Raw genomic sequence first — 57,671 nt, 5'->3', positions numbered from 1 at the left:
ATCTCGAGGTCGATCACCGCGACGCCGTGCCGGGTCGCCGCCGCACGGATCTCGGTGTTCAGCGCCGAGATCCGGGCCATGATCGCGCGCCCTCCCGGCATCCCTGCGCCGAGCGTGGGAAAGGCCATCGTCAACACCTGGGCGCCCGACGCGGTCAGCGCGTCGAACGCGATCTCCAACTCCCCCGCGATCGCGGTGGGCTCGAACTTCGGTCGCAACAGATCGTTGACGCCGGCGACGACGGACGCCAGGTCGGGCCGCAACGCCAGCGCGGGGGCCAGTTGTTCTTCACGCACCTGCCGCGCCAACCGGCCACGGATGGCCAGGTTGGCGTAGCGCACGTCGGGGTCGATCTCCGCGAGCCGCTCGGCGAGCCGGTCCGCCCAGCCGCGGTAGCCCGTCAGGTCGTCCCCGTCGTTGAGTCCTTCACTCTGACTGTCACCGATCGCCACGAACCGACTGAACACGGTCCTCCCCTTCATCGCTGCCGCACCTGTGGGACGAGCCTAGAACTCCGTCCTCGGGCCCGATCCCGGGGTCACCGATCCTTCATCGATCGGCGAATCTTCTCGAGCCTGTCGCGACCGGCCTTCTCGCGCGCCTGCCACTGGTCGTCGAGGTCCCGGCCCGCTCGGCTCTCGCGTTCGAGTTCCTCCGAGCCGAGTGCCGTGCCGAACCGCTCCTCGATCCGGTCACGCACCCGATCGAAGGTCGGGACACCGGCATCGGTGTAGTCGAGCCCGGCCGGCGGGGTGGACTCGATCGTCCCCGGCGGGGCCGAGCCGATCATCGTCGGCGGCGGAACGTCCGGGGGCGCAGTGGGACGCGACGGATCGGGCGGAACGTCGGGCGTGTGTCCACCGCCCGCCAAGAGCATCGATGCCGCGGCGTGAACGGGAGCGAGCGTGGGTCGACCCGCGGTGGCCGCGAGCACGACCGCCAGCAACTCCGCGTCGTCCAGCCCGTTCAGACGCGTCAGCGTTTCGTCCGGATCAACCATGAGGGGCTCCTCTCGACAGCCACTGTCCAGGCTACCGAGAGGAGCCCCGCCCCGGTCGAACTGCAGTGTCAGCCGCGCAGGACCGCACCCACGGCATCCGCGGCCGCGGCGACGGCCGCGTCGCGGGCGGCACTGGCCTCGTCCTCGGTGAGCGTGCGATCGGCACCGCGGAACCGCAGCGCGAACGCCAGCGACTTGCGCCCCTCGCCCACCTGCTCGCCCTCGAACACGTCGAACAGGCGGATGTCCTCGAGCAGTTCGCCGCCGCCACTGCGCAGCGCCGCCTCGACCGCGGCCGCGGACACCGACGCATCGACGACGACCGCGACATCCTGCAGGACCGCCGGGAACGGCGAGATCCGCGGGGCCGGAAGCACTTCGGTGACGGGCAGCGCGTCGAGATCGATCTCGACCGCACACGTGCGGGCGGGCAGCCCGGCGCGCTCGAGCACCGCGGGATGCAGTTCGCCGGCGTGGCCGACGACTGTGCCGTCGAAGACGACCTCGGCGCAGCGACCCGGATGCCACGGCAGGTACTGCGCGGCACGCAGCTCCACGGTGACGCCGGCGGCGTCGGCGATCGTCCGGACGACGGCGAACGCGTCGGACGCCTCGACGGCGCGACCCGGACCCCACGGACCCGACGGCTCGCGCATCCCCGACAGCACGACGGCGACGTGCAGGGGCTGCGCGGGCAGCGACTTCAACAATTCGGCGATCTGCTCGTCGGTGGGCCGGCGATCCACCGGCAACGCGTCGACAGGCTTGGTGTCGGGACCGGGCTGGACCACCTGCGCGACGCCGTACAGCGCGACGTCGCGCTGACCGCGGGACACGTTGCGTGCCAGCACCTCGAGCATGCCCGGCAGCAGCGTCGTGGCCAACTCCGGACGATCCGACTCGAGCGGGTTCAGCACCTTGGTGGTGTTGCGGCGCGGATCGTCGGCGTCGAGGCCCCAGGTGTCGAACACCGCGTGCGGCAGGAACACCGGCGGCAGGATCTCGACGCAGCCCGACGCCGCCAGCATGCGGCCGACGGCACGACGCCGACGCTGCTGCGGCGTGAGACCGCGACCAGCGGGGGCGTGCGGCAGCACCGACGGGATCTGCTCGAGGCCTTCGAGCCGCAGCACCTCCTCGACCAGGTCGGCGGGCTGCGTCAGGTCCGGACGCCACGACGGCGGCGTGACGACGAGTTGACCGTGACCGGTCTCGCTCACACCGATCTCGACGGTGCAGCCGATCTGCGTCAGCCGACGCGCGGCGGTGCCGTTCGGGTAGGCCACGCCGGCCACCCGGTCGGGCAGATCGATGTCCATGCGGATCTGGCCGGCCGGCGTCACGCCGCCCACGTCGGTGAGGACCGGTTCGACGGTGCCGCCCGCGATCTCGACGAGCAGCGCGGCGGCGCGGTCGAGGGCAGGCAGCGCCACCTCGGGGTCCACGACGCGCTCGTAGCGCTTGCTGGCCTCGCTGATCAGCTTGTGCCGCCGCGACGTCTTGAACACCGCCAGCGGATCCCACGTGGCGGACTCGAGCAGGATGTCGGTGGTGCCGTCGTGGACCTCGGTGGAGGCGCCGCCCATGACACCCGCGAGCGACACCGCGCCCGAGTCGTCGGCGATCACCACGTCCTCGGCGGACAGGGTGCGCTCGATGCCGTCGAGGGTGGTGAGCTTCTCCCCCTCCTGCGCGCGGCGCACGACGAGGCCGCCCTGGACCTTCGCGGCGTCGAACGCGTGCAGCGGCTGCCCGAGCTCGAGCAACACGTAGTTGGTGACGTCGACGGCCGGCGAGATCGGCCGCACACCCGACATCAGCAGGCGGCGTTGCAGCCACCACGGGCTGACGGCCTTCGGGTCGATACCCGTGATCCGGCGGGCCGTGAAACGTGTGGCCGCGGACTCCGGCTCGAGCGTGATCGGCCACGCCTCGCCGCCGTCGGACGGCAGCGGTGAGATCGCCGCGGGATCGGCGAACTCGAGGTCGAATCCACACGCCAGTTCGCGGGTCAGACCACGCACCGAGAAGCAGTAGCCGCGGTCGGGCGTGATGTTCAGCTCGATGACGGTGTCGTCGAGGCCCAGCAGCACGTTGGCATCGGTACCCGGCTCGGCCGTGCCCGGCTCGAGCACCAGGATGCCGGAGTGGTCCTTGCCGATGCCCAGCTCGGACGCCGAGCACATCATGCCGTTGGACACCTTGCCGTACGTCTTGCGGGACGCGATCGCGAACCCGCCGGGCAGCACCGCGCCCGGCAGTGCGGCGATCACCAGGTCGTCCTGCGCGAAGTTCCGGGCACCGCAGACGATCTCCTGCGGCTCGTCGGCGCCGACGTCCACCTTGCAGAACCGGATCGGCTTCTTGAACTCGGTGAGTTCCTCGATCTCGAGCACCCGGCCCACCACCAGGGGTCCGGTCACCGGCTCGAGGGTGTCGACCTCCTCCACCTCGAGACCGACGCGGACGAACCCGGCGTCAAGTTCTTCGGGGCTCACCTGCCACTCGGGGGTCGCCCGCTGCAGGATGTCGGTCAGCCACGATTGCGCTACTCGCACGTCTTCTCAGCTCTCTCGTTCTCGTCGCGATCAGGCCTGGACACCGAAGGGCAGCGTGAATCGCACGTCGCCCTCGACGATGTCGCGCATGTCGGGAATGCCGTTCCGGAACTGCAGGGTTCGCTCGAGACCCATACCGAACGCGAAGCCGGAGTACTCGTCGGGATCGATCCCGCTCGCGCGCAGCACGTTCGGGTTGACCATGCCGCAGCCGCCCCACTCGACCCAGCCCGCGCCGCCCTTCTTGTTCGGGAACCACACGTCCACCTCGGCGGACGGCTCGGTGAACGGGAAGTAGTTGGGACGCATGCGCGTACGCGTGTCGGGCCCGAACAGCGCCCGCGCGAACGCGTCGAGCGTGCCGCGCAGGTGCGCCATCGTCAGGCCCTTGTCCACCGCGAGCCCCTCGACCTGAGAGAAGACCGGGGTGTGTGTGGCGTCGAGTTCGTCGGTGCGGAACGTGCGGCCGGGGCACACCACGTAGATCGGGATCTCCCGCGAGAGCATCGTCCGGACCTGCACCGGCGACGTGTGGGTGCGCAGCACCTGCCGCGAGCCCTCCGGGGCGATGTGGAACGTGTCCTGCATCGTCCGCGCCGGATGGTCGGGCAGGAAGTTGAGCGCATCGAAGTTGAAGTGCTCGGTCTCGACCTCGGGCCCCTCGGCCACCTCCCAGCCCATGCCGACGAACACGTCGGCGATCTGCTCGGAGATGATCGTGATGGGGTGCCGGGCGCCGGCCGGACGGCGGTCCGACGGCAGCGTCACGTCGATCGCCTCGGCGACCAGGACGGCCGCGTCGCGTTCGGCGAGCAGCACCTCGCGGCGGGCCTCGAACGCCGTCGTCACCCTCGTGCGTGCGACGTTGACGCGCTTGCCCGCGTCGGCCCGCTCGTTGCCGGGCAACGCACCCAGTCCGCGCTTGGCCAGCGCGATGGGGGCCTTGTCGCCGAGATGCTCGGTCTTGGCCTTGGCGAGTGCGTCGAGATCGGCGGACGCCGCGAAGGCCTCCTCGGCCGCGAGCGCCGCGGCGTTCAGCGACTCCTCGGTGAGCGCATTCGCATCGACAGTCGGCGGGGCGCCGCCCTCATTCTTAGCCACGACCGGTGCAACTCCTTGTCTATCGATGGATATCAGCGCGCGCAGGCACAACACTCGAATCCTAGGCGATTGCCCCAGGACGACTCGAACGAGTTCGTGGTCCGGTCAGGACTGCCGGCCCTGCACCCGCGCGCTGGCGTACAGGCAGATCGACGCCGCCGTCGCCAAGTTCAGACTCTCGGCTCGGCCTCGGATCGGAATCCGCACCCGATGATCGGCACGCGCAGCCACCGCGGAATCGAGTCCGTGGGCCTCGTTGCCGAACAGCCACGCGGTGGGGCGGGCCAACAGATCGTCGGCCTCGTCGAGATCGACCTCGCCGTCGGCCGCGGTGGCCAGGACCTGGATGCCTGCCGACGTCAGAGCGTCGAGCACGGCGTCGACGTTGCGTTCCCGCACGATCGGGATGTGGAACAGGCTGCCCGCGGAGGATCGCACGCATTTGCCGTTGTGGGGATCCACGCTGTCACCGGCCAGGATCGCGGCGTCGGCACCGACCGCGTCGGCCACCCGGATGACCGTGCCGGCGTTGCCGGGTTCACTGATCGCGACGGGGACCGCCAGAAGGCGCGTCCGCGACGTCACCGCGGTGTCCAGCGAGACGTCGAGCAGATCGCACACCGCCACGACGCCGGGAGGCGTCACGGTGTCGCTGAGGGCGCGGATCGCCCGGTCGGTGACAAGCGAACTACGCACGCCCTCGGCGTCGGCCCGCTCGATCAGCTGGGGGTAGCGCTCGGCGGCCTGCTCGGTGAAGAACAGCTCGTGCACGGGGACGGACACCAGAGCCTCGGCGACGGCGTTCTCGCCCTCGACGAGGAAGCGCCCCGTCTTCCTGCGCTCTGCGCCGCGCAGGAGCTTGACAGCAGAAACGACCCGCGGAGTCCGTTCGGTGAACGGGTCCACGGGTCGATTCCGGAACTGCTGACTCAGGCCGCTTCTCCGGCCGGAGCGTTGACGTCGGCCGGGAGGGCAGCCTTCGCGACGGCCACCAGACCGGCGAACGCAGCGGCGTCGGAGACGGCCAGCTCGGCGAGGATCTTGCGGTCGACCTCGACACCCGCAGCCTTGAGGCCCTGGATGAAGCGGTTGTACGTGATGTCGTTGGCGCGAGCCGCAGCGTTGATACGCGCGATCCACAGCTTCCGGAAGTCACCCTTGCGCGCGCGACGGTCACGGTAGGCGTAGGTCATCGAGTGGAGCTGCTGCTCCTTGGCCTTGCGGTACAGACGCGAACGCTGTCCGCGGTAGCCGCTCGAGGCCTCGAGAATCGAACGACGCTTCTTCTGGGCGTTGACTGCCCTCTTTACGCGTGCCACTGCAAAATCCTGTCAATCTGTCGGGGCGCGGACGCACCCCGTGCGGTCAAGTAGGGGAAGAAATCAGATGCCGAGCAGGCGCTTGATGCGGGGCGCATCGGCGTCGGCGACGACGGCAACGCCGTCGAGACGACGGGTGACACGCGAGCTCTTGTGCTCGAGCAGGTGGCGACGTCCGGCCTTCTGGCGCAGGATCTTTCCGCTACCGGACACCTTGAATCGCTTCGCGGTGCCGCTGTGGGTCTTCGACTTGGGCATGGAGTCCTCAGTTCTTGTGTTCTGTACTTCGGTCTTCGTGAAGTGGCCCGGGCGGCCGACTACGCGCTCGGCGTGGGGGCAGCGCCACCCTCGCCCGCGGCAGGCTTCGGCTGCGCAGCCTGAACTTCTTCCTGCGCCTTCGCGCGGGTCTTCGCACCCTTGTGCGGCGCCAGCACCATCGTCATGTTGCGACCGTCCTGCTTCGCGGACGTTTCCACGAAGCCGAGATCGGCGACGTCGGCACCCAGACGCTGCAGCAGGCGGAACCCGAGCTCGGGGCGGGACTGCTCACGACCACGGAACATGATCGTGACCTTGACCTTGGATCCGGCCTCGAGGAAGCGGATCACGTTGCGCTTCTTGGTCTCGTAGTCGTGATCGTCGATCTTCGGACGAAGCTTCTGCTCCTTGATCACGGTCTGCTGCTGGTTCTTACGCGACTCACGCGCCTTCTGCGCGGTCTCGTACTTGAATTTGCCGTAGTCCATGATCTTGCAGACCGGCGGACGGGCGTCCGGCGCGACCTCGACCAGGTCGAGGTCGGCTTCGAGTGCGACGCGAAGCGCATCCTCGACACGCACGATCCCAACCTGCTCACCACCCGGTCCGATGAGGCGAACCTCGGGGACGCGGATGCGCTCGTTGATGCGGGTCTCGGTGCTGATGGGGCCTCCTAGGTAGTGCGGTGCAGTCCGTTGACCGCGCCGCAGCCCGTGCGCCCTTACCCCAACAAGAAAGCCCCGCGTCGACGAGTGAACGTCGTGCGGGGCCCGATGTCGACCGGTTCGATACAGAATCCGAAACCTCGGACAGTGCATCCCTTCGATTGCTCGAAGGAGCCGACCGGCGTTACCACCGGGCGGCGACCGGACCACTGAACTGCACCAGGGGTGCCGCGCAGAGGTGGGAGTCGGACTCCACTTTGCTGCCCTGGCCGAAGCCGAGGGCGGTCGTGACGAACAGAGTAACACCTCAGGCGGGAGGGATCGAATCGACCGCGAGCCCACCACCCACCCGATCCGCAACCCGTTCGCGGATGGAATCCTGACAGCATGACGCAGAACCCCGATCCGGCCGAAGCCGTTCAGCACGCCGAGGACGATCTCGACGACATCCGCGAACTCGCGGACGTGCCCGCCATCGAGGTGATCAGCCGCGCCGCCGTCATGCTCATGAGCTCGGCCGCCGAGAAGCTGGGGTTGTCCGACGAGAGCCCGGAAAACAGCCCGCACCTCGACCTGGACGAAGCGCGTCGCGTGATCACCGCGCTCGCCGGGCTGGTCACCGCATCGGTCGAGTACCTCGGACCGCACGCCGGCCCGATCCGCGAGGGACTCCAAGCCCTCCAGAAGGCCTTCCGGGAGACGTCGGCGCACCCCGACGAACCCGGCAAGGGCCCGGGAGAGAAGTACACCGGCCCGGTGTACTGAGCACACGGTGCACAATCCGAAACTGATGCGCTGTTTTCCCTTCCGTCCCGTCTGCCACATTGGTAGCGTCCCCACCGCGTGATGCACATCACGCAACTCCCCCACCACGCGTCCTCGACCGAGGACAACCTAAGGAGAACGAATGGGATCGATCGGCGACATCTTCAGCGGCCTGCTCGGCGCCATCACCAACGGTGACATCGACATCACCGCCCTGCTCACCCAGCTGCTCGCGGGCTCCTCGGAGCAGCAGCAGGGCGGCGGCGGCCAGTAAGGTCCCGGAACTTCCCGGCGGCGGAGGCATTCATGCCTCCGCCGCCGTTTTGTTTGCCCGCGACACCTACCGGCTTCGTCCGCGACCTAGCCTCACCTCATGGCCGCTGCACACAAGACCCACGCCACCGACGCGAGCGTCGACGCGTTCATCGAGAACGTGCCGAATCCGATCAGGCGGGCAGACGCGCGGCGCCTTCGATCGATCATGGAAGACGCAGTCGGCGAACCCGCCGTGATGTGGGGGACGAGCATCGTGGGCTTCGGCGTCCGCACCTACCGGTACGCCAGCGGACGAACGGGACGGACACCACTTGTCGGCTACTCCCCCAGAGCGGCTGCACTGAGCCTCTATCTGACCCTCGACTTCGATGAGGAGTCAGTCGCACTCGACGGACTCGGCCCTCACAAGGTCGGCACGAGCTGTCTCTACATCACCCGACTGGACTCGGTCGACGAGCACACCCTGGTCGGTCTGATCACCCGCTCCGCGGCCGCCGCGCGTCGCCTCGACATCTCCTGACCCCGCGCCACGCCATGCCGACGCGGGCGCCGGCAACGCTCCCACCAGCAAATATTGGACATATGTCCAGTTTAGGCCCTGGCCTGCGGATACCCGTCGCCGATTGGCGAAAAACCGGTTCTCGAAAACCGCCCCGATTCGGGCCGTCGTGTTGGTAGCGTAACCGTCGCGTGATCAAGGAGTGATCCAGATCACGCATACCCCCCACTGGGCCCCTCCCCGCGAGGGACCGATTCGAAGGAGAAAATCATGGGATCGATCAGCGAAGTTCTTCCCGGCCTGATCAGCGCGCTCAGCAGCGGCGACCTTGACATCACCGCACTGCTGGGCTCCCTGCTCGGCGGTTCTTCCGAGCAGCAGCAGCCGTCCTGATTCGGTCCGCTGACAGCTTGACGGCGGTGGGAAACCTCGGTTTCCCACCGCCGTTCGCTTGTCGGAAGTCGGATCGTTTCGGCTACCCGACCGCCGCTGTCTTCCGAGCGCGCTTCCGGGGCGCAGCAGTGGACCTGCCCGCGGCAGACTTCCGGGGCGCAGCAGCACCCTTGGCAGCCGCCGTCGGCGCCAACACTTCCTCGAGGAACCGTCCCGTGTAACTGCCCGGCACCGCCGCGACGTCCTCGGGTGTGCCCTCGGCGACCACGGTGCCGCCACCGGATCCACCCTCGGGTCCCATGTCGATGACCCAGTCGGATGTCTTGATGACATCGAGGTTGTGCTCGATCACGATCACCGTGTTGCCCTTGTCGACGAGACCGTTGACAACCTTGAGCAGCTTCCGGATGTCCTCGAAATGCAGACCGGTCGTGGGCTCGTCCAGCACGTAGACCGTGCGCCCGGTGGACCGCTTCTGCAGTTCCGCGGCCAGCTTCACGCGCTGCGCTTCACCACCCGACAGGGTCGGTGCCGGCTGGCCCAGTCGGACGTACCCGAGTCCCACCTCGACGAGCGTCTTGAGATAGCGGTGGATCGACGTGACCGGCTCGAAGAACTCCGCGGCCTCCTCGATCGGCATGTCGAGCACCTCGGCGATCGTCTTACCCTTGTAGTGCACCTCCAGCGTCTCCCGGTTGTACCGGGCGCCGTGACAGACCTCGCACGGAACGTAGACGTCGGGCAGGAAGTTCATCTCGATCTTCAGGGTGCCGTCGCCGGAACACGCCTCGCACCGGCCGCCCTTGACGTTGAACGAGAACCGGCCCGGCTGGTATCCGCGCACCTTGGCCTCGGTGGTCGCGGCGAACAGCGTACGGATCTTGTCGAAGACACCCGTGTAGGTGGCGGCGTTGGACCGAGGGGTCCGGCCGATCGGCGACTGGTCGACCTGGACCAGCTTGTCGAGTTGATCGAGGCCGTTGATCCGAGTGTGGCGACCCGGCACCTGACGGGCACCGTTGAGCTTGTTCGCCATCACGGTGGCCAGGATGTCGTTGACGAGCGTCGACTTACCGGAACCGGACACACCGGTGACGGAGGTGAGGACCCCTAGGGGGAAGCTGACGTCGATGCCCGCGAGATTGTTCTCGCGCGCTCCCACGACGGTGATCTGCCGCTTCCGGTCCACCGCGCGCCGTTCGGCCGGCACCTCGATGACACTGCGACCGGACAGATACGCGCCGGTCAGCGACTCGGTGTTGTCCAGCAACTCCTTGTACGTGCCGCTGTGCACCACACGACCGCCGTGCTCCCCGGCGAGCGGGCCGATGTCGACGACCCAGTCCGACGTCCGGATGGTGTCCTCGTCGTGTTCGACGACGATGAGCGTATTGCCGAGATCGCGGAGTCTCGTGAGTGTCTCGATGAGACGTCGGTTGTCCCGCTGATGCAGGCCGATTGACGGCTCGTCGAGTACGTACAGGACACCGACGAGCCCGGAACCGATCTGCGTGGCCAACCGGATGCGCTGCGCCTCGCCACCCGAAAGGGTGCCGGCGGCTCGCGCCAACGACAGGTACTCGAGCCCGACGTCCAGCAGGAAGCCGAGTCGTGCCTGGACTTCCTTGAGGACCTGCCCGGCGATCGCTTCCTCGCGAGCACCCAGAGTGAGGCTGTTCAGGAACGCTGCGCAGTCGGCGATGGAGAGCTCACAGACCTGTGCGATCGACTTCTTGCCGTACGTCTCGGACGAGATCGTGACCGACAGGATCTCGGGGCGCAGTCGGGCACCGTTGCAGGCGGGACACGGAACATCGCGCATGTACCCGTCGTAGCGTTCCTTCATCTGCTCGGACTCGGTCTGCTCGAGCCGGCGGTGCAGGAACGGCATGACGCCCTCGAACTCGGCGTAGTACGAGCGCGTCCGCCCGTACCGGTTCTTGTACTTGACGTGCACCTGCTCGGTGCTGCCTTCGAGGATCGCCCGCCGAGCCTTGGCGGGCAGCTTGTTCCACGGCGTCGCCATGTCGAAGCCCATGATGTCGCCGAGACCCGACAGCAGGCGACCGAAGTACTCCGAACTCTGGCCCATCGACCACGGCGCGATGGCACCGTCCTCGAGGGTGAGTTCCGGGTCGGGCACCACCAGGTCCGGGTCGACCTCCTTGCGGATGCCGAGGCCCGTGCACTCAGGACACGCGCCGTACGGCGAGTTGAAGGAGAAAGACCGGGGTTCGAGATCGTCGATCGACAGCGGGTGCGCGTTGGGGCACGCCAGCTTCTCGGAGAACCTCCGCTCGCGGTCCGCGGCATTCTCGTCCCGGTCGACGAAGTCGAGCACCACGATGCCGTCGGCCAGCCGCAGTGCCGTCTCGACGGAGTCGGTGAGCCGCTGCTTCGCACTCGCTTTGACGGTGAGGCGGTCGACGACCACCTCGATGTCGTGCTTCTCCTGCTTCTTCAGCTTCGGCGGATCGGTGAGCTGGTGGATGACGCCGTCGACGCGCACACGCGAGTAACCCTGCGTGTTGAGCTGCTCGAACAGGTCGACGAACTCGCCCTTGCGGGTGCGGACCACGGGGGCGAGGACCTGGAACTTGGTTCCCCCCTCCATCTCGAGCACCTGGTCGACGATCTGCTGCGGCGTCTGCCGCGCGATCTGCTCGCCACACACGGGGCAGTGGGCAGTACCCGCACGCGCGTACAGCAGACGCAGGTAGTCGTACACCTCGGTGATGGTGCCCACGGTCGAGCGCGGATTGCGGTTGGTGGACTTCTGGTCGATCGACACCGCGGGTGACAGACCCTCGATGAAGTCGACGTCCGGCTTGTCCATCTGACCGAGGAACTGCCGCGCGTACGCCGACAGCGACTCGACGTAGCGTCGCTGTCCCTCGGCGAAGATGGTGTCGAACGCGAGACTGGACTTTCCGGAGCCGGACAGACCGGTGAAGACGATCAGGCTGTCCCGGGGCAGATCGAGATTGATCCCTCGCAGATTGTGCTCCCGCGCACCTTGCACGATCAGGCGATCCGCCACACGTATTCCCTTCTCGGTACAGCCGTCATCGGACACTCGTCCGGGCGAAGCCCATGGTAGGCGTGGGCACCGACAAACTCGCCGACCAGCGGGTTTCCCGATGATCGACGGCAGCAGGCGTCGGCGCCGCGATTCGACGGTAGCCTCCCGATCATGGAGCAGCAGAGCATCACCATCGACGACGACTACACCGGCGACCTGTCCGGAAGTTCCGCGGCCCAGCGACGGACCGTTCCGGGCGCGACGATCACGAAGATGTCCGTCGGACCGATGGACAACAACACCTACTTGATCACGTGCTCCGCTACCGGAAAGTCGCTGCTCATCGACGCCGCGAACGATGCCGCACGCATCCTGCAGCTCATCGACGAGCAGGCGCCTGACCTGGAGCTGATCGTCACCACGCATCAGCACCACGACCACTGGTTCGCACTCGCCGAAGTGGCCGAGACGACCGGTGTGCCGACCGCCGCACACCCTCTCGACTCCGAGATCCTGTCGGTGGCTCCGACCCGCAGCCTCGAGGGAGGCGACACCGTGACCGTGGGCGATCTCACGCTCGAGGTGATCCATCTGAACGGGCACACGCCGGGCGGCATCACGCTCGCGCTCACGGAGAAGGACGACAGCGGGCGCGTCCACCTCTTCACCGGCGACTCGTTGTTCCCCGGTGGCGTCGGCAAGACCCCGGATGCCGAGCGGTTCGCCTCGCTGATGGACGACGTCGAGGCCAAGTTGTTCGCCAGGTTCCCCGACGACACCGCCTTCCACCCCGGTCACGGGAAGGACTCGACCCTCGGCGCCGAGCGCCCGCATCTTCGCGAATGGCGCGAACGGGGCTGGTGAGCTGCCCCGATCGTCGCTGGTCGGTCACCCTTTCGCGCCGTGCCGTGCCGGATCGGGCACACCTGGATACGGTGGATACACAATCCAGGTAGGGAGGCCGCCCATGATCGTTCGCCGTATTGCCCGCCCACTCCTGTCCACCGTGTTCATCGCCGGTGGCATCGATTCCCTGCGCAGTCCGGCTCCGAAAGCCGACGCCGCGGGGGCACTGATCGAGAAATCCGTGGGGACGCTTCCCGGTGCCGTCACCGACAAGCTGCCGTCCGACCCCGAGACGTTGGTCAAGATCAATGCCGCGCTCCAGGTCGGGGCGGGCGCACTACTCGCGGTCGGCAAGGCGCCGCGTGCAGCCTCGCTGGTCCTGGCCGGGACGCTCGTCCCGACCACGCTCGCCGGGCACGACTTCTGGAACGTCGACGACCCGCAGCAGCGCGCGATGCAGCGGATGCAGTTCTTCAAGAACATGACGATGCTCGGCGGGCTTCTCATCGCCGCTGTCGACACCGAGGGCAAGCCGTCGCTGGGTTGGCGCGGCCGACGCGCCGCCCGCAAGGCTCAGGCGTCCGTCGCCGAGGCCTTCTCCAGCAACAACGGATCGGACGCCGAGCACACGATGCATGTCGTGTCCGAGCGCGCACGGTCCGCCGCCGAGCAGGCGGGCGAGCGGGGTGGCGAACTGCTCGACGCCGCACGGGTGCGCGGATCGGCCCTGGCGCACCTCGCGAAGGAGCGCGGAGCAGAGCTGGGCGAGGTCGCCCGCGAGCGCGGACCGGTGCTCGCCGAACTCGCGCGTGAACGCGGAAGCGAATTCGCACACCTGGCGCGCGAGCGGGGAACGGAGTGGGCCGCGACCGCGAGCGAGCAGGGCGAGGTACTGAGCAAGAAGGCCCGCAAGCAGGCCGAGCGCGCACTCGCGACCGCCGGCGAACAGAGCGAGGTCGTGAGCAAGAAGGCCCGCAAGCAGGCCGAGCGCGCACTCGCGACCGCCGGCGAACAGAGCGAGGTCGTGAGCAAGAAGGCCCGCAAGCAGGCCGAGCGCGCGCTCGCCACGGCGCGGGCGAAGGCGGCCGAGCTGCAGGACTGACGGTCCGTCCCTGCGACGGTCCCCAAGGGCCTGGTTCGGGCGGCACGTGGCCGGTTTCTCCGGCCACGTGCCGCCCGCTCCATGTCGGCACCCGCCACGTCGGAGCACTCAGGAGTTGGAGCGCCCCGGCAGCTCGTCACGAAGCTCCGAGTCGATCGTCACCCGAACCAGCGCCGCCGCCAGCGGGGCGATTTCCCGCGAGCCCGCCAACGAGGCGAGCTGACTGCGGTCCCGCGGTAGATGAACCGCCTCGGCACCGTCGAGAGCCCGGTCGTCGAGGTGCGGACGCAGCCAGGTCCACGTGTCCTGTACCTCACGCAGGAAGATCTCGGCGCCGACCGGTCCGATCCCGTCGAACTCCTCGAGGAGACGCGAGGCCTCCGCCGCGTCGTGGCCGCTGCGCTCGGCGAGACCACGCAGATCACCGTGGTACTCGCTCGCCACGCGTTGGGCCGCCTTGCGTAGGCGGGTGGCGGTGCTCTCGTCGTACCGCGTGTAGCGGCCACGCTGCAGCGCCGCGATGACCTCGGCCCGCGGCGCGTCGGCCATGGAGTCCGGCGTGCGACATCCGGCAGTGAACAACTCGCGCGCGGCGCGCGTAGCTATCTCGGCCGAGATCCGGGAACTGAGCAACAGCGACAACACCAGCAACTGGAACAGCGGCTTGGGTGTGTCCTTCAGTGTGATGTGTGCTTCTTCCGCAAATGTCCGGCCCGCCCGGTCGAGCAGGTCTCGTACCAGTTCGGTGTCCGACCTCGACGTCGTCATGTCCGCCTCTTCCCTCCTCGGACGAGATCTGTGCGCGACGTCGACCAGGCCGGCCGGAGCCGTGTCACCCTGTGGCCGCGTGTTCGACACCGGCGTTCGACGGCACTGCGCGAATCAATTTGCGGTTCGCGAACTCGAACAACCCGAGGTCGCTCAATTCACGGCCGAAACCCGAACTCTTGATGCCACCGAAAGGCAGCTCCGGTGCCGTCGAGGTGGGGTGGTTGATCCACACCATGCCGCTCCGGATGCGGTCGGCGACCGCCCGCGCCCGCGCCTCGTCCGAACCGAAGACGGTGCCGCCGAGACCGAACCGCGTCGAGTTGGCGAGTGACACCGCCTCGTCCTCCCCTGCCACCCGATAGACGACCGCGACCGGGCCGAACAGCTCCTCCTCGAAGGCCCGCATGTCCGGTGTCACGCCTGTCAGCACGGTGGCGTCGACGAACGCCCCCTTGCCGTCCGGTCCCCGGTCCTCCGGACGCGATCCGCCGACCGTGACCGTGGCGCCCTTGCCGACGGCGTCGTCGATCTGCTCGAGCAGCTTCTGGGCCGCGTCCTCGGACGAGAGTGGCCCCAGCGTCGTGTCCGGATCCGACGGGTCCCCGACCGCGAGCTCGGAGAACCGGCGGGTGAGACCGTCGACGAAGTCGTCGTAGACCGCGTCCGGGACGATGAAGCGCTTGGACGCCACGCAACTCTGCCCGGTGTTGCCGAGTCGTCCCGCGGCGGCCGCGTCGAGGGTTCCGTCGAGGTCGTCGACATCGAGCACCACGAACGGATCGCTGCCACCGAGCTCGAGCACACACTTCTTCAGGTGCCGCCCCGATATCTCGGCCAAGGACGCCCCGGCGCGCTCGCTCCCCGTCAGCGACGTGCCCTGCACCGCCGGATGGGAGACCACCCGTTCCACGTCGGAGACCTGCAGGAACAGATTGCTGTACACACCCTCCGGTGTCCCTGCGTCCGCCAGCAGCTTCTCGAGCTCCAGTGCGGTCTGCGCGCACGAGCTCGAATGCTTGAGCAGGATCACGTTGCCCAGCAGCAGGTTCGGGGCGGCGAACCGGGCCACCTGATAGAGAGGAAAGTTCCACGGCTCGATACCCAACAGCACGCCGATGGGCTCGTTGACGATCTCGGCGGTGCCCTCGCCCACGTCCAACGACCGCGGGCGGAGGAACTCGGGCCCGTGCTCGGCGTAGTACTCGAAGATCGCCGCCGCGAGGTCGACCTCGGCCCGGGCCTCGGTGATCAACTTGCCCATCTCCCGGGTCACCGACGCCGCGAGGTCCTCCTTGCGTTCGCGCACGAGCTCCGCCGCTCGGGCGAGCACGCGCGCGCGACGTTCGACCGGCTCCTCGCGCCACAGTTCGAACGCGGCCGCCGCTCTCTCGACTATCTCGTCGAGTTGCTCGCCGACCAGGTAGGGGTACTCCCTGATCGACCGTCCGGTGTACGGGTCGACGGTGCGGAACGGTGTCGCATCGGGACCCGACGCACTGGTGGGTTGCACACTGGTGGAGGTCATTCTCTCTCCTGTCCGGTTGTCGGCACGTTCGGTCCGCCCTCCGGTTACCCACTGACCGCCACGGTCATGCACGGACGGAGGTCCTGCCGGGATCGCGTCCCACCAGCGGATCTGCGCGCGCCCGCGCGCCGCACTAGACTGCTTGGGCGCTTTTGTGCCGTCCCTCGACCTAGGAGACCTCTTGCCCGACGAGGCCCATGTCCACCCCGATCTCGCCCACGAGCAGGGGTACGTGTCGATGCTCTACGAGCGCCTGGACGAGTTGCGTGCGTACGCCTCGAACCGGCTCAGCCGGGTCCTACTCGAGGGCGGGGGGACACCGCAGGCGCGCAGCGAGCGGGAGTCGTTCACCCAGATGTACTCCGAGGACCTCGCCCGCTACGACGCGGCGGAGAACGGGCTGTGCTTCGGCCGCATCGACGTCGAGGGAGAACACCGGTACGTCGGACGTGTCGGCATCCTCGACGAGGACGGCGACTACGAGACTCTGCTGCTCGACTGGCGGGCGCCCCTCGCGCGACCGTTCTACCTTGCGACCCCGGCCGCCCCGGAGGGGGTGACACGTCGACGCCACATCCGCACCCGCCGTCGGACGGTCACCGCGATCAACGACGAGTATCTCGATCTCGACGCGGCCCAGGCGCACGGCGGTGCCGGCGGGGTCGGGGGCGTCGCCGGTGAGAGCGCTCTGCTGTCTGCACTCAATGCGGCCCGGACCGGCCAGATGCACGACATCGTCGAGACGATCCAGAGCGAGCAGGACGCCATCATCCGGTCGAACCACCGCAGTGTCCTGGTCGTGCAGGGAGGCCCCGGCACCGGCAAGACCGCCGTCGCCCTGCACCGCGCCGCCTACCTGCTCTACACCTATCGGCAGCAGCTGGACCGGTCCGGAGTTCTCATCGTCGGACCCAACGCGACGTTCCTGGACTACATCAGCCAGGTCCTGCCCTCCCTCGGCGAGACCGGCGTGCTGCTGTCGACGATCGGCGACCTGTACCCCGGTGTCCGCGCCACCCGCGAGGACTCTCTCGACGAGGGTGAGATCAAGGGCTCGCTCGCGATGATCGACGTGCTGAAGAAGGCGGTCCGCGACCGTCAGGAGGTGCCGAAGTCGCCGATCGAACTGCGCTTCGACACCTACCCGATCACCCTCGACCGCAAGATCGTCACCCGGGCACGAGGGCGTGCACGGTCGTCGAGGCGCCCGCACAATCTGGCCCGGCCGATCTTCGTGTCCGCCGCGATCGAGGCGCTCGCCGACCAACTCGCAGCCACACTCGGGCGGAACGTCGTCGACGGCTCCAATCTGCTCAGCCGCGAGGACATTGCCGATATGCGCGACGAGATGCGTGAGGATCCCGCCATCATGGCGGCCCTCGACGGGCTGTGGCCGGACCTCACCCCGCAGCAGGTGTTGACCGACCTTCTCCGTTCGCCGGAACGGTTGGCATCGGCCGCGCCCGAGATCGGCGCTGCCGATCGGGACGTGCTGCTCCGCACCGCGGGCGTCGGGTTCAGTGCCGCCGACGCTCCCCTGCTGGACGAGCTCGCCGAGCTGCTCGGTGTCGACGACGCCGCCGAACGCGAACGCGCGCAACGTCGCTGGCGTGCCCAGATCGCCGACGCGCAGGGCGCCCTCGACATCCTCACCGGTTCGGCGCCGCAGGACCTCGAGGACGAGATGGATCCCGAGATCCTCATGGCGTACGACCTCATCGACGCCAGCCAGTTGGCCGAGCGCCAGGACCTCGGCCGTCACCGCACCACCGCCGAGCGGGCAGCGGGTGACCGCACGTGGACGTACGGCCACGTGATCGTCGACGAGGCCCAGGAACTGTCGGAGATGGCGTGGCGAATGTTGATGCGCCGCATCCCGAACCGCTGGATGACTCTCGTCGGTGATACGGCGCAGACCGGAGATCCGGCCGGCAGCTCGTCGTGGCAGGACGTTCTCGGACCGTACGTGGCGCAGCGGTGGAAGCTGACCGAGCTCACCGTCAACTACCGAACGCCGTCGGAGATCATGGAGCTGGCCCACAAGGTTCTCGCGGAGATCGATCCGGCGCAGACGGTGCCGCGGTCGGTCCGGGCATCGGGCCACGCGCCCTGGGCACAGCTCGTCGATACCGGCGCCGTCCTCGACGAGGTTCGCCGGCGCGTGGCCGAGGAGTCCGGCCCCGGTCTGACGGCAGTCCTCGCCGGACACGAGCACGTCGCGCAGCTCGCGGATCTCCGATCCGACGCGGTGAGCGTTCTGACGGTCAAGGACGCGAAGGGCCTCGAGTTCGATTCGGTCATCATCGTCGAGCCACAGAACCTGCTCGACGAGTCACCGCGCGGCATGAACGACCTCTACGTCGCACTGACGCGGGCAACGCAACGCCTCGGCATCGTCCACGCCAAGCCACTGCCGAGCGTCCTCGGAGCGCTGGACGATTCCGTCGCCGCACGGGCCTGATCACCCAACCGCTCCCCGGCGGAACGTCGAGGCGGTACCGTGCCCAGGGGTCCTGGGACCCTGGGCGCCGGGCCCTGCACTGCACTATTGGAGCCGAAGGAACAGACCGTGATCCGAATGCGTATGCGGGGACGCACCGCGCGCGCCCTGCCGACCGCGCTTGTCACCGGAGGGATCGCGGTGTCGATGGGAGCGTGTGGCGCGACGAACCCTGCCGATCCTGTCGCCGATCCGATCACGACCGTGCCCCCGTCCGCCACACTCGCGACGGTGGCCGACGCCCGCACCACTCACCTCGCCGAGGCCCTCGCGACCGAAGGCTTCCCGGCGGTCCTCCCGGATCAGACACTGTTCGCGCTCGCCGACGGGGTGTGCCGGCAGATTGCAGCCGGCACACCCGATGCGGAGATTCTCACGCAACTGCAGCCGACGGCCGCCTACGCGGCGAGCCAGTCCGGCGGTGCCATCACCGCAGAGCGGTCCGCCGAGTTGTTGCTCGATTCGACGCGTCGCGACTTCTGCTGAGGGACCGAAACCCTCAGCGCACCGTGTGGACGATGAGCACGTCGCAGGTGGACTTGCGTGCCGCGTCCGACGGAACCGAGCCCAGCAGACGGCCCGTCAGCGTATTGAGCCCGCGGTTACCCACCACCAGGAGGTCGGCCTCCACCTCGTCGACCAGTGCGAGAAGGGAATCCACCGGAGCACCGACCACGGCGCGTTCGACGATGTTCTTGGCGCCCGCGGCCACCGCACGCTCGCGCGCCGACCGGAGGATCTCGTAGGTGGGCGCCGATCCCGTCACCTGGTAGGCGTCCTCCCGCAGGGTGTCCTGCGCCACTTCGGTGTCCTTCGGATCCGCAGGATAGTAGGCGCACGCGATCACGAGCTTCGCATCCGCGGCACCGGCAAGGGCAGCAGCCTTGTCGACTGCGCGGTACGACGAGTCCGATCCATCGGTTCCGACGACGACGGTCCGATACGCGGTCATTGATTCCTCCATGTGTGCGTTCGTTCGAGGACTCCGGCTGCGTGCCCTGTTCGACCGAAGATTCCCGTTCGCTGCGCTGACACTATCCGCATCGGCGCGACGTCAGGTGGAATTGCGGCACAACATGCTTCATCCCCCGGTGGACGGATCCACCCCTGCGACCATTTCACCACGGGATCCCACCGAGTGGGTCGCGCTGTCAGCGGGACTCGCCGTACCGCGGACCGAAGAGCGCTTCCGGGAACAGGCCCGATTCGCGCACGGACCGACACCACGGCGTCGCCAGTTCCGCGAGGCGGGCTGCTCCGTCCTCCCCCAGACCGGTCCACGGCGCCGCCGCAAGCTCGTCGGTGAGATCCTCGACGACTTCACGCAATTCGCGACCGTCCGCGGTGAGCTCGGCTGCCGGCGTCAGCAGTTCGCGGTCGACCAGACCGGCGACTGCCGCCGCCCACTCGTCGCCGCTCCATCCGCGACGCGACTGTGCGAACGACTTCCGGAACCCGATTCCGGCGGCCGTGTGCGTGATCAACGCCTCGAGGCCGCTGAGGCCGGCAGTCTGCAGCGCCGCGACGTGCCCGTCCCCGCGGTACTCGCGGAGCAGCGTCAGCGCATGCCACAGGACCAGGTGCGGCTGCTCCGGCCATTCCAGCGCCGCATAGCCTGCGTACAACGGGCGCCCGTCGACGCCCGGGACCGCCTGCGCCGCAATCGCGGCCAGCTGGGCTGCCTCCGACATCGCCGCCGACGCGATGACCTTCTCGCCGAGCAGCGCACGGTAGGCCGCGTCGACGCCGCGGTACCGCGCCTGCACGATCGCCTCGGGTTCCGCGAGTTTCCATGCCCGCGGCAGCACGTCGGCGATCAGAGCGGGATTGAAGTTGTAGAAAACGGCTGTGACGACCCCGGCCGACACCGCGCCCATGGGCGCGGATCGACCTGCGAAGTACGTCATTCGGCCCGACTCGAGGCCGCATCCGACCAGTTCCTGCTCGACCTCGGGTGCGAAGTAGGCGAGCGAATGCAGAAGTTCGAGGGAACGCGCGGTGCGTCCGGCGAGGTGTACGTCCATGTCACAGAAGCGTAGTGACCCCTACTTCAGGCCCGCCGCGTCCATCCCACGTAGCTCCTTCTTGAGGTCCGCGATCTCGTCACGCAGGCGCCCGGCCAGCTCGAACTGCAGGTCGCGAGCCGCGTTCATCATCTGATCCGTGAGCTCCTTCACGAGGTCCGCCAACTCCGCGCGGGGCATGGCCTTGACGTCCCGGCCCTCGTAGATCCCGGCGCTGACCGCGCGGCCGGCCTCGCCCTGCGCCCGGCGTCCCCGGCTGGCATTACGACCGGAACCGCCGACCCCGACCTCGGTGTCCTCGGCCTCCTCGTACACCTGGTCGAGGATGTCGGCGATCTTCTTCCGCAACGGCTGCGGATCGACGCCCTTCTCGAGGTTGTACGCGATCTGCTTCTCACGCCGTCGCTCGGTTTCCTCGATGGCCCGCTGCATCGAGTCGGTGATCTTGTCGGCGTACATGTGCACCTGTCCGGAGACGTTGCGAGCGGCACGGCCGATGGTCTGGATGAGGCTGGTGGTGCTGCGCAGGAAACCTTCCTTGTCCGCGTCGAGGATCGCGACCAGCGAGACCTCGGGCAGGTCCAAGCCCTCGCGGAGCAGGTTGATGCCGACCAGGACGTCGTACTCGCCTAGCCGCAGCTGCCGCAGCAACTCCACCCGTCGCAGCGTGTCGATGTCCGAGTGCAGATAGCGCACCCGGATGCCGAGCTCGAGCAGATAGTCCGTCAGATCCTCGGACATCTTCTTGGTCAGCGTCGTCACCAGAACGCGCTCGTCACGTTCGGTGCGCTCACGGATCTCGTGCACGAGGTCGTCGATCTGCCCCTTGGTCGGCTTCACGACCACCTCGGGATCGACCAGTCCGGTGGGGCGGATCACCTGCTCGACGAACTCGCCGCCCGCCTGCCCCAACTCGTAGGCACCCGGTGTGGCCGACAAATAGATGGTCTGACCGATTCGGCCGGCGAACTCCTCCCAGGTCAGCGGCCGGTTGTCGGTCGCGGACGGCAGCCGGAATCCGAACTCGACGAGGTTCCGCTTGCGCGACATGTCTCCCTCGTACATCGCGCCGATCTGCGGCACGGTCACGTGCGACTCGTCGATGACCAGCAGGAAGTCCTCCGGGAAGTAGTCGATCAGCGTCGCGGGCGCCGACCCCGCCGGGCGCCCGTCGATGTGACGCGAGTAGTTCTCGATGCCGGAGCAGAAGCCGACCTGCTTGATCATCTCCAGGTCGTACTGCGTCCGCATCCGCAGACGCTGCGCCTCGAGGAGCTTGCCGCGGTTCTCCAGGTCGGCGAGCCGTTCCTCGAGCTCGGCCTCGATGGCCTCGACAGCGCGTTCCATCCGCTCCGGTCCGGCCACGTAGTGCGTGGCGGGGAAGATCCGCACAGTGTCGACCTGCCGCACGACGTCGCCGGTGAGGGGGTGCAGGTAGTACAGCGCCTCCACCTCGTCGCCGAAGAACTCGATCCGCACCGCCAGTTCCTCGTACGACGGAATGATCTCCACGGTGTCACCACGGACTCGGAACGACCCACGGGTGAACGCCATGTCGTTGCGGTTGTACTGCACGTCGACGAGCAGCCGCAGCAGGGCGTCCCGATCGACCTCGACACCGACCTCGAGCTGGATGGACCGGTCCAGGTACGACTGCGGGGTGCCCAGGCCGTAGATGCACGACACCGACGCGACCACGACGACGTCGCGCCGGGACAGCAGGCTGGAGGTGGCGGAGTGGCGCAGGCGCTCGACATCGTCGTTGATCGACGAGTCCTTCTCGATATAGGTGTCCGTCTGCGCGATGTACGCCTCCGGCTGGTAATAGTCGTAGTACGAGACGAAGTACTCGACGGCGTTGTTCGGCAACATCTCCCGGAGCTCGTTGGCGAGCTGAGCCGCCAACGTCTTGTTCGGCGCCATCACGAGAGTGGGCCGCTGGACACGCTCGATGAGCCAGGCCGTCGTCGCCGACTTGCCGGTGCCGGTCGCACCGAGCAGCACGACGTCCTTCTCCCCTTCCTTCAGCCGACGCTCCAGCTCGTCGATGGCCTGCGGCTGGTCGCCCGCCGGCTCGTACTCGCTGACGACTTGGAAACGCGCGTCGGACCGCTCGATCTCACTGACCGGCCGGAACTCGGAATGGGCAACCACGGGGTGCTCGGATGCGAACGCCATGTCACCAGGGTATGCGCCGGTTCCGACAAGTTCTGATAACGCTGTCCGGCGCCCCCGCGATCGCCGATGCCTCGCACCGCGTTTGCCGGTACTTTCTTGCTGTATGGAGAACGTCGAACCAGGCATCGCGGCGGCCGCACCGCCTGCACCCCCGGCAGCCGTCTTCGTGCCCACGGTCGATCTGGTTCCGGCACACCGGCCCAAGGTCGAGTACTTCAACGTCACCGAGTGCACCAACACCGATCCCAAGGGCTACGTCCGTCCCGTGGACCACTATCGCCTCGAGACGTGGGGCCTGTACATGGCGCGCACGGCCGACCACCCGCAGTTCCACTACCTGGAGTCCTGGATCATTCCGGACCTCGGGATCCGGGCCTCCATCTTCCATTTCCACCCGTACCACGACCGCGACCAGGACCACTACATCGACATCGGCGACTTCACCCGAGGTGCCGACGTGTGGAAGTCGGAGGACCACTACCTGGACCTGGTCGTGCGAACGGGGCGCGAGACCGAGCTCGTCGACGTCGACGAGCTGATCTCCGCGACCGCGCACGGGTACATCTCACCGCGCACCGCCGACCGCGCGGTGCAACGCGCAGTGGCGGCCGTGGACGGGATCGCCGCCCACGGTCACGACATGGACGCGTGGCTCGCGTCCAAGGGGATGCCGGTCAGCTGGCGCTGAACCGGGTCAGTCGCCGGACGTCCAGCCCGTCGCCTCGGCCCATGCCCAGGCCCGCTGATAGCCCTGGTCGAACCACGGGGCGACGGCATCCGCGTACGCGGCATCGGCGTCGGCCTCGTGGGCGTTCTCGGCGGCGGTCGCCGATGCAGCCCGCTTGACCTCGAGGAACTCGGCCCGCGCCTGCGCGTCCGCGGTCAGCCAGTCGCGCAGCAACAACGCGAACTGCTGCCCCGGCCAATCCTCGACCCGGATGCTGATGTGAGCCGGCCGTCCGGGGTCGGCGCCGCCGTGAGTGCGCTTGTCCCACAGCGCCGGGTCACCCTCACCACCGACGCCGTAGGCCGGCTTGGGTGCGTCACGGTTCTCGTCGTCGAGGCGCGGGAACCCGGCCGCGGCCAGTGGTCCGGCGAGCGCATCCGCGGCCGCGAGATCCTTCACGGTGATCTGGACGTCGATCAGGTCACGCGCGTCCAGTCCCGGCACGGCGGTGGATCCGACGTGGTCGATCCGCGTGGGCACGTCACCGCACACCAGCCGCAGCCGCTCGACCAGGCGTCGGCCCTGCGCCGCCCAGTCGGGATCCGACGGGCGGACGATCGGAGGCACCGACACCGCCGTGGCCGTCCGCAGGTTCGCCTCGAAGGGTACGAGCCGCTCCGTGAAGAGGGCACGGGCCTGCTCCTCGATCAACTCGGGCGCACCACTGTTGTCGAGCAGGACGTCCGCTGCCGCACGCCGCTGCGGGTCGGTCGCCTGCGCCGCGATCCGCGCGCGGGCGTCGGCTTCCGGCATGCCCCGCAGCTCGACGAGGCGCCGGACCCGTTCCTCCTCGTCGACGTAGACGACCACGACGAGGTTGAACGCGGGCCCCATGCGCCCCTCGACGAGCAGCGGGATGTCCTGCACGACGATTCCGTCGGCAGGGGCGCCCTCGACGAGTTCCACGGTGCGCGCCCCGATGAGCGGATGCAGGATCGAGTTGAGCAGCATTCGTGAGTCGTCGGTGCCGAAAGCCTTCTCCGCCAACGCCGGACGGTTCAGCGAGCCGTCGTCGTGCAGGATGCCGTCGCCGAACGCGTCGACCAGCGCCGCGAGTCCCGGCGTTCCCGGCTCGACGACCTCCCGGGCGATCAGATCGGCATCGACGATCACCGCACCCATTTCCGCGAGGACCTTCGACACGGTCGACTTGCCGGCTCCGATGCCTCCTGTGAGGCCCACTCTCAACACGCGGACAGTCTCTCACCTAACACGCCGAAGATCATCTACGCACCAAATGACGGAGTTCTTCGACCTGGTCAGATACCATTTCCGGGACCGTCCGACCAGCCGATTGATTCGAGTAGGAGAAGCGCATGAGCAGCAATCCCACCCGTCCCGGTCGGCACCGTCTCGGCATGGAGAACGGCATTCACGCCATCCTCATCCCCGAGGTGGCCACGGCTCTCGCAGAGCACCGTCGCAGCTGGTTCGCCAGTATCCTGAGCCCCGCCCGCCACAGCTTCTCGACCATCAAGAAGCGAACGGCGACCATGCCCACCCGATGGGTGCCTGCCGCAGCGGGCTGACCGCCCGCACAGGACACGCACAGTGGCCCCGCTCCCATCGAGGGACGGGGCCACTGTCGTATCTGCCGCGCCACCCCGTCACCCCACCCCGTCACCCCCCCTTCCGCGTTGTGCGCACTTGTCGCGCCCGCAGCACGGCGTGTCATCGCGACAAGTGCGCACAACGCGGAGGGGCCGAACATGCAGAAGACCCCGGCCCTGAGGGTGTCAGGGCCGGGGTCTCCCGGTCGTTCAGGCCTGAATGCTCAGGCCGGCGCTATCAGGCGTTGCCCGACAGCTTCTCGCGCAGTGCGGCGAGCTGTGCATCGCTCGCCAGCGAGCCACCGGCGGACTCGGTGGACACAGCCGCGCCCTCGTCCGAGCCGGACTCGGAGGAGTAGTTGGTGCCCGAAGCGCCGGCCGCAGCCTCAGCAGCCTCGTCGGCAGCCATCTTCTCCATCTGAGCGGTGTGCATCTTGTGGCGACGCTCAGCCTCGGCGTAGCGGGACTCCCACTCCTCACGCTGCTTGTCGAAGCCCTCGAGCCATTCGTTGGTCTCGGGATCGAAGCCCTCGGGGAAGATGTAGTTGCCCTGCTCGTCGTACGAGTCGGCCATGCCGTACTTGGACGGATCGAACTCGGCGTTGTAGTCCTCGTTGGCCTGCTTCAGCGACAGCGAGATGCGGCGACGCTCCAGGTCGATGTCGATGACCTTGACGAGCGCATCGTCGCCGACGCCCACAACCTGGTCCGGGACCTCCACGTGGCGCTCGGCCAGCTCGGAGATGTGCACCAGGCCCTCGATGCCCTCCTCGACGCGAACGAACGCGCCGAACGGAACGAGCTTGGTGACCTTGCCCGGCACGATCTGGCCGATCGCGTGGGTGCGGGCGAACTGACGCCACGGGTCCTCCTGCGTCGCCTTCAGCGACAGGGAGACACGCTCGCGGTCCAGGTCGACGTCGAGAACCTCGACGGTGACCTCGTTGCCGACCTCGACAACCTCGGACGGGTGGTCGATGTGCTTCCAGGACAGCTCGGAAACGTGGACCAGACCGTCGACGCCGCCGAGATCGACGAACGCACCGAAGTTGACGATCGAGGACACGACGCCCTTGCGGACCTGGCCCTTCTGCAGCTGGTGCAGGAACTCGCTGCGGACCTCGGACTGGGTCTGCTCGAGCCATGCGCGACGCGACAGGACCACGTTGTTGCGGTTCTTGTCGAGCTCGATGATCTTGGCCTCGATCTCCTTGCCGACGTACGGCTGGAGGTCGCGGACGCGACGCATCTCGACGAGCGACGCGGGCAGGAAGCCACGGAGACCGATGTCGAGGATGAGGCCACCCTTGACGACCTCGATGACGGTGCCCTTGACGGCCTCGTCCTTCTCCTTGAGCTCCTCGATGGTGCCCCAGGCACGCTCGTACTGAGCGCGCTTCTTCGACAGGATCAGTCGACCTTCCTTGTCCTCCTTGGTGAGGACCAGGGCTTCGACCTCATCGCCCACGGAGACGACCTCGTTGGGGTCGACATCGTGCTTGATGGAGAGCTCACGGGAAGGGATGACGCCTTCGGTCTTGTAACCGATGTCGAGAAGGACCTCGTCACGATCGACCTTGACGATGGTGCCTTCGACGATGTCGCCATCGTTGAAGTACTTGATCGTTGCGTCGATGGCGGCGAGGAAGTCCTCGGCGGAGCCGATGTCGTTGACGGCTACCTGCGGCGAGGTCACGGTGTTGGAGGGCATGTGTTGAGTTGCTCCGGACGGGTTGTTAGTCGGTTGATGGTGTTTGTCAGACAGGCGGATCGGAATGCCGTACGTTCCGACACACAGCCGGATCCGACCGATCTTCCGGTCCACCACGAGGTCTTCCGACGGTGCCGCCGACCAAACTTCGGCCGACTGCCATCCGCACCGAAGACACTCGCGAGCAACAGGGTACGCGACCTAGAGCTAGCTGGGCAAACCCTGCAGTCACCGACCCCGCCGCGACCGGCGGCGGGCGGACGGGCGACGTACCAACCCGACATCTACGCTTGACGTCCATGTCCGACGATCGTCATGCCGCCGCCATCTCCACCCTGGGTACCAGCGGGGTGGCCCGCACCCGGATCGGGTCCGAGGCGAGCGAACGCGCGAGCCGAGCCTGGTGGGACGCCGACGCCGACGCCTACCACCGCACGCACGGCGACTTCCTGGGCGTCGACACGAGCGCGGGCGAGTTCGTGTGGTGCCCCGAGGGGCTGCACGAGGGCGACGTCCACCTCCTCGGCGACGTCGCCGGCAAGCGCATCCTCGAGGTGGGCTGCGGCTCCGCACCGTGCGCCCGGTGGCTCGCGTCTCAGGGCGCCGACGTCGTGGGCCTCGATCTGTCGATGGGGATGCTGGCACGCGGGGTCGCCGCGATGGACGAGAGCGGCGGGCGGGTCCCCCTCGTCCAGGCCGGCGCCGAAACGCTCCCGTTCCGTGACGAGAGCTTCGACGCGGCATGTTCGGCTTTCGGTGCCGTTCCGTTCGTCGCGGATTCGGCTCGGGTGATGGCCGAGGTGGCGCGCGTACTGCGCCCGGGCGGGCTGTGGGTCTTCGCGGTCAATCACCCCATCCGCTGGATCTTCCCCGACGATCCCGGACCGCGCGGTCTCACCGCGACCCTCCCCTACTTCGACCGCACGCCGTACGTCGAGGTCGACGACGACGGAGTCCCGACGTACGTCGAGCACCACCGCACCATCGGCGACCGTGTCCGCGAGGCTGTCGGCGCGGGCCTCGAGGTGCGCGACATCATCGAGCCGGAGTGGCCCGAATGGCTCGACCGCGAGTGGGGGCAGTGGAGCCCGCTGCGGGGCCAGCTGTTCCCGGGCACCGCGATCTTCGTCACCCGCAAGCCGGCCTGATTCTCACAACAGTTTCGACAGGAAGGCTCTGGTCCGCTCCTGCCGCGGGTTCGCCAGCAGCTCCCGGGGGTTACCGGCTTCGACGACCACACCACCGTCCATGAACACGAGTTGGTCGGCCACCTCGCGGGCGAAGCCCATCTCGTGGGTGACGACGACCATCGTCATGCCGTCTCTCGCGAGCTCCTTCATGACACCGAGCACCTCGCCGACCAGTTCGGGATCGAGCGCGGACGTGGGCTCGTCGAACAGCATCAGTTTCGGTTCCATCGCGAGGGCGCGAGCGATCGCGACCCGCTGCTGCTGACCGCCGGACAGCTGCACGGGATAGGCGTCGGCCTTCGACGACAGACCCACCCGGTCGAGCAGTTCCCGAGCCTGCGCGACGGCCTTCGCACGCGGCACCTTCTTCACGAGCACCGGCGCCTCGACGATGTTGTCCAGAACGGTGCGGTGCGGGAAGAGATTGAAGTGCTGGAAGACCATGCCGATGTCGCGGCGCTGCTTGGCCGCCGCCCGCGGGCTCAGTTCGTGCAGCTTGCCACCGCGCTCCGCGTAGCCGACGAGTTCACCGTCGACGTACAGGCGTCCGGCGTCCACGCGTTCGAGGTGATTGATGCAGCGCAGGAACGTCGACTTGCCGGAGCCGGACGGACCGATCAGGCACAGCACCTGGCCGCGCGGGATCTCGAGAGTGATGCCGCGGAGCACCTGTAGCGCACCGTAGTTCTTGCAGACCCGATCCGCGCGGACCATGGGGGTGGTCACACCGCTCCCCCTTCGTCGCGGCGCTGGGCCTTCGCGAGCGCCTGCAGCTGACCGGCGGTGAGGGTACGTGAGGCCCCCTTGGAGTAGTGCCGCTCGATGTAGTACTGACCGACCATCAGGATGCTGGTGATCGCCAGGTACCACGTGGACGCGACGAGCAGCAGCGGCACGGGGTAGAAGTTGGCGCCGGAGATGTCCCGGGCCCGGCCGTACAACTCGAGGCTGTACGGCACCGCGGCGACCAGCGACGTGGTCTTGAGCATGCTGATCAACTCGTTGCCTGTCGGCGGAATGATGACCCGCATCGCCTGCGGCAGCACCGTCCGGCGCATGGTCTGCGCCCAGGACATGCCGAGAGCGGTGGACGCCTCGGTCTGACCTTCGCTCACCGACCCCACTCCGGCTCGCACGATCTCGGCCATGTACGCCGCCTCGTTGAGCGCCAGGCCTATCACCGCGAACAGGAAGGCCGCCTCGAGCGCCTGGATGTCGAAGTGCGCGAACTGCGGGCCGAATGGGATGCCCACGTCGATCGTCTTGTAGATGGACGGGAACAGTCCCCAGAACACCAGCTGGACGTACACCGGGGTTCCGCGGAACACCCACAGGTAGACCCAGGCCGCGGAGCGCAGGACCGGGTTGGGCGAGAGCCGCATGACGGCCAGGACCACGCCGAGCACGATGGCGATCACCATCGCCAGCACCGTCAACTGGATGGTTTTCCAGGCGGCCGCGGTGATCCGCTTGTCGAACAGATACTGCCCGTATACATCCCAGTGGAAAGCCTCGTTGGTCGCAGCCCCGTAGACGAACAGGCCGAACAGCGCCAGCACGACGACTGCCGCGACCCAGCGGCCCGGGTGCCGCAACGGCACCGCCTTGATGGGTTCCGGCTCGGAGGCGACCACGGCGTCCGGTGGTCGGCTCTCGTTGGCTGGCATTACTGTTCTCTCTCCTGTGTTCAGTTCGTTGCGCCGTTGACGACCGATGTGTCGATCATCCCCGCCTCGACACCCCAGGCCTCGGCGATGGCCCGATACTGACCGCCGTCGATGAGGTACTGCACCGCCTGCTGCAGCACCGGGGCGAGCGGTGACCCCTTCGCGACCACCCATCCGTAAGGGCTGGCGTCGTACACGCCGCCCGCGGGCACGATGCGGCCGTCGCTGCGTTTGATCGCGTACGCGGTCACCGGCGAGTCGGCCGACAGCGCGTCCACCCGGCCGAGGATGAGCGCGTTGGCCACGTCGTCCTGGCTGTCGTACTTGATCTTGCGGATCGGCGGCTTCCCGGCCGCGACGCACGCCGCGCTCTTCGCGGGGACCTCGTCGATGTCCTCGATCGTCGTGGTCTGCACCCCGACCCGCAGCCCGCACGCGTCATCCGGGTCGATGTCGTCGCCCGCGCGCTGTGCCCACTGCACTCCCGCGCTGTAGTAGGTGACGAAGTCGACACTCTTCTCGCGTTCGAGGGTGTCGGTGAACGAGGACATGCCGAGATCGAGCGTCCCGGCCTGGACGGCCGGGATGATCTTGTCGAAATCGGTCTGTTTGAGGTCGAGCGTCAGGCCGAGGACCGCGCCCACCGCCTCCATCAGGTCCACGTCGAAACCGACGATCGCGCCCGACTCGTCCTTGAACTCGTTGGGCGCGTACGGCGGATTCGTGCCGATACGAAGTTCGCCGGAGGCCGCGACCTCCGGCGGAAGCTGGTCGGCGATCGGGGCGACCCGGTCGACTTCGATATCCGGCAGGACCGGAACCAACCCCTCGTCGTTCGTGACACATCCCACAGCCCCGAAGGCGACGACGGATGTCACGACGGCAGCGGTCACGCACCTTGCGAATCGAGCGAACACGCGCGCCTCGAACCTCCGTTTCCCGACCGGCGAACCCGGGACACCCTACTGCGTGTTCCGCACAGATACCGAACGCGGCCCGAGATCACCGGCGGAACACCCGAGCGACGACGGTCTCGGTGAACTCACTGGTCGACGCCAGTCCACCGAGGTCGGCCGTGGCGACGCCCGACTCCACGGTTCGCTCGACGGCACTGCGGATCCGGTCGGCCGCGGCGGCGAAGCCCGCCTCGTCCCGCCGGGACGCAATCCAGTCGAGGAGCATCGCCGCAGACAGGAAGAGGGCGACGGGGTTGGCGCGGTTGCGTCCGGAGATGTCCGGGGCGGCGCCGTGGGCGGCCTGCGCCATCGCCTTGGTCTCGGACGCGTTGATCGAAGCCGCGGTCCCGAGCGATCCCGACAGCTCCGCGGCCAGATCGGACAGGATGTCGCCGAACATGTTCTCGGTGACGACGACGTCGTACTCGTCGCCGCACCGCACCAGGTAGGCGGCCATGGCATCGACGTGCTCGTCGTCGAGAGCGACATCCGGGTAGTGCGCGCCCACCTCACGGCACACGTCGCGGAACAGGCCGGTGGTCGTCGAGAGCACGTTGGCCTTGTGCACCACGGTGACCCGACGGCGCCGTCGCCGCGCGAGTTCGAACGCGGTGTGCGCGATGCGTTCACATGCCTGCCGGGTGACCACCCCGACTGCCATCGCCACGTCCGGTGTCGGCATGAACTCGCCGCTGCCGGCGAACATGTTGCGATCGGCATAGAAGCCTTCGGTGTTCTCCCGCACGATGACGAGATCCATGCGCGGCGAGACCGCTCGCACCCCGGGCAGGGCCCGCGCCGGCCGAATATTGGCGTACAGGTCGAAACGCTTGCGGATCGCGCCGCCCGGGGTCAGTTGCATCTGGAACGGGTCGGGATAGGACGCACTGTCGTGCGGGCCCAGGATCCATGCGTCGAGATCCGCCAGAGCGACGAGAGTGCTCTCGGGTATCGGCGTTCCGTGCGACTCGATCGCGTCGAACCCGATCGGCAACGGCACCCATTCCACGTGCGGAAGACCCGCGGCCGACACCGCGGCATCGACCACGTCCCGGGTCGCGGGCACGATCTCGCCCCCGATGCCGTCGCCCCGCAACGAACCGAGGCGCAGATTCCGCAAATCTCCTGTGTCGACGCTGCCCACGCGACAATCATTACTCACGATGGTCCAGTCCGTGGAGTTGCTGCTCGACCCCGACATCGACGCAACCGTGCGCGCCGAATGGCGGCGGCTCTCGTCCGCGCGCCTGCCCAGTCAGGACCGCATCACCGCGGAATCGAACCGGCCTCACGTCACGATGGGCGTCGCGAGTCACATCCCCGACGACATCGAGGACGCGCTGGTGCGGGAACTTCCCTCGGCGCCGCTCCCGATCCGGCTCGGTGGGGTCGTGGTGTTCGGTGGTCGCCGGCTCACGCTGGCTCGCCTGGTGGTGCCGACGACGGAGCTGCTCACCCTGCAGCGGATCGTCTACGAACTCATCGCGGACTGCGAGGGGGTGCCCCCGCACATCGTCCCCGGCGAATGGACGCCGCATGTCACGCTGTCGCGGCGCATCCAGTCCACCGATCTCGGCACGGCCGTCGCAGTGACGCGTGCCGGTAGTCGCGACATCGTCGGAACGTCGGCCGGGATTCGCCGGTGGGACTCGGACGACAAACGTGAGTGGCGTATCGCACGCCATCCCTGAACAGGCGAAACCGACCACGGGGGTCGGGCCCGTTCGGCGATACGGAAGAATTTCGGCGGGCGGAGCGTTGTACCGGCCAACCACCGGACATCGATGACGACTCCCCGGAAAGGAGCCTTCGTGGCTACCCAGACCCTGACCCAGCAGAACTTCAAGCAGACCGTCGAGGACAACGACATCGTCCTGGTCGACTTCTGGGCCTCGTGGTGCGGCCCGTGCCGCAACTTCGCGCCGACGTTCGAGACCTCCTCCGAGAAGCACCCCGACGTCGTGCACGGCAAGATGGACACCGAGGCGGAGCAGGAGTTCGCCGCCGGCGCCGGCATTCGCTCGATCCCGACGATCATGGCGTTCCGCGAGGGCGTCCTGGTGTTCAATCAGGCGGGCGCGCTGCCGCCGGCTGCCCTCGAGGACCTGATCACGCAGGTCAAGGCGCTCGACATGGACGCCGTCCGCGCGGAGATCGCGACGCAGACGGGCAACTGACCGCCCACGCAACGAAGTTCCGGGGACGCCCCGGCGCACCGCTTCGGTGTGCCGGGGCGTCCCCGTGCATCAGTGCTGCGTCAGTGCTGCGGCTCATGGGCTGCGGCTCATGGGCTGCGACTAGTGGGCTGCGGCGTCCCAACTGCGACCGGTACCGACCGACACCTCGAGCGGCACCGACAGTTCGATGGCCGCCGCCATCTTCTCGCGCACCAACTGCTCGACCTGCTCGCGTTCACCCGCCGCGACCTCGAGGACGAGTTCGTCGTGGACCTGCAACAGCATCCGAGACGCCAGCCCGGCGTCCCGCAGGGCACGCTGTACGTCGATCATCGCCACCTTGATGATGTCGGCGGCCGTGCCCTGGATAGGCGCGTTGAGAGCGGCACGCTCGGCCACCTCCCGACGCTGCCGGTTGTCGCTGTTGAGGTCCGGCAGGTAACGCCGGCGACCGAACAGCGTTTCGGTGTAGCCGACCTTGCGCGCCTGCTCGACGACCTCGCGCAGGTAGTCCCGGACGCCACCGAACCGCGCGAAGTACGCGTCCATCTGCTGTTTGGCGTCGTCGGTGGAGATCTTGAGCTGCGCTGCCAGACCGAATGCGCTGAGCCCGTAGGCAAGTCCGTACGACATGGCCTTCACCCGGCGCCGCAGTTCCGGGGTGACCTCTTCGATCGGTACGCCGAAGGCGCGCGAGCCGACGAAGCTGTGCAGGTCCTCTCCGGTGTTGAATGCCTCGATCAGCCCCTCGTCGCCCGACAGGTGCGCCATGATCCGCATCTCGATCTGGCTGTAGTCGGCGGTCAGGAGCGTCTCGTAGCCCTCACCGACGACGAACCCGTCCCGGATCTGACGCCCGGCGTCCGTGCGCACCGGGATGTTCTGCAGGTTCGGCTCGGTCGAGGACAGCCGTCCAGTCGCCGCGACGGTCTGGTTGAAGGTGGTGTGGATCCGCCCGTCCTCGGCGACCGTCTTGAGCAGACCGTCGACGGTGACCTTCAGTCGGGTCGCGTCACGGTGCTCGAGCAGGTGTTCGAGGAAGGGGTGCTGCGTCTTCTCGAACAGGGACTGCAACGCGTCGGCGTCGGTGGTGTAGCCGGTCTTGGTCTTCTTGGTCTTGGGCATGTCGAGTTCGTCGAACAGCACCACCTGCAGCTGCTTCGGCGAACCCAGGTTGATCTGCTTGCCGATCACCGCGTAGGCCGCCTCGGCTGCCTCGGCGACGCGAGCGGCGAACGCCGACTGCAGATCGTGCAGATGCGCGGTGTCGACCGCGATGCCCGTCGACTCGAGGTCGGCGAGCACCTCGAGCAGCGGGAGCTCCATGTCCGCGAGCAGCCCGGTGGCCTCGATGTCGGCGAGTTCGGTGTCCAGTGCCGCGGCGAGATCGACGACGGCCCGGGAGCGCAGAATCTCTCCCTCGGCCGCTTCGGCGTCGGCCGCGTCCTCGTCGTCCAACAGCGAAAGCTGCTGCTGCCCCGACTCTTCCACACGCAACTCGCGCTTGAGGTAGCGCAGCGACAGGTCGTCGAGGTTGAAGCTGCGCTGCCCCGGGCGGACCAGGTACGCGGCCAGCCCGGTGTCGCTGGTGAGCCCGCCGAGGGTCCAGCCGCGCCCGCGCAGCGCGTGCATCGCCCGCTTGGCCTCGTGCAGCGCCTTGGGCCGCCCGGGATCGGCGAGCCACTCCGCGAGCGCCGCTTCGTCCTCCGGCGTCGCCGTGGTGGAGGAGATGTAGGCGCCCTCGCCGTCGGCGGCTGCGATCGCGACGGCCGTCACGTCACCGCCGTAGGGAGTGGTGGTTCCGACGACCGAGAGCCCGTGCCGCTCACCGGTCGAGGCGTGCTCGGCGATCCACGCCGCGACCTCACCCGGAGCGAGAGCCCGTCCGCTGACGTCGAAGCCCTCCTCGGCCTCCGGCTCCACCGAACTGAGGGTCGCGAACAGGCGGTCGCGCAGCACCTTGAACTCGAGGTCGTCGAACAGCGCGTGGATGCGTTCGCGGTCCCAGGGCGCGAGCGCCAACTGGTCGGGCGTGTACGGCAAGGCGACGTCGCGCACCATCTCGGTGAGCTGACGGTTGAGGACCACCGACGGGAGGTTCGCCCGCAGCGACTCGCCCACCTTGCCCTTCACCTTGTCGACCTCGTTCACCAGGTTTTCGAACGAGCCGTACTCGCGAATCCACTTGGCGGCGGTCTTCTCTCCGACACCGGGGATGCCGGGCAGGTTGTCGCTCGGATCGCCACGCAGCGCCGCGTAGTCCGGGTACTGCTGCGGGGTGAGCCCGTACTTCTCCTCGACGGCCGCGGGGGTGAACCGTGTGAGATCGGAGACACCCTTGCGGGGATAGAGCACCGTGACGTCGTCGGTGACCAACTGGAGTGCGTCGCGGTCCCCCGTCACGACCAGCACCCGATAGCCCAGTGCCGTGGCCTGCGTGGTGAGGGTCGCGATGATGTCGTCGGCCTCGAACCCCTCGATCGCCATCACCGGGATGCCCATTGCCGCGAGCACGTCCTTGGTGATGTCGACCTGCCCCCTGAACTCGTCCGGGGTCTTGCTGCGGTTGGCCTTGTATTCCGGGAACGCCTCGGCGCGGAACGTCTGCCGGGACACGTCGAACGCGGCCGCGACGTGCGTGGGCTGTTCGTCCCGCAGCAGGTTGATCAGCATCGACGTGAAGCCGTACACCGCGTTGGTGGCCTGACCGCTCTGCGTCTTGAAATTCTCGGCCGGCAGCGCGAAGAACGCGCGGTACGCCAGGGAGTGCCCGTCGAGGAGCAGCAGCGTCGGCCGCTCGGAGCCGGGCGCGTCGGCGGTGGCAGGAGTGATGGACGAGGACGTGGTTGCGGGGCTCACGGTTGACCAGTCTAGGGAGAAGGGCCGACACCACGGCCCCTCGTCCCCGCGCGTCGTCGACCGGAACGCACCTTCGCCCGGTCAGGCGGGTGAACCGCCCCCACCGAGGGTGTCGAGAACCACCTCGGCGACGGCCTTCATGGTCGTCCGCCGATCCATCGCGGCTCGCTGGATCCACTTGAAGGCCTCGGGCTCCGACAGGTTCTGCGACTGCATCAACACGCCCTTCGCGCGTTCGATGACCTTGCGTGTCTCGAGCCGATCGGACAGATTCGCGACCTCCCGCTCGAGCAGTGAGATCTCGACGAACCGGCTCGCCGCCAATTCCACGGCCGGCACGAGGTCGGACTTCGAGAACGGCTTGACGAGATACGCCATCGCGCCGGCATCGCGGGCGCGCTCGACCAGTTCGCGCTGACTGAATGCGGTCAGAATCACCACGGGAGCAATACGCTTGGCGGCGATCTCCGAGGCGGCGTCGATGCCGTCGCGGCGCGGCATCTTCACGTCCATGATCACGAGGTCCGGACGGAGTTCCTCCGCCAACTCCACGGCGCGCTGGCCGTCACCGGCCTCGCCGACGACGTCGTAGCCCTCCTCGCGGAGCATCTCGACCAGGTCGAGCCTGATCAGAACCTCGTCTTCCGCCACCACCACACGCCGCGGCCGTCGTTCCGTGCCCTGCGTGGCGGGAGCGTTCATGGTCACCTGTCTCCTCGGGGTCGGCGCCCGCTGATCGGGGCGCGAACGCTTCGAGGGTACCGGTGGTTTGACTGTGCTCCGTGATCTTCTAGAGTAGGAACCCGCAGGACGCCCTCGTATCCCAATTGGCAGAGGAAACGGATTCAAAACCCGTGCAGTGTGAGTTCGAGTCTCACCGAGGGCACCACATCACTTCATCGAATTCCGATCGGCAATTGCGCAGGCGGCGGGATTTCCCACCGACGAGCGAGTCCACCCGATACATACGAGTAAGGCCCCGAGATCTCGCGATCCCGGGGCCTTCTCGGTCTCCCCTACCAAAAGGAGCAACTCCAGAGTGCCACAACTATGCGGATGCGCCCACTACGCACAAGTGTGAAACCGATGGTGAAATTGCTTCGCGCAACTTCGCGCCGTCGCGGCGGCACCTTGCCTGCCGACCACGATCACCAGGTTCCCGAGTGGTTCGACGTGCCGACGAGCGAGCGCCGACAGCGCCGGGTCATCGACGCGACGCCGGAGCGACGTGGGTGTTCGAGGTCGAGTGCGAGTGCCGCCCGGTTCGCCGCCGCTGCCCGTCGGCGGACTCGGCCAGCAGGTCACGACGAACCGAGCGGATCTCGACGACTTCAGCACGCATCGGCGAGAGAGTCGAGGATCGCCCGATAGTGGAGGTGGGCCATGAAGTGGCCGCCCGACCCGATGTTCAACGTGGACTTCGGGATTCGGGTCGCGAGTTCGGCCGGCCACTCGCGTGGGATCAACCGGTCCGCGTCACCCCACCACACGTCCACCGGTACCTCGAGATCCTCCGGGTCGAAACCCCACGGCCGCATCCAGGCCCGGTAGTCCTCGACGACCCCTGCCGGGTTCCTCAGCCCCTCGTCCGTCATGGCCGAGAACGCGGTGAGCTCGCTGGCGACCACCTCCGCGTCGGCGGGAGCGAGGGTGCGCGCCGAGATCCGCGCGAACTGCCTCGGCATCGCCCGAGCCAGCACCGACAATCCCCGGAAGGACGCCCCGGCAAGTGCCGGGCACCCCAGGGACATCCGGGTGAACACGCGATCGATCCGCGGCAGCCGCGCGAAGGTTCCCGCCTCGGTCAGCGGCAGCGCACCGGCGACGATCGCGACGCGACTGATCCTCGACGACAAGGCGTACCCCAGCGCGGCCGCGTACTGCCCGCCCATCGACCACCCCAGTACGCCCATGCGCTCGACGCCGAGGTGGTCGGCCAGTTGTTCGACGTCGGACGCCCAGTCGAGCACCGTCCGTCCGGGACTGGGATCGGACAGCCCGATCCCGGGGCGATCCGGTGAGATGAGCCGAATTCCGGCCGCCTCGGCGACCGGGGCGGCCGCCCGAATGTCGAGTCGGCACGACAGTCCGCCGTGGGCGTTGACCACGACGAATCCGTCTGCGGGACCATAGTCGGCGAATCCCATCGACCGACCGTCACGCAGACTGATCACCCGATCCTCGGGTCTGACAGTCACTCTGGGCACAGCGCACCTCCGACGCGTCGCCATCACGATAACGGTCGGTCGCCCGACAGTGACGGACTTCGCCGTCGGGAATTGACGCGTGTCCAGCCACACTGCCAGGACCCGCACATTGCCCGCTTCCTGCAGGTGAGCGTGTGTCGTCCGTTTCGGTCGTTTGGTCTTTTTCGGAGGGCACCCCGCAGCCGGCTCCGAGTCCCGCTGGCCGGACGTTCGACATGTTTGTCGCGGCACCGTCGGGCGGGAATCCGCAGCGTCGTCCGGTGGATGGGATCGCACATCGGGAATCAGTTAACTCATGCCATACTGCAACCCGTTCCGTTGCCGGTCACCGACGCGACCGGCCGTTCAGGCTCGACGAGCAGATGAGGTTTGCATGAGCGACACCGCCACACCGGCCGTCGAAGGCTGGTTCACCACCGGGCCGGAGCCGGCCCTGATCGGCACCAAGTGCCGGTCCTGCGGCACGATTTCGTTCCCGCGGGAGACCACCTTCTGCAAGAACCCGGCGTGCTCCGGCGAGGAGTACGACGACGTCGAGCTCTCCCGCTTCGGCAAGGTGTGGTCGTACACCGACGCGCAGTACAAGCCGCCGGCGCCGTACATCGCGACGACCGACCCGTACGTGCCGTTCGCCCTCGCCGCTGTCGAACTGCCCGAGGGACTCGTCGTGCTCGGCCAGGTCGCGGACGGCTTCGGTGTGGCGGACCTCAAGGTGGGCAACCCGGTCGAGTTGGTCGTCGAGACCCTCTACACGGACGAGTCGGGCGACCGCAGCATCTGGCGTTGGAAGCCGCTCGCGGCAGCAGAGAACGGGGCACAGGCATGAGCAACAACGATGTGGCCGTCCTCGGCGTCGGCATGCACGCGTGGGGCAAGTGGGGCCACTCGTTCGTCAAGTACGGCGTGGCCGCAGCCCGTGCCGCCCTTGCAGATTCGGGAATCGACTGGACCGATGTCGACCTCGTCGTCGGCGGAGAGACGATCCGCAACGGATACGGCGGCTACGTCGCCGGTGCCACGTTCGCACAGGCACTGGGATGGAACGGCGCTCGCGTCGCGACGTCGTACGCGGCGTGCGCGACCGGTGCGCAGGCCCTCGACACCGCCCGCGCCCGCATCCTCGCCGGTCTGTCGGACGTCGCGCTGGTCGTCGGCGCCGACACCACCCCGAAGGGCTTCCTGGCTCCCGTCGCCGGCGAGCGTTGGGACGATCCGGACTGGCTGCGCTTCCGCCTGATGGGTATGACGAACCCGGCCTACTTCGCGCTCAACGCGCGTCGCCGCATCGACCTGTACGGTGCGACGCCCGAGGACTTCGCCGCGGTCAAGGTGAAGAACGCCAAACACGGTCTCAACAACCCGTACGCGCGCTACCGCAAGGAAGTGGCGGCCGCGGACGTTCTCGCATCGCCGATGGTCGCCGACCCGCTGCACCTGCTCGACATCTGCGCCACGTCGGACGGCGGCGCCGCCATCATCCTGACGTCGATGGAGTACGCCCGTAAGAAGGGCATCGTGGATCCCGTTCGGATCAAGGCGATCTCGACGGTCACGCCCACGTTCCCGCAGACCATCATGGACATGCCGAACTTCTCCACCGAGTCGGCGTCCGCGGTTCCCGCGCCGGAGCGCACGTTCAAGGAGTCGATCGGTGACGCCGCCTACGAGGAGGCCGGCATCTCGCCCGAGGACGTCGACGTCGCCGAGGTCTACGACCTCGCAACGTCCGTCGAGCTCGACTGGATCGAGGACCTGGGGCTGTGCAAGCGCGGCGAGGCCGAGCACCTGCTGCGTGCCGGTGACACCACGATCGGTGGCCGCATCCCGGTCAACCCGTCCGGCGGCCTGGCCTGCTTCGGCGAGGCCGTCCCCGCTCAGGCCCTCGCGCAGGTGTGCGAGCTCACCTGGCAGCTGCGCGGACAGGCCGAGGGTCGTCAGGTCGAGGGCGCTCGCGTCGGCATCACCGCCAACCAGGGCCTGTTCGGCCACGGCTCGTCGGTGATCGTCTCCGCCTGACCCAGCACATGTCGCGTGAAGCGCTCCCGTCCCGAGGACGGGAGCGCTTCGTGCTTCCCGAACCATGTGCCCACCACTAGGTTCGATGACATGGCGAATCTCGGCACCCTCGACGAGCACATACGCCCCCACCTGCACACGTCGGCGCTGCTTGTGATCGACATGCAGAACGACTTCCTCGACGACGGGGCCCTGCCGGTGCCGGGTACCGCGGCGGTCCTCCCCTCATTGGCTCGCCTCCTCGAGGCGTTCCGCCGCGCTCGGCGCCCGATAGTGCATGCCGTGCGGATCTACGACGGCGAGGACGTCGACCTCGTCCGCCGCACCGCCATCACCCGCGATGACGCACGCATCGTTCGTCCGGGCACCGACGGATCCCGGATTGTGCGCGCACTCCTTCCTGCCGACGCCGGCCCTCTCGACCAGGAGTTGCTGCTGCGCAGCGGGTTCCAAGTGGTCGGCGACTCCGAGGTCGTGATGTGGAAGCCGCGCTGGAGTGCGTTCCACCGCACCGGACTCGACGCACTTCTCGAGCGCGCAGGTGTCGACACGGTCGTCGTCGCGGGCTGCAACCTGCCGAACTGTCCTCGGGCCACGTTGTTCGACGCGAGCGCGCGGGATTTCCGCACGGTTCTCGCGATCGATGCGACCTCCCGGGTGACCGACGAACGGCTCGCGGACGCGCGTGCGATCGGCGTCGTGCCCATGACCGCCGCCGAAGTGGCCGACGGGCTCGAATCCGACCGATGACCAGGGATTTTGCTGCAGTCGCGACGCATGTACCGTTCGTGATCGACGCACACTATCGGGTCACGAGGGCGTTTCGCACCGCTACTAGATGTGACCCACACCACTCGCATGTAGTGACCCTCGTCACTGTCTGGACCCGGATCCAACATCATCAGGGGCCTCCGTTCTGCACGCTCACCTGGGAAGACCGTGAAAGTCTCGTCCCGAACACGCACTGGCGTACCAGAAAACCGACCCGTGACGTGGACGGTGGTCCGTCCTAGCGTCGATCACGGCTCGAACCGAAAGAGCCCACCGCCGATCCGCTTTCACCGTCGCTGCCCGCCGGATCGGACACGAAGACCTTCCAGGGCAGACGTGAGGGAACGCAACATCGGCGCCCTCGTGCGGCGCCAGTCGGGACCCTCACCCATCAGCACGGAGAGGACACCATCGATGCCGAAGTCCATCACACGCCTCCTCGGCGGCCTCGCCGCCTCCACCGCGGCCGTCGCCGCACCGCTCGTCGTGAGCGCCGCGCCCGCGCATGCCGCATCCGGCGACTGGGACGCCGTCGCACAGTGCGAGAGCGGCGGCAATTGGGCCGCGAACACCGGGAACGGCTACTACGGCGGACTGCAGTTCAGCGCCGACACCTGGGGGGCGCACGGCGGCTCCGGTCTGCCACACAACAATTCGCGTGAGGAGCAAATCCGGGTCGCGGAGCAGGTCCTGGCCACCTCGGGCTCCGGCGCCTGGCCGTCGTGTGGGCAGTACCTGTGATTCGTCCCTGAACGGAGGGATCCTTCACGCGCTCCCGGCGCGTGAAGGATCCCTTCGGCTCGGCAGGATCAGCCGACCGTCACGGCCGAAAGGCGCCAGGGTCCGTCACCGAGCAGTTCCAGCTGCCGCGTGTGATGCTGGTCGACGGTGCTGCGATGACTGACGCTGAACAGGATGCACTCGGGCGCGTGCTCTCGAATCAATTGGTAGAGAGAGTATTCCAGCCCCTCGTCGACAGCCGACGTGGCCTCGTCGAGGAACACGACCTGCGGCCTGAGCAGCAGGACACGAGCGAACGCGATGCGTTGCTGCTCTCCCGGCGACAGGATCTTCGCCCAATCGGCGCGCTCGTCGAGGCGTCCGGCGAGGTTGCCCAGGTGCACGTCCCGCAGGACACCCCGGATCACCTCGTCGGTCAGATCCTCGACGCGCGCCGGGTAGGCGACCGCACTGCGCAGATCACCCAGTGGCAGGTAGGGCAGCTGCGACAGGAACAGTGCGTCCCGGCCCACCGGCCGGGAGACGGAACCGTCCGCGAAGGGCCACATCTCGGCGAGGCTGCGCAGCAGCGTGGTCTTGCCGCTGCCGGACGATCCCTTGACCAGCAGGGCTTCCCCGGGAACCAGGTGGAGATCGAGCTCGCCGATCAGCAGCCTGCCGTCCGGGGTCCGCACGGACACCTTGTCGAGATCCACCACGTGGTCACGTCCTGCCGTGCGGATCGACGGCAGGCGCCGCGAACGTTCGTCGGCGTCCATCAGTCCGTCGAGGCGAATCAGGCTCGCGCGATACACCGCGAACTGGTCGTACGACTGCCGGAAGAACGACAGCGCGTCCGAAACCTGGCCGAAGGCCTGCGCACTCTGGGTGATGTCGCCGAGGGTGATCGTGCCGGCGAAGAACCTCGGGGCCTGGATCACGATCGGGAACACGACGGCGACCTGGCTGACACCGAGGTTGAAGCCGTTGAACTTCAGGGTCCGGAACACGATCTGCCACGCGTTGACGATGACCGCCGCGAATCGTCCGAGGAGACCGTGCTTCTCGACGTCCTCGCCGCGGTAGAATGCGACGTTCTCGGCGCTGTCGCGCAGGCGCACGAGGGCATAACGGAAGTTGGCGGTCAGTCGTTCCTTCAGGAAGCTCAGGGTGATCAGGGGGCGCCCGATCCAGAAGGCGATCGCGGTGGCCGTGAGGATGTAGACGTAGACGAGGACCACCATCGCCCTGGGGATCTCGACGCCGAACACGGTCATCGGCCCCGACAGGTCCCACAGGATGCCGGTGAACGACACCACCGACACCACCGCGCTGACCAGTCCCATCGACAGCGTCTGCGACGTGGTCGCGACCTCGGTGATGTCGGACTCGATTCGCTGGTCCGGGTTGTCGATCGAGTTGTCGATGAAACGCCCCCGGTAGTACGCGCGGCCACCGAGCCAGTCGGTCGTGACCCGGTCGGTGAGCCACGTGCGCCACAGGATCTCGAGGGCCTGGCCGACGTACTGTGCGAGCAGCGACCGGACGACGTGCACCGTCGCCAGCACCGCGAACACCACGATCGAGCGCCAGAACAGCGTCTTGGCATCGTCGAGCGCTGCGGCGTCGCCCGACTGGAGCGCCTGTGCGACCAACTGCAGCGAGGTGTACATCTCGTTGCTCTGGTACGAGAGCAGGACCAGGATCCGCACCCCGAGGATCGTCAGGAACAGCAGCGCCAGGATCAGCGACCAGGGCCGCCAGCTGTCACGCGTGGAGAAGTAGGGTCCAGTGATGCGCCAGAATTGCCGTCCCCAGTTGGTACGGCGGGCCAGCACCGCGCCGATCACGACGAAACAGATCAGTGCGACGAGGAAGGCTCGGGAGGTCCACAGCAGACTGGCAACGGCCTCGTGGCTCCAGTCGATCGGTTCGTCTCGCATGGGCTCCCCCATCACAGATGGCGTGCCGTGATCAGAGAACCAGAAGTCTAGTCACCGCGGCGGGTACCGCGGACGGTCATGGCCGAACGAACTCAGCGCCGGGCCGGAAAATGCCGAATGACGCCTTCCTGCACCACCGTTGCGATCAACTCCCCCTCGCGGGTGAAGAATCGACCGGTCGCCAGACCGCGCGATCCGGCCGCAACGGGCGACTCCGTCGCATACAGCGCCCAGTCGTCGAACCGGAACGGACGGTGGAACCAGATCGAGTGATTGACCGTCGCGGCGACGATGCGGTCGAGCCCCCACGACAACCCGTGGGTGGTCAGCACCGAGTCCAGGACGGTGGTGTCCGACGAGTACGCGAGCGCCGCCGCGTGTAGACGCGCGTCGTCGGACAGCTGCCCGTCGGTACGCATCCAGACCCGGTTGTGGTCGAGGCGTTCCCCGGAACCCTTGAGGACCCAGGCGGGGTCGTTGACGTAGCGCATCTCGATCGGTTTGAGGGCACCGACGAAGTTCGGCAGGCGGTCCTCGTAGCCGGCCAGATGATCGCCGAGCGACGGAAGGGCCTCCGGCCCGTCCACATCCGGGATCCCGACACTGTGCTCGAGCCCGGTACCCCAGTCCTGGAAGGCCGCGAACATCGAGAACACGACGTTCCCGTCCTGGTATGCGGTTACCTGACGGTTCGCGAACGCCCGCCCGTCCCGGTGCCGGTCGACGCGATACTCGATCGGTGCCTTGACGTCGCCGCCGCGAATGAAGTGGGCGTTGACGGCGTGCACGGGACGATCACCCTCGACGGTGCGCCCCGCAGCCACCAGCGCCTGCGACACCAGCTGGCCGCCGAAGGTTCGGCTGCCGACCTGCTCCGGGTGGCGTCCGAGGTAGGTGTCCTCCCCGATCCGGTCGAGATCGAGGAGGCTCAGCAGCGTCTCCAGATCGGCCGAGCGCGTCGGTCGCAGCGCTGCCCCCACCTCGTTCACGTGCGCGTCCCCTCGCTAGTGGTCTTCCTCCCCGATCCGGTGCACGTGGATCAGGTTGGTCGAGCCTACTGTGCCCGGCGGGGAGCCGGCCACGATGACCACGAGGTCGCCCTTGTTGTAGCGACCGAGCGAGAGCAGGGCGTGGTCGACCTGGGTGAACATCTGGTCGGTCGAGCCGACCGGGTCGACGATGAACGTCTCGGTTCCCCACGACAGCGCCAGCTGGCAGCGCACCGATTCGAGCGGCGTGAAGGCCAGCAGCGGCAGCGGCGAGTGCAGCCGTGCGAGACGGCGGACCGTGTCGCCGGACTGGGTGAATGCCACCAGGGCCTTCGCGTCCAGGCGCTCACCGATGTCGCGGGCGCCGTACGAGATGACGCCGCGCTTGGTGCGCGGGACGTGCGTGAGCGGCGGGACCCGCGCCGGATCGGTCTCGACGGCCTCGAGGATCCGCGCCATCGTCTGCACGGTCTCCATCACGTACTTGCCGACCGACGTCTCACCGGAGAGCATCACCGCGTCGGCACCGTCGAGGACGGCGTTCGCGACGTCCGACGCCTCGGCGCGGGTGGGGCGGGAGTTCTCGATCATCGACTCGAGCATCTGCGTCGCGACGATCACCGGCTTCGCGTTCTCGCGGGCGATCTGGATCGCGCGCTTCTGCACGAGCGGCACCTGCTCGAGGGGCAGCTCGACACCCAGGTCGCCACGCGCGACCATCACCGCGTCGAAGGCGAGAACGACGGCCTCGAGGTTCTCGATCGCCTCGGGCTTCTCGAGCTTCGCGATCACCGGCACCCGGCGTCCGACGCGGTCCATCACCTCGTGCACCAGTTCGACGTCCGCGGGCGAGCGCACGAACGACAACGCGATGAAGTCGACACCGAGGCGCAGCGCGAACTCGAGGTCCTCGATGTCCTTCACCGACAGCGCCGGCACCGACACGTTCATACCGGGCAGCGAGACGCCCTTGTTGTTGCTCACCGGGCCACCCTCGGTGACGCGGCACACCACGTCGTCACCGTCGACGGCCTCGACGACCAGTCCGACCTTGCCGTCGTCGACGAGCAGTCGGTCGCCGGGCTGCGCGTCCTGCGCGAGCTGCTTGTAGGTGGTCGACACCCGATCGTGGGTTCCCTCACAGTCCTCGACCGTGATCCGGATCTGTTCCCCGGTCTCCCAGCGGGTCTTCCCCTCGACGAAACGGCCGAGACGGATCTTCGGACCCTGCAGGTCGGCGAGGATGCCGACCGCGCGCCCGGTCGCCTCGGAGGCGGCCCGGACACGGTTGTAATTGTCCTCGTGATCAGCGTGTTCGCCGTGACTGAAGTTGAGTCTGGCTACGTCCATTCCGCTCTCGACGAGCTCGCGGACGCGGTCGCCGGAGGCAGTAGCAGGGCCAAGAGTGCAGACAATCTTCGTGCGTCGGGTCACGAGGAAAGCCTAGTCAATCCGGGGAACGAACTCTATTCGGCGGGCGAACGCCCGATGACGTCGAAGTGAGCGTCAGAGGACGGTCAGCGGCAGGGCCGTCGGGTGCACCGGTGCGGGCAGCTCGGACGAGCCGGTGAGGTACACGTCCACCCCGCGGGCCGCCGAACGCCCCTCCGCGATGGCCCACACCACCAACGACGCGCCGCGATGCGCATCGCCGCACACGAAGACTCCGGGGGTGGCCGTCTGCCAGTCCGCCGCACACGACAACGCACCGCGCCGGTTCGTGACGAGCCCGAGGTCGTCGAGCAGTGGACCGTGTTCGACACCCTCGAAACCGATTGCGAAAAGTGCCAGATCGCAGGGTAGTTCGATTTCCTCACCGACCGGGGTGATCACGCGCCGGCCGTGTTCGTCGCGGGTCAGGCGCACCTCGGCCAGCACCATCGAGTGGACGTGACCGGACGCGTCGCCGAGGAAGCGTTGCACCGCAACCTCGTAACGGCGAACACCGCCCTCGGCGTGTGCCGGTGACGTGCGCAGCACCATCGGCCACGCCGGCCACGGCGCCGACGCCTCGTCCCGCTCCTCCGGTAGCGCCGGGTGGTAGTCCAGTTGCGTGACCGACAACGCGCCCTGCCGATGCGCGGTTCCCAGACAGTCCGCCCCGGTGTCGCCGCCACCGATGATCACGACGTGCTTGCCCTTCGCGGAGATCGGGGTCGCCCCATCGCCCTCGCACTCGTGGTTCGACGCGACGAGGTGTTCCATCGCCAGGTGCACTCCGTCGAGCCTCCGGCCCTCGACGTCGGGATTGTCGCGGGCGAGGAGCGCGCCGGTCGCGAGCACCACCGCGTCGAACCGGTCACGCAGATCCGGCACGGCGAGATCGACACCCACCTCGACTTCGGTGACGAAATGTGTTCCCTCCACTCGCATCTGGGACAGTCGGCGTTCGACGACGCTCTTCTCGAGCTTGAACTCGGGGATGCCGTACCGCAGCAATCCCCCGAGCCGGTCGTCGCGCTCGTACACCGTGACCTCGTGTCCGGCCCGCGTGAGTTGTTGCGCCGCGGCCAGACCCGCCGGACCGGATCCGACGACCGCGACGTTCTTGCCGGTCCGCAGCGCCGCGCGCACCGGCGGGACGAAGTCCCTCTCCCACGCGGTGTCGGCGATGGCCTGTTCGATGCGCTTGATCGTGACGCTTCCCGTGGTGTGGGTGTCGGCGAGCGCGAGAACGCACGCGGCCTCGCAGGGCGCCGGGCAGACCCGGCCGGTGAACTCCGGGAAGTTGTTGGTGGCGTGCAGGCGTTCGGCGGCGGCATCCCACCGTCCCCGGCGCACCAGATCGTTCCACTCGGGGATCAGGTTCCCGAGCGGACACCCGGCGCTACTCGAGTGACAGAACGGGATGCCGCAGTCCATGCACCGGCGCGCCTGCTCGGACACCTCGCGGGCCCGCTCGCACGGCGACTGGGGCGCGTACACCTCGCGCCAGTCGTGGATGCGTTCGTCGACCGGTCGCTTGCGCGCTTCCTGCTTCGCCACGTGCAGGAACCCTTGGGGATCAGCCACGGGCTGCCTCCATGATCGCGGTGTCGACGTCGAGTCCCTCTGCCCGGGCCATCCGCGTCGCCTCGAGAACGCGCTGGTAGTCGGTGGGCATGACCTTGGTGAAGAGTGCGGAGCGACGGGGCCAGTCGGCCAGCACCGACGCCGCCACAGCCGAGCCCGTCCACCGCAGGTGTTGCTCGACCACCACCCGCAACCACTGCAGGTCGTCGCCGTCCGGTGCCTGCAACCGCACCATCGCGGTGTTGATCTTCGAGGGGTCGGCGTCGAGGACGAACGCGATGCCGCCCGACATCCCCGCCGCCAGGTTGCGGCCGATCGGACCGAGGACGACGACGCGTCCGCCCGTCATGTACTCGCACGCATGGTCGCCGACGCCCTCGGCGATTGCCAACGCCCCCGAGTTGCGGACACAGAATCGTTCGCCGACCCGGCCGCGCAGGTACGCCTCGCCCGACGTCGCGCCGTACAACAGGGTGTTTCCGGCGATCACCTGCGTCTCCGGCAGGAACAGGACGTCGTCGGCCGGCCGGACCACGATGCGGCCGCCAGAGAGTCCTTTGCCGACGTAGTCGTTCGCGTCGCCGACGAGGTCGATCGTGACACCGGGAGGCAGGAACGCCCCCAGAGACTGGCCCGCCGATCCCTCGAGTTGGATCCGGATCGTGTCGTCCGGCAGTCCCGCCGCCCCGTAGCGGCGGGTGACCTCGGACCCGAGCAGCGTCCCCACGGTGCGGTTGACGTTCCGCACCGGCAGCTCGAGCCGAACGGGCAGTGCATCCTCGAGGGCGCCCTCCGCCAACTGGATCAGCGTCCGGTCCAGCGCCAGATCGAGTCCGTGCTCCTGCGCGCGTACCCGCCGTCGCTGCGGGGTGCCTTCTCCGGGGAGCGTCTCCTCCTTGGAGAAGATCGGGGTGAGGTCGAGGCCACGACTCTTCCAGTGCGCGACACCGATGGCCGTCTCGAGCACCTCGGGATGACCGACGGCCTCGTCGACACTGCGGAAACCGAGCTCCGCGAGATGCTTTCGGACATCCTCCGCGACGAACCGGAAGAACTCCTCGACGAACTCGGGCTTGCCGGTGAACCGCTTGCGCAGTTCCGGATTCTGCGTCGCCACACCCACCGGGCACGTGTCGAGGTGGCACACGCGCATCATGATGCAGCCGGCAGCGATCAACGGGGCGGTGGAGAACCCGAACTCCTCGGCCCCGAGCAGCATCGCGACCACCACGTCCCGGGCCGTCCGCATGCCGCCGTCGCACTGCACGGTGATCCGGTCACGCAGTCCGTTGAGCACCAGGGTCTGCTGTGCGTCGGCCAGACCCACCTCCCACGGCAGCCCCGCGTGCTCAAGCGAGGTCAGCGGCGATGCGCCGGTGCCGCCGTCGTGCCCGGAGATGAGGACCACGTCGGCGTGGGCCTTGCTCACCCCGGCGGCGACCGTGCCGACGCCCACGGAGCTGACGAGCTTGACGTGTACGCGGGCATCCTCGTTCGCGTTCTTGAGGTCGTGGATCAGCTGGGCGAGGTCCTCGATCGAGTAGATGTCGTGATGGGGCGGCGGCGAGATCAGTCCCACCCCCGGGGTGGAGTGCCGGGTCCGCGCGATCCACGGATAGACCTTGAACGCCGGAAGTTGGCCGCCCTCACCGGGCTTGGCGCCCTGCGCCATCTTGATCTGGATGTCGGTGGCGTTGACGAGGTAGTCGCTGGTGACACCGAACCGGCCGCTCGCGACCTGTTTGACGGCGCTGCGGCGCATCGGGTCGTACAGTCGGCCCACGTCCTCCCCGCCCTCACCGGAGTTGGAGCGCCCTCCCAACCGGTTCATCGCGACCGCCATCGTCTCGTGCGCCTCGGCCGAGATCGAGCCGTAGCTCATGGCACCGGTGTTGAACCGGGCGAAGATCGCCTCGACCGGTTCGACCTCCTCGATCGGCACCGGTGGGCGCAGTCCCTGCCGGAACTCGAACAGCCCGCGCAGTGTGCCGCCCTCCGCGGACAGACGGTCGACCTCGGCGGTGTACTTCTCGAAGACGTCCGCCCGGCCCGTGCGGGTCGCGTGCTGCAACAGGAACACCGTCTCGGGGGTGAACAGGTGCAGTTCCCCGTCACGCCGGTACTGGTAGATGCCGCCGACGTCGAGGCGCCGGTGCACCTGCGAGGACGGGTTCTCCGGGTACGCCTCGCGATGCCGGAGCTCCACCTCCCGCGCGAGCACGTCGAGCCCGACCCCACCGAGGCGGCTCACCGTCCCGGTGAAGTACTCGTCGACGACCTCGCGGGACAGTCCGATCGCCTCGAACACCTGTGCCGCGGTATAGGATCCGACCGTCGAGATGCCCATCTTGGACATCACCTTGAGCACACCCTTGCCGAGCGCGCGCAGATAGTTCCGCACCGCGACCGACGACTCGATACCGGTCAGTTCGCCCTCGGCGACGAGATCCTCGATCGATTCCATCGCCAGGTACGGGTTGACCGCCGCGGCACCGCATCCGATCAGCAGCGCGATGTGGTGCACTTCCCGCGCGTCCCCGGTCTCGACGACCAGCGCCACCTTCGTCCGCTCCTTGGTCCGGACGAGATGGTGGTGCACGGCGGACACCGCGAGCAGCGTCGGGATCGGCGCCCACAGATGATCGGAGTCGCGGTCCGAGATCACCAGGGTGCGATAGCCGTTCGCGATCGCCTCGCTCGCCGACGCGCGGAGATCCTCAATCGCCTCCGCCATTCCCTCGCCGCCGGCGTCCGCCCGGTACAGGGCCCGCAGCACCGTCGCCGCGAACCCCGGGCAGTCCCCGTCCGCGTTGATGTCGATGATCTTGGCGAGGTCGTCGTTGTCGAGCACGGGCCACGACAGCACGATCTGGCGGCACGACGCCGCGGCGGGCTCGAGCAGGTTCTGCTCCGGTCCCATCACCCGGCGCAGCGACGTCACGATCTCCTCGCGGATCGCGTCCAACGGCGGATTGGTGACCTGCGCGAACAGTTCGACGAAGTAGTCGTACAGCAGCCGGGGCCGTTGCGAGAGCACCGCGATCGGGGTGTCGGTGCCCATCGACCCGATCGGCTCGCCCCCGGCCGTCGCCATGGGCGCCAGCAGCACTCGCTCCTCTTCCTCGGTGTAGCCGAACGCGACCTGCCGGCGCACCACCGACTCGTGATCGTGGGGAATCCGGCCGCGGCTCGGCACCGACCGCAGGTCGAGCAACCCCGCGTGTAGCCAGTCCGCGTAGGGCCGCTGCGCCGCGAGGTCCGCCTTCACCTCCCGATCGGGCACCACCCGGCCGGCCTCGGTGTCGACGAGGAACATCTCCCCCGGCTCGAGCCGCCCCTTCTCGACCACGTCGGACTGCGGGATCGGCAGCACACCGCTCTCGCTCGCCAGCACGACCCGCCCGTCCCCGGTGCGCCACCACCGGCCCGGGCGCAGCCCGTTGCGGTCGAGGACCGCACCCACGACGGTGCCGTCGGTGAAGGTGACGCAGGCGGGGCCGTCCCACGGCTCCATCAACGACGCGTGGAACTGGTAGAACGCCCGCAGGTCCGCCGGCATGTCGGTGTGGTTCTCCCAGGCCTCGGGGATCATCATCAGCACCGCGTGTGGAAGCGAGCGCCCACCGAGGTGCAGCAACTCGAGGACCTCGTCGAAGGACGCCGAGTCCGAGGCGTCCGGGGTACAGATCGGATACAGCCTCTCCAGGTCTCCCGGGACGAGCGTGCTCGCCAACATCGCCTCGCGTGACCGCATACGGTTCCGGTTCCCGCGCACCGTGTTGATCTCGCCGTTGTGGGCGATGAAGCGGAACGGGTGGGCCAGCGGCCACGACGGGAACGTGTTCGTGGAGAAGCGGCTGTGCACCACCGCGATCGCGCTCGACACGCGCGGATCGCGCAGTTCCCGGAAGTAGAGCACGAGTTGCTCGGTGGTGAGCATCCCCTTGAAGGTGATCGTCCTGCTCGACAGCGACGGGAAGTACACCCCCGTGCCCGCCCGCTCGACGTCCTCGGGGACCTGCTCGGCGCGCTTGCGGAGACCGTAGACCCTGCGGTCGAGGTCGAGTCCCCCCAGAGGGACCCCGTCGTCGCCCGTCGCCGCGACGAACACGTAGGTCATGTGCGGCATGCACGACAGCGCGGTGGAGCCGATGTCGGCGCCGAGCGGATCCACATCGACGTCGTGCGAGCCGAGGATTTCGATCCCTTCCTCCTCGGCGATACGTGCCACACGTTCCTCGGCGGCAGCTCGCCGCTCGGGGTCGGCGGGCAGGAAACAGATTCCCGCCGCGAACGTGTGGGCGCCGTCGCGGCGGGGATCCGGAAGGTCGAATGGGACGAGACCTCGGAAGAACTCGACCGGGAGCTGGAGCAGGATGCCGGCGCCGTCGCCGCTGTTGGCTTCCGCGCCCGCAGCACCGCGATGTTCCAGATTGACGAGGGCGAGCAACGCATCGGCGACGATGCGGTGCGACCGGCGACCGTGAATGTCGGCAACCATCGCGACGCCACACGAATCCGACTCGCGGTCACGGACATAGAGGCCGCGGGAATCTGGTTGCCGAGAGAACAGCACCGGAACACCTCCACACCGGCCCACCGGAAGCTCCGCGAGCTTCACGGCGGCCATCGCGCGTCGCGCACTTCTTCGGCGACTCCTGGCGGGGCCGCCGACTACGGGTGCCGACTGCATCGATCGGGGTCCACCGGCATTGCTGTCGACCCGTGAAGGTTGCCGAGGTTCCACACCCGGCCGGGCCAGTTTACCCCGCCGAGGCCACCCGAAGCGACGCCGAAAACGCGCACCGCCCGCGCCGGAAAACGGCGCGGGCGGTGCGGGCGAAGGTGGTCGGATCAGGTCTTCAGCGGGCGACCCTGCGGATCACGCACGGCCCCGGACAGCATGAGGATGCCGTCGACGAACGCCCAGATCCAGATCACCGGGAAGATCACCAATCCGACGCCGAAGATGATGGTGATCAGACCGAGCCAGAAGACGAGCAGCTGGGTGAGTCCGATACCGATGCTGCCGATGTATAGGCGGCCGATTCCGGGCAGTGAGATGAAGCCGAGCAGGATCTGCAGCAGACCCGCGGTGGCGCGCGACTTGTCGGAGTACGGCTCGCCGGTGACGGGGTCGCGGCCGTACGGCGCGCTCGGATCGCCGTAGGCACCGTACGCCCCGGGGTACCCGGGCGAGCCCGGATAGGACGGCCCGGACGCGTAACCCGGCCCCGGAGCCGACGGGTAACCCGACGGGTAGCTCTGCGGCGGCGGGGTCGACTGCCCGTATTCCGGCTGCGGGGATCCGAACACCGGCGGCAGCGGATCGCTCGACGGCGGCGGGTAGCTGGGGCCCGATCCCCAGCCCGGGCCGTTCCCGACGCCCGAGTAGGTGTCCCAACCCGGCCCGGCGGTGTTACCGCCCGACGGCGGGACCGCCGACGTTCCGGAGGTCGACTCGGTCATGGACGCGTCCGCCGTGGCGTCGTAGTCGAACGGCGAGCCGAACTCCGGCGGCAGCGCCGCACCCGACGTCGTGTCCGTCGACTTGTCGACGGCCTCGTCGCCGGAGGACTCGGGACGCTTGGACGGTTCCGACTGCTCGGTCACTTCTTCTCCCCATTGACTTCGGTCGGCGCGGCGGCGTCGGCGGTGTGTGCCGTGCGCTCCCCGCCCGGCCGGTGCGGCTGCAGCTCCGCCGGATCCTCACGGCCCTTCTTCGCGAACACGAAATACCCGACCGCGGCCAGGAACACGAGCGCCGAGGTGAACGAGTTGACGCGGATCCCCAGGATCTCGGACGCGTGGTCCGAACGCATCAGTTCGATCCAGAATCGTCCCGCGCAGTACCCCGCCACGTAGAGCGCGAACAGACGTCCGTGGCCGATCTTGAACTGGCGGTCGACCGCGACCAGCAGCACCACGATCAGCAGGTTCCACACCAGCTCGTAGAGGAACGTCGGGTGCACCACCTGCTGGACGACACCGTTGGACACCCCGTTCAGCGCGTCCACCCGGCCTGTCGCGTCGGTGCGCTCGTAGATCTCGAGCCCCCACGGAACCGTGGTCTCGCGGCCGTACAGCTCCTGGTTGAACCAGTTGCCGAGCCGTCCGATCGCCTGCGCCAGAACGATGGCCGGCGCGATCGCGTCCCCGAAGGCCGGCAGCGGGATCCCGCGCCGGCGGCAGCCGATCCAGGCGCCGACCGCCCCGAGTGCGACCGCACCCCAGATACCGAGGCCACCCTGCCAGATCTTCAGCGCGTCCGCCGGGCTGCCGCCCTCACCGAAGTACGTCGGCCAGTCGGTGATCACGTGGTAGAGCCGGCCGCCGATCAGACCGAACGGCACCGCCCACACCGCGATGTCGAGCACGGTGCCCTTCTCGCCGCCGCGAGCGACCCAACGGCGATCGCCCCACACGATGGCGACGACGATGCCGACGATGATGCACAGCGCGTACGCGCGCAGGGCCAGCGGTCCCACGTGCCACACGCCCTGCGGCGGGCTCGGAAGATAGGCGAGCAATTCGGTCGAAGTCACCATCGCAGTCACGACGCCACGTTAGCCGAGCGCACACCCTCCGCGAGTTCGGCCGTGAGCGCGCGCACCGCGTCCAGGCCCTGTTCCACCGCCGAGACGATCGCCGATCCGACGATGACGGCGTCGGCGTAGGAGGCGATCTCCGCCGCCTGCGCGCCCGACCGGACACCGAGACCGACGCCCACCGGGATGTCCGAATGCGTGCGGATCCGGGCGGTCAGTTCGGGCGCCATCGACGACACCGCGTCGCGAGCGCCCGTCACGCCCATGGTCGACGCGGCGTAGATGAACCCGCTGCTCGCCTCGAGCGTCATCGCCAGGCGCTCCTCGGTGGACGACGGCGCGACCAGGAAGATGCGGTCGAGGTGGTGTTCCTCGGACGCCGCAATCCACTCTCCGGCCTCCTCCGGGATGAGATTCGGAGTGATCAACCCGAGGCCACCCGCGGACGCGAGGTCGCGGGAGAAGCGATCGACGCCGTACTGCAGCACCGGGTTCCAATACGTCATCACGACGGCCTTGCCGCCGACCGCGGCGATCTGCTCGACGATGGTGAACACGTCGCGGACCCGGACGCCGCTGCGCAGCGCGGTCTCGGCGGCCGTCTGGATGGTCGGGCCGTCCATCACCGGATCGGAGTACGCGATGCCGACCTCGATGATGTCGCAGCCCGAATCGACCATCGCCTTGAAGACGTCGATCGACGCGGGCACATCCGGGTAACCGGCGGGCAGATACCCGACGAGCGCAGCGCGGTTCTCGTCGCGACACTTGGCGAACGTCGGCGCCAGGCGCGAATCTCGTTGGCTCACTTGGCCGAACCTTCCTCGGTCGAATCAGTAGCGGCGGAATCGTCGAACAGTCCGAACCACTTCGCTGCGGTGTCCATGTCCTTGTCACCGCGGCCGGACAGGCTGACGACGATGATCGCGCCCTCGCCCAGTTCGCGGCCCAGCTCGAGCGCACCGGCGACGGCGTGCGCCGACTCGATCGCCGGGATGATGCCCTCGGTGCGCGACAGCAACAGCAGTGCGTCCATCGCCTGGGTGTCGGTGATCGGCTCGTACGACGCGCGACCGGTGTCCTTGAGGTACGCGTGCTCGGGCCCGACACCCGGGTAGTCCAGGCCCGCGGAGATCGAGTGGGACTCGATGGTCTGGCCGTCCTCGTCCTGCAGCAGGTACGAGTACGCCCCCTGGAATGCGCCCGGGGTGCCCCCGGCGAATGTCGCTGCATGCCGACCGGTCTCGACGCCGTCACCGGCCGCCTCGTAGCCGACGAGCTTGACCGAGGGGTCATCGATGAACGCGTGGAAGATGCCGATGGCGTTCGACCCGCCGCCCACACACGCGACGACGGCGTCGGGGAGGCGTCCGGTCGACGCCTGCACCTGTGCCCGCGCCTCGAGCCCGACGACGCGCTGGAAGTCGCGCACGATCATCGGGAACGGGTGCGGTCCGGCGGCGGTGCCGAAACAGTAGTAGGTGCGGTCCGCGTTGGTGACCCAGTCGCGAAGCGCCTCGTTGATCGCGTCCTTCAAAGTGGCCGAACCCGTTTCGACCGACACCACGTCGGCGCCGAGAAGGCGCATCCGGGCGACGTTGAGCGCCTGCCGGGCGGTGTCGACCGCACCCATGTAGACGACGCACTCGAGCCCGAGCAGCGCACACGCGGTCGCGGTGGCCACACCGTGCTGACCGGCACCGGTCTCGGCGATGATCCGGGTCTTGCCCATGCGCTTGGCGAGGAGGACCTGCCCCAGCACGTTGTTGATCTTGTGAGATCCGGTGTGGTTCAGGTCTTCCCGCTTGAGCAGGATGCGGGCGCCGCCCGCGTGCTCACGCAGGCGGGTCGCTTCGAAGATCGGCGACGGGCGACCGGTGTAGTCGCGCTGCAGCCGATCCAGCTCGTCCAGGAACGAATCGTCCGCGCGGGCCTTCTCGTACTCGGCGGTGACCTCCTCGATCACCGCCATCAGCGCCTCGGGCACGTGCCGCCCGCCGTAGGCGCCCCAGTGGCCGCCGGGATCCGGCTCGTGGCCGGACCGCTCCGTCAGTCCGGCGCTGGCGGGAGGCAGATTGCCGCCCTTGGAAACGAGGGCCTCATTGCGTGAACTCACCCCTCCAGTCTGCCCCAACGTCATCGAGAACGAGCGGTCGGGTCCACCGGGAAGCGTGGCGTCAGCGCGAGGGCTTGGGGCACGACGGGTGCGCACCCGCCGTCACCAGATCCGACACGGCGGCGCGGGGATCGCCGCTGGTGACCAAGCCTTCGCCGACCAGGACCGCGTCGGCGCCCGCACCGGCGTACGCCAGCAGGTCCGCGGTGCCGCGGACACCGGACTCGGCGATCTTGACGAGGTCGGTGGGCAGGCCGGGGGCGATCCGCCCGAACGTGTCCATGTCGACCTCGAGGGTCTTGAGGTTGCGGGCGTTGATACCGATGACGCTGGCGCCGGCTTCGAGGGCGCGGTCGGCCTCCTGCTCGGTGTGCACCTCGACGAGCGCGGTCATGCCGAGCGACTCGGTCCGATCGAGCAGCGACGCGAGCACGTGCTGGTCGAGCGCCGCCACGATCAGCAGGATGACGTCCGCGCCGTGCGCGCGGGCCTCGTGGATCTGGTACGGCCCGACGATGAAGTCCTTGCGCAGCACCGGGATGCTCACGGCCCTGCGCACCGAGTCCAGATCCGCGAGCGAGCCGTGGAACCGTCGCTCCTCGGTGAGCACGCTGATCATCCGCGCGCCGCCCGCCTCGTACGCTGCAGCCAGCACCGCGGGATCCGGAATGTCCGCGAGGGCGCCCTTCGACGGGCTGGCGCGCTTCACCTCGGCGATGACGCCGATGCCGGGTGCGCGCAGCGCTGCGGCCGCGTCGAGCGCCGGCGGGGCGGCAGCGGCCGCGGCCTTCACGGCAGCGAGATCGAGAACGGCTTCACGGGCGGCGACGTCGGCGCGCACTCCGTCGAGAATCGAGTCGAGAACGGTCATCGTGGCCCGAGTCCTTTCCGGCATGTCAACCGATGTGAGGAAACTCATCGGTTCTTGACTCAGCCTAGAGGTCGCAGTTATTCGGACTCCGGGCGGGTACCCGGCGCCCCGGTGTCCTTGGTCACATCCCGCGCCGGAGGGTTCGACTCACCTGCAGCAGAGTCCCCGTCGACCCGGTCGGCGGTCGGATCCTCACCGGCGTCGAGCGCATCCCAGAGCATGCGCTGGGTCGGCGGCTCGCTCTCCACATCGGACGCGCCGCGCTTGGCGGTGGCCTCGCGGCGCGCCGCAGGGCTGTCGTACTTCGACGAGAGTCCTCCCGTCGCAGTAGGTTTCCGGATCAGCACGAACGCGGCGACCAGCGCGACCACCGAACCGAGCAGCACGAGCAACGCGGGCGCCGTGGCCACCTCCGTCGCGGTGACGCGCGTCGCGACCCGTTCGAATCCTGCGATGTCGGAGGCCTTCTCGTCGGAGGCCCCGTTCGCGAGCAGCCCGATGGCCGGGATCGCGGCGACCACCGCCACGACGGCGACGAGCAACCCGACCACCCGCAGCAGCCACCCCCGCACCGCGAAGGCGGCCGCGATGGCGGCGACCAGCGCGAGAGCGAGAGGCGTCGTGGCGGCGGCCCATGTTCCACCGTCGAGTTCGGTGACGCGTTCCTCGCCGAGGCCGTCCGCCGACGTCACGGTGACCCAGGTCATCCGGGACGACGCCCACAGACACAGCGCCGCCACGGCGAGCAGCAGTGCCGCCACCCCGGTCGCACGCCTGCCTCGCGAAGCCGCACCCGCGGTCTTCTTCTCACTCAACGTCGTTCACCTCCGAAGCGGTCC

At 68.3% G+C, this 57,671-nt stretch carries 53 protein-coding genes and 1 tRNA gene (2 of these 54 cut by a window edge); 18 read left to right on the top strand and 36 right to left on the bottom strand.

Annotated elements, in window-relative coordinates; genetic code table 11:
- From ABEU20_RS04115 to infC, 8 genes are all read right to left on the bottom strand, one after another.
- A protein-coding gene (locus tag ABEU20_RS04115; RefSeq protein ID WP_420163084.1) for an SGNH/GDSL hydrolase family protein crosses the window boundary here: on the bottom strand, positions 1-482 show its 5' portion. The gene continues 301 nt to the left of window position 1, outside the view; the window shows 482 of its 783 coding nt (coding positions 1-482); the start codon lies at positions 480-482; its stop codon lies off the left edge, out of view.
- Positions 483-538: 56 nt separating this feature from the next.
- Positions 539-1,000 carry a PspA/IM30 family protein gene (locus tag ABEU20_RS04110; protein WP_420163083.1) on the bottom strand — a complete coding sequence of 154 codons (462 nt, stop codon included), beginning with the start codon at positions 998-1,000 and terminating at the stop codon, positions 539-541.
- A gap of 68 nt (positions 1,001-1,068) precedes the next feature.
- A complete protein-coding gene (gene pheT, locus ABEU20_RS04105; protein WP_420163082.1) occupies positions 1,069-3,558 on the bottom strand; it encodes a phenylalanine--tRNA ligase subunit beta in 2,490 nt (829 codons plus the stop codon).
- A 30-nt stretch (positions 3,559-3,588) separates the two neighbouring features.
- A complete protein-coding gene (pheS, locus tag ABEU20_RS04100) occupies positions 3,589-4,659 on the bottom strand; it encodes a phenylalanine--tRNA ligase subunit alpha (RefSeq protein ID WP_420163081.1) in 1,071 nt (356 codons plus the stop codon).
- A 105-nt stretch (positions 4,660-4,764) separates the two neighbouring features.
- Positions 4,765-5,565 (bottom strand): TrmH family RNA methyltransferase, encoded by an 801-nt coding sequence (locus ABEU20_RS04095; RefSeq protein WP_420163080.1) that lies wholly within the window; start codon positions 5,563-5,565, stop codon positions 4,765-4,767.
- 23 nt (positions 5,566-5,588) lie between these two features.
- Positions 5,589-5,978 (bottom strand): 50S ribosomal protein L20, encoded by a 390-nt coding sequence (gene rplT, locus ABEU20_RS04090; RefSeq protein ID WP_031938929.1) that lies wholly within the window; start codon positions 5,976-5,978, stop codon positions 5,589-5,591.
- Positions 5,979-6,041: 63 nt separating this feature from the next.
- Positions 6,042-6,236 carry a 50S ribosomal protein L35 gene (gene rpmI, locus ABEU20_RS04085; protein WP_225020818.1) on the bottom strand — a complete coding sequence of 65 codons (195 nt, stop codon included), beginning with the start codon at positions 6,234-6,236 and terminating at the stop codon, positions 6,042-6,044.
- Positions 6,237-6,295: 59 nt separating this feature from the next.
- Positions 6,296-6,946, bottom strand: coding sequence for a translation initiation factor IF-3 (gene infC / locus ABEU20_RS04080; RefSeq protein ID WP_420163148.1), 651 nt, complete (start codon positions 6,944-6,946; stop codon positions 6,296-6,298).
- A gap of 342 nt (positions 6,947-7,288) precedes the next feature.
- Between infC and ABEU20_RS04075 the strand changes: the two genes are divergently transcribed.
- The 4 genes from ABEU20_RS04075 (at position 7,289) to ABEU20_RS04060 (ending at position 8,834) form a co-directional block, all read left to right on the top strand.
- Entirely contained in the window at positions 7,289-7,666 is a 378-nt protein-coding gene (locus tag ABEU20_RS04075) for a DUF1844 domain-containing protein (protein WP_420163079.1), read from the top strand.
- 142 nt (positions 7,667-7,808) lie between these two features.
- Complete coding sequence (locus ABEU20_RS04070) at positions 7,809-7,940, top strand: hypothetical protein (RefSeq protein WP_420163078.1); 132 nt, start codon at positions 7,809-7,811, stop codon at positions 7,938-7,940.
- Positions 7,941-8,039: 99 nt separating this feature from the next.
- On the top strand, positions 8,040-8,462 hold the full coding sequence (locus ABEU20_RS04065) for a DUF1801 domain-containing protein (RefSeq protein WP_420163077.1): 423 nt from the start codon (positions 8,040-8,042) through the stop codon (positions 8,460-8,462).
- A 249-nt stretch (positions 8,463-8,711) separates the two neighbouring features.
- Positions 8,712-8,834: a hypothetical protein gene (locus ABEU20_RS04060; RefSeq protein WP_420163076.1), complete on the top strand. Its 123-nt coding sequence runs from the start codon at positions 8,712-8,714 to the stop codon at positions 8,832-8,834.
- Positions 8,835-8,916: 82 nt separating this feature from the next.
- Here the strand turns inward: ABEU20_RS04060 and uvrA are convergent, their stop codons facing one another.
- Positions 8,917-11,874 carry an excinuclease ABC subunit UvrA gene (uvrA, locus tag ABEU20_RS04055; RefSeq protein WP_420163075.1) on the bottom strand — a complete coding sequence of 986 codons (2,958 nt, stop codon included), beginning with the start codon at positions 11,872-11,874 and terminating at the stop codon, positions 8,917-8,919.
- Between the two features lie 153 nt (positions 11,875-12,027).
- Between uvrA and ABEU20_RS04050 the strand changes: the two genes are divergently transcribed.
- Positions 12,028-12,720, top strand: a complete 693-nt coding sequence (locus ABEU20_RS04050; protein WP_420163074.1) for an MBL fold metallo-hydrolase — start codon at positions 12,028-12,030, stop codon at positions 12,718-12,720.
- A 103-nt stretch (positions 12,721-12,823) separates the two neighbouring features.
- The gene (locus tag ABEU20_RS04045) at positions 12,824-13,804 is read left to right on the top strand and encodes a DoxX family protein (protein WP_420163073.1); all 981 of its coding nucleotides are present in this window, start codon (positions 12,824-12,826) and stop codon (positions 13,802-13,804) included.
- Positions 13,805-13,912: 108 nt separating this feature from the next.
- On the opposite strand, the gene ABEU20_RS04040 is transcribed toward ABEU20_RS04045, so the two are convergent.
- Together ABEU20_RS04040 and ABEU20_RS04035 are read right to left on the bottom strand one after the other, a co-directional pair.
- Positions 13,913-14,572 (bottom strand): HhH-GDP family DNA glycosylase, encoded by a 660-nt coding sequence (locus ABEU20_RS04040; RefSeq protein ID WP_420163072.1) that lies wholly within the window; start codon positions 14,570-14,572, stop codon positions 13,913-13,915.
- A 64-nt stretch (positions 14,573-14,636) separates the two neighbouring features.
- Complete coding sequence (locus ABEU20_RS04035; RefSeq protein WP_420163071.1) at positions 14,637-16,100, bottom strand: NAD-dependent succinate-semialdehyde dehydrogenase; 1,464 nt, start codon at positions 16,098-16,100, stop codon at positions 14,637-14,639.
- Between the two features lie 238 nt (positions 16,101-16,338).
- Between ABEU20_RS04035 and ABEU20_RS04030 the strand changes: the two genes are divergently transcribed.
- Together ABEU20_RS04030 and ABEU20_RS04025 are read left to right on the top strand one after the other, a co-directional pair.
- Positions 16,339-18,561: a HelD family protein gene (locus tag ABEU20_RS04030; protein WP_420163147.1), complete on the top strand. Its 2,223-nt coding sequence runs from the start codon at positions 16,339-16,341 to the stop codon at positions 18,559-18,561.
- Positions 18,562-18,678: 117 nt separating this feature from the next.
- Entirely contained in the window at positions 18,679-19,086 is a 408-nt protein-coding gene (locus ABEU20_RS04025) for a hypothetical protein (RefSeq protein WP_420163146.1), read from the top strand.
- Positions 19,087-19,099: 13 nt separating this feature from the next.
- On the opposite strand, the gene ABEU20_RS04020 is transcribed toward ABEU20_RS04025, so the two are convergent.
- From ABEU20_RS04020 to uvrB, 3 genes are all read right to left on the bottom strand, one after another.
- Positions 19,100-19,552, bottom strand: coding sequence for a universal stress protein (locus tag ABEU20_RS04020; RefSeq protein ID WP_420163070.1), 453 nt, complete (start codon positions 19,550-19,552; stop codon positions 19,100-19,102).
- Between the two features lie 199 nt (positions 19,553-19,751).
- A complete protein-coding gene (locus ABEU20_RS04015; RefSeq protein ID WP_420163069.1) occupies positions 19,752-20,624 on the bottom strand; it encodes an SCO6745 family protein in 873 nt (290 codons plus the stop codon).
- A gap of 21 nt (positions 20,625-20,645) precedes the next feature.
- A complete protein-coding gene (gene uvrB / locus ABEU20_RS04010; protein ID WP_420163068.1) occupies positions 20,646-22,802 on the bottom strand; it encodes an excinuclease ABC subunit UvrB in 2,157 nt (718 codons plus the stop codon).
- A 103-nt stretch (positions 22,803-22,905) separates the two neighbouring features.
- On the opposite strand from uvrB, the gene ABEU20_RS04005 reads away from it, so the two are divergent.
- Positions 22,906-23,490 (top strand): DUF402 domain-containing protein, encoded by a 585-nt coding sequence (locus ABEU20_RS04005; RefSeq protein WP_420163067.1) that lies wholly within the window; start codon positions 22,906-22,908, stop codon positions 23,488-23,490.
- A gap of 6 nt (positions 23,491-23,496) precedes the next feature.
- Here ABEU20_RS04005 and coaE read toward each other — a convergent pair whose 3' ends face one another.
- On the bottom strand, positions 23,497-24,720 hold the full coding sequence (gene coaE, locus ABEU20_RS04000; protein WP_420163066.1) for a dephospho-CoA kinase: 1,224 nt from the start codon (positions 24,718-24,720) through the stop codon (positions 23,497-23,499).
- A gap of 125 nt (positions 24,721-24,845) precedes the next feature.
- Between coaE and ABEU20_RS03995 the strand changes: the two genes are divergently transcribed.
- Positions 24,846-25,058: a hypothetical protein gene (locus tag ABEU20_RS03995; protein ID WP_420163065.1), complete on the top strand. Its 213-nt coding sequence runs from the start codon at positions 24,846-24,848 to the stop codon at positions 25,056-25,058.
- 259 nt (positions 25,059-25,317) lie between these two features.
- On the opposite strand, the gene rpsA is transcribed toward ABEU20_RS03995, so the two are convergent.
- Positions 25,318-26,790: a 30S ribosomal protein S1 gene (rpsA, locus tag ABEU20_RS03990; protein ID WP_420163064.1), complete on the bottom strand. Its 1,473-nt coding sequence runs from the start codon at positions 26,788-26,790 to the stop codon at positions 25,318-25,320.
- A gap of 299 nt (positions 26,791-27,089) precedes the next feature.
- On the opposite strand from rpsA, the gene ABEU20_RS03985 reads away from it, so the two are divergent.
- Positions 27,090-27,938: a class I SAM-dependent methyltransferase gene (locus tag ABEU20_RS03985; RefSeq protein WP_420163063.1), complete on the top strand. Its 849-nt coding sequence runs from the start codon at positions 27,090-27,092 to the stop codon at positions 27,936-27,938.
- 3 nt (positions 27,939-27,941) lie between these two features.
- Here the strand turns inward: ABEU20_RS03985 and ABEU20_RS03980 are convergent, their stop codons facing one another.
- The 4 genes from ABEU20_RS03980 to ABEU20_RS03965 all read right to left on the bottom strand — a co-directional run bounded on the left by ABEU20_RS03980 (position 27,942) and on the right by ABEU20_RS03965 (position 31,723).
- Positions 27,942-28,694, bottom strand: coding sequence for an amino acid ABC transporter ATP-binding protein (locus ABEU20_RS03980; RefSeq protein WP_022596191.1), 753 nt, complete (start codon positions 28,692-28,694; stop codon positions 27,942-27,944).
- A gap of 8 nt (positions 28,695-28,702) precedes the next feature.
- Entirely contained in the window at positions 28,703-29,647 is a 945-nt protein-coding gene (locus ABEU20_RS03975; RefSeq protein WP_005512898.1) for an amino acid ABC transporter permease, read from the bottom strand.
- Between the two features lie 20 nt (positions 29,648-29,667).
- On the bottom strand, positions 29,668-30,564 hold the full coding sequence (locus tag ABEU20_RS03970) for an ABC transporter substrate-binding protein (RefSeq protein WP_420163062.1): 897 nt from the start codon (positions 30,562-30,564) through the stop codon (positions 29,668-29,670).
- Positions 30,565-30,649: 85 nt separating this feature from the next.
- Positions 30,650-31,723: an isocitrate/isopropylmalate dehydrogenase family protein gene (locus tag ABEU20_RS03965; RefSeq protein ID WP_420163145.1), complete on the bottom strand. Its 1,074-nt coding sequence runs from the start codon at positions 31,721-31,723 to the stop codon at positions 30,650-30,652.
- Between the two features lie 43 nt (positions 31,724-31,766).
- Between ABEU20_RS03965 and ABEU20_RS03960 the strand changes: the two genes are divergently transcribed.
- Positions 31,767-32,294 carry a 2'-5' RNA ligase family protein gene (locus ABEU20_RS03960; RefSeq protein ID WP_420163061.1) on the top strand — a complete coding sequence of 176 codons (528 nt, stop codon included), beginning with the start codon at positions 31,767-31,769 and terminating at the stop codon, positions 32,292-32,294.
- Positions 32,295-32,414: 120 nt separating this feature from the next.
- Entirely contained in the window at positions 32,415-32,780 is a 366-nt protein-coding gene (trxA, locus tag ABEU20_RS03955; protein ID WP_420163060.1) for a thioredoxin, read from the top strand.
- A gap of 120 nt (positions 32,781-32,900) precedes the next feature.
- On the opposite strand, the gene polA is transcribed toward trxA, so the two are convergent.
- Both polA and ABEU20_RS03945 read right to left on the bottom strand, forming a co-directional pair.
- On the bottom strand, positions 32,901-35,639 hold the full coding sequence (gene polA / locus ABEU20_RS03950) for a DNA polymerase I (protein WP_420163059.1): 2,739 nt from the start codon (positions 35,637-35,639) through the stop codon (positions 32,901-32,903).
- Between the two features lie 81 nt (positions 35,640-35,720).
- On the bottom strand, positions 35,721-36,341 hold the full coding sequence (locus ABEU20_RS03945; RefSeq protein ID WP_420163058.1) for an ANTAR domain-containing response regulator: 621 nt from the start codon (positions 36,339-36,341) through the stop codon (positions 35,721-35,723).
- A gap of 110 nt (positions 36,342-36,451) precedes the next feature.
- Between ABEU20_RS03945 and ABEU20_RS03940 the strand changes: the two genes are divergently transcribed.
- Positions 36,452-36,528 (top strand) — tRNA-Leu (locus tag ABEU20_RS03940).
- A gap of 315 nt (positions 36,529-36,843) precedes the next feature.
- Here the strand turns inward: ABEU20_RS03940 and ABEU20_RS03935 are convergent.
- Positions 36,844-36,981 carry a hypothetical protein gene (locus tag ABEU20_RS03935; RefSeq protein ID WP_420163057.1) on the bottom strand — a complete coding sequence of 46 codons (138 nt, stop codon included), beginning with the start codon at positions 36,979-36,981 and terminating at the stop codon, positions 36,844-36,846.
- The gene (locus ABEU20_RS03930; protein WP_420163056.1) at positions 36,971-37,870 is read right to left on the bottom strand and encodes an alpha/beta fold hydrolase; all 900 of its coding nucleotides are present in this window, start codon (positions 37,868-37,870) and stop codon (positions 36,971-36,973) included. The genes ABEU20_RS03935 and ABEU20_RS03930 overlap by 11 nt, the downstream gene beginning before the upstream one ends.
- A 349-nt stretch (positions 37,871-38,219) precedes the next feature.
- Here ABEU20_RS03930 and ABEU20_RS03925 point away from each other — a divergent pair, with 349 nt between their 5' ends.
- The 4 genes from ABEU20_RS03925 (at position 38,220) to ABEU20_RS03910 (ending at position 41,374) form a co-directional block, all read left to right on the top strand.
- Positions 38,220-38,672 (top strand): Zn-ribbon domain-containing OB-fold protein, encoded by a 453-nt coding sequence (locus tag ABEU20_RS03925; protein WP_420163055.1) that lies wholly within the window; start codon positions 38,220-38,222, stop codon positions 38,670-38,672.
- Complete coding sequence (locus tag ABEU20_RS03920; protein WP_420163054.1) at positions 38,669-39,862, top strand: lipid-transfer protein; 1,194 nt, start codon at positions 38,669-38,671, stop codon at positions 39,860-39,862. The genes ABEU20_RS03925 and ABEU20_RS03920 overlap by 4 nt, the downstream gene beginning before the upstream one ends.
- Positions 39,863-39,952: 90 nt before the next feature.
- Positions 39,953-40,612, top strand: coding sequence for a cysteine hydrolase family protein (locus ABEU20_RS03915; protein WP_420163053.1), 660 nt, complete (start codon positions 39,953-39,955; stop codon positions 40,610-40,612).
- Positions 40,613-41,047: 435 nt separating this feature from the next.
- Positions 41,048-41,374 (top strand): transglycosylase family protein, encoded by a 327-nt coding sequence (locus ABEU20_RS03910; RefSeq protein WP_420163052.1) that lies wholly within the window; start codon positions 41,048-41,050, stop codon positions 41,372-41,374.
- Between the two features lie 68 nt (positions 41,375-41,442).
- Here ABEU20_RS03910 and ABEU20_RS03905 read toward each other — a convergent pair whose 3' ends face one another.
- From ABEU20_RS03905 to ABEU20_RS03850, 12 genes are all read right to left on the bottom strand, one after another.
- On the bottom strand, positions 41,443-43,296 hold the full coding sequence (locus tag ABEU20_RS03905) for an ABC transporter ATP-binding protein/permease (RefSeq protein ID WP_420163051.1): 1,854 nt from the start codon (positions 43,294-43,296) through the stop codon (positions 41,443-41,445).
- Positions 43,297-43,388: 92 nt separating this feature from the next.
- A complete protein-coding gene (locus tag ABEU20_RS03900; RefSeq protein ID WP_420163050.1) occupies positions 43,389-44,285 on the bottom strand; it encodes an acyl-CoA thioesterase in 897 nt (298 codons plus the stop codon).
- A 15-nt stretch (positions 44,286-44,300) separates the two neighbouring features.
- On the bottom strand, positions 44,301-45,719 hold the full coding sequence (pyk, locus tag ABEU20_RS03895; RefSeq protein WP_420163049.1) for a pyruvate kinase: 1,419 nt from the start codon (positions 45,717-45,719) through the stop codon (positions 44,301-44,303).
- A 72-nt stretch (positions 45,720-45,791) separates the two neighbouring features.
- Positions 45,792-47,297, bottom strand: a complete 1,506-nt coding sequence (locus tag ABEU20_RS03890) for a glutamate synthase subunit beta (RefSeq protein ID WP_420163048.1) — start codon at positions 47,295-47,297, stop codon at positions 45,792-45,794.
- Complete coding sequence (gene gltB / locus ABEU20_RS03885) at positions 47,290-51,873, bottom strand: glutamate synthase large subunit (RefSeq protein ID WP_420163047.1); 4,584 nt, start codon at positions 51,871-51,873, stop codon at positions 47,290-47,292. The genes ABEU20_RS03890 and gltB overlap by 8 nt, the downstream gene beginning before the upstream one ends.
- A gap of 278 nt (positions 51,874-52,151) precedes the next feature.
- Complete coding sequence (locus tag ABEU20_RS03880) at positions 52,152-52,910, bottom strand: TM2 domain-containing protein (protein ID WP_420163046.1); 759 nt, start codon at positions 52,908-52,910, stop codon at positions 52,152-52,154.
- Positions 52,907-53,845, bottom strand: a complete 939-nt coding sequence (lgt, locus tag ABEU20_RS03875; protein ID WP_420163144.1) for a prolipoprotein diacylglyceryl transferase — start codon at positions 53,843-53,845, stop codon at positions 52,907-52,909. Before lgt ends, ABEU20_RS03880 begins: the two co-directional genes overlap by 4 nt.
- Before the next feature lie 5 nt (positions 53,846-53,850).
- Positions 53,851-54,654 carry a tryptophan synthase subunit alpha gene (trpA, locus tag ABEU20_RS03870; RefSeq protein ID WP_420163045.1) on the bottom strand — a complete coding sequence of 268 codons (804 nt, stop codon included), beginning with the start codon at positions 54,652-54,654 and terminating at the stop codon, positions 53,851-53,853.
- The gene (gene trpB, locus ABEU20_RS03865; protein ID WP_420163044.1) at positions 54,651-55,961 is read right to left on the bottom strand and encodes a tryptophan synthase subunit beta; all 1,311 of its coding nucleotides are present in this window, start codon (positions 55,959-55,961) and stop codon (positions 54,651-54,653) included. The genes trpA and trpB overlap by 4 nt, the downstream gene beginning before the upstream one ends.
- Positions 55,962-56,022: 61 nt before the next feature.
- Positions 56,023-56,832, bottom strand: a complete 810-nt coding sequence (gene trpC, locus ABEU20_RS03860) for an indole-3-glycerol phosphate synthase TrpC (protein WP_420163043.1) — start codon at positions 56,830-56,832, stop codon at positions 56,023-56,025.
- A gap of 77 nt (positions 56,833-56,909) precedes the next feature.
- Positions 56,910-57,647, bottom strand: coding sequence for a TIGR02234 family membrane protein (locus ABEU20_RS03855; protein WP_420163042.1), 738 nt, complete (start codon positions 57,645-57,647; stop codon positions 56,910-56,912).
- A protein-coding gene (locus tag ABEU20_RS03850; protein ID WP_420163041.1) for an anthranilate synthase component I crosses the window boundary here: on the bottom strand, positions 57,640-57,671 show its 3' portion. Its footprint extends 1,570 nt past the window's final position; only the last 32 of its 1,602 coding nucleotides appear in the window; the start codon falls outside the window, past its right edge; the stop codon is at positions 57,640-57,642. The genes ABEU20_RS03855 and ABEU20_RS03850 overlap by 8 nt, the downstream gene beginning before the upstream one ends.

Source organism: Rhodococcus parequi (genome assembly GCF_046042785.1).
In the GTDB taxonomy this organism is placed as follows: Bacteria; Actinomycetota; Actinomycetes; order Mycobacteriales; family Mycobacteriaceae; genus Prescottella; species Prescottella parequi.
Note: the sequence above shows the minus strand (reverse complement) of the source record. Positions and strands in the feature narration are given on the sequence as shown.

What these genes read in the sequence shown, in the direction of transcription:
- ABEU20_RS03960 (WP_420163061.1), top strand. Translation starts at nt 31,767, where the DNA reads ATGGTCCAGTCCGTGGAGTTGCTGCTCGACCCCGACATCGACGCAACC.
- ABEU20_RS04005 (WP_420163067.1), top strand. Translation starts at nt 22,906, where the DNA reads ATGGAGAACGTCGAACCAGGCATCGCGGCGGCCGCACCGCCTGCACCC.
- ABEU20_RS04015 (WP_420163069.1), bottom strand. Translation starts at nt 20,624, where the DNA reads ATGGACGTACACCTCGCCGGACGCACCGCGCGTTCCCTCGAACTTCTG.
- ABEU20_RS04060 (WP_420163076.1), top strand. Translation starts at nt 8,712, where the DNA reads ATGGGATCGATCAGCGAAGTTCTTCCCGGCCTGATCAGCGCGCTCAGC.
- ABEU20_RS03945 (WP_420163058.1), bottom strand. Translation starts at nt 36,341, where the DNA reads ATGAACGCTCCCGCCACGCAGGGCACGGAACGACGGCCGCGGCGTGTG.
- ABEU20_RS04035 (WP_420163071.1), bottom strand. Translation starts at nt 16,100, where the DNA reads ATGACCTCCACCAGTGTGCAACCCACCAGTGCGTCGGGTCCCGATGCG.
- ABEU20_RS04075 (WP_420163079.1), top strand. Translation starts at nt 7,289, where the DNA reads ATGACGCAGAACCCCGATCCGGCCGAAGCCGTTCAGCACGCCGAGGAC.
- ABEU20_RS04030 (WP_420163147.1), top strand. Translation starts at nt 16,339, where the DNA reads ATGCTCTACGAGCGCCTGGACGAGTTGCGTGCGTACGCCTCGAACCGG.
- uvrB (WP_420163068.1), bottom strand. Translation starts at nt 22,802, where the DNA reads ATGGCGTTCGCATCCGAGCACCCCGTGGTTGCCCATTCCGAGTTCCGG.
- ABEU20_RS04110 (WP_420163083.1), bottom strand. Translation starts at nt 1,000, where the DNA reads ATGGTTGATCCGGACGAAACGCTGACGCGTCTGAACGGGCTGGACGAC.
- ABEU20_RS03980 (WP_022596191.1), bottom strand. Translation starts at nt 28,694, where the DNA reads ATGGTCCGCGCGGATCGGGTCTGCAAGAACTACGGTGCGCTACAGGTG.
- rpsA (WP_420163064.1), bottom strand. Translation starts at nt 26,790, where the DNA reads ATGCCCTCCAACACCGTGACCTCGCCGCAGGTAGCCGTCAACGACATC.
- ABEU20_RS03925 (WP_420163055.1), top strand. Translation starts at nt 38,220, where the DNA reads ATGAGCGACACCGCCACACCGGCCGTCGAAGGCTGGTTCACCACCGGG.
- ABEU20_RS04045 (WP_420163073.1), top strand. Translation starts at nt 12,824, where the DNA reads ATGATCGTTCGCCGTATTGCCCGCCCACTCCTGTCCACCGTGTTCATC.
- ABEU20_RS03910 (WP_420163052.1), top strand. Translation starts at nt 41,048, where the DNA reads ATGCCGAAGTCCATCACACGCCTCCTCGGCGGCCTCGCCGCCTCCACC.
- ABEU20_RS03920 (WP_420163054.1), top strand. Translation starts at nt 38,669, where the DNA reads ATGAGCAACAACGATGTGGCCGTCCTCGGCGTCGGCATGCACGCGTGG.
- ABEU20_RS04065 (WP_420163077.1), top strand. Translation starts at nt 8,040, where the DNA reads ATGGCCGCTGCACACAAGACCCACGCCACCGACGCGAGCGTCGACGCG.
- ABEU20_RS04050 (WP_420163074.1), top strand. Translation starts at nt 12,028, where the DNA reads ATGGAGCAGCAGAGCATCACCATCGACGACGACTACACCGGCGACCTG.
- ABEU20_RS03905 (WP_420163051.1), bottom strand. Translation starts at nt 43,296, where the DNA reads ATGCGAGACGAACCGATCGACTGGAGCCACGAGGCCGTTGCCAGTCTG.
- ABEU20_RS04025 (WP_420163146.1), top strand. Translation starts at nt 18,679, where the DNA reads ATGCGTATGCGGGGACGCACCGCGCGCGCCCTGCCGACCGCGCTTGTC.
- ABEU20_RS04040 (WP_420163072.1), bottom strand. Translation starts at nt 14,572, where the DNA reads ATGACGACGTCGAGGTCGGACACCGAACTGGTACGAGACCTGCTCGAC.
- trpC (WP_420163043.1), bottom strand. Translation starts at nt 56,832, where the DNA reads ATGACCGTTCTCGACTCGATTCTCGACGGAGTGCGCGCCGACGTCGCC.
- lgt (WP_420163144.1), bottom strand. Translation starts at nt 53,845, where the DNA reads ATGGTGACTTCGACCGAATTGCTCGCCTATCTTCCGAGCCCGCCGCAG.
- ABEU20_RS03985 (WP_420163063.1), top strand. Translation starts at nt 27,090, where the DNA reads ATGTCCGACGATCGTCATGCCGCCGCCATCTCCACCCTGGGTACCAGC.
- ABEU20_RS03975 (WP_005512898.1), bottom strand. Translation starts at nt 29,647, where the DNA reads ATGCCAGCCAACGAGAGCCGACCACCGGACGCCGTGGTCGCCTCCGAG.
- ABEU20_RS03995 (WP_420163065.1), top strand. Translation starts at nt 24,846, where the DNA reads ATGAGCAGCAATCCCACCCGTCCCGGTCGGCACCGTCTCGGCATGGAG.
- ABEU20_RS03935 (WP_420163057.1), bottom strand. Translation starts at nt 36,981, where the DNA reads ATGCGTGCTGAAGTCGTCGAGATCCGCTCGGTTCGTCGTGACCTGCTG.
- ABEU20_RS03930 (WP_420163056.1), bottom strand. Translation starts at nt 37,870, where the DNA reads ATGGCGACGCGTCGGAGGTGCGCTGTGCCCAGAGTGACTGTCAGACCC.
- ABEU20_RS04020 (WP_420163070.1), bottom strand. Translation starts at nt 19,552, where the DNA reads ATGACCGCGTATCGGACCGTCGTCGTCGGAACCGATGGATCGGACTCG.
- rpmI (WP_225020818.1), bottom strand. Translation starts at nt 6,236, where the DNA reads ATGCCCAAGTCGAAGACCCACAGCGGCACCGCGAAGCGATTCAAGGTG.
- ABEU20_RS03915 (WP_420163053.1), top strand. Translation starts at nt 39,953, where the DNA reads ATGGCGAATCTCGGCACCCTCGACGAGCACATACGCCCCCACCTGCAC.
- ABEU20_RS04070 (WP_420163078.1), top strand. Translation starts at nt 7,809, where the DNA reads ATGGGATCGATCGGCGACATCTTCAGCGGCCTGCTCGGCGCCATCACC.